The following is a 51948-nucleotide window of genomic DNA, read 5'->3' as shown; positions in this document are numbered from 1 at the left end:
GTTGGAGAACACGAACGCCTGTGCGGCGGCGCAATCAGCGGACGAGAACGAAACGTTCGGGTTGCTGGCTCCCGCTGTGCGCCTGTAGATGCCCAGGCCGACTTGGCCCGTCCCTGTCCCGCTCTGGTAATAGCCGACCGGATCAAACCCCGAGAACGTCGGCGCGGGATCGGGTGCGCGCTGCGCGATAGCCAGGAGGATGAGGTTGCCGACCTCGGCTTCCGGCATAGGGACGGTCAATGTGCCGACACCCACTGTCACGCCCGTTCCGGCACGCACGAATTGCGGCACCGTCGCGTCAGGGACAAGTTCCTCGACAGAGGCGACTTCGGTTGCTCCGGCCGTGGCTGCACCAGCCCCTCGCGCATCGGTCAGCAGGACGTTGAACCCCAGGGATGCGCCATAGTCATTCTCGTTGATCTGGTAACTGGTTCCAGACACGGCGGAGTAGATTTCGCCATTTCGGACTTGGCGCGCATTGACCGAGAAGCCGCCCACAACGATGACGGGGCCGATGTCCACGCTGATCGTATCCCCAACTTGGAGGACCGGCTTGTCGGGCGTCACCAGTCGGGGGAAGCCTTGCGCGAACCTGGGCCTTGCCCGAATTTCCCCCAAGGTCTGCGCGAACTGGTAGCTGACGCCTGCGATTTCCACGTCAACCGTGATCGCGAGAGCGTCAGGGGCAGCCGGGTTGTCCGAGAAGGCCAGCGTTTGCTCTGCCTCGTTGACCTCGGCCGTCCACGCCCACTGAACCGTGCCGACAGTGTAGACTAGCGGCACTTCGCCATTCGTGCCTTCCGCAACGACCGTCAGGACTCCGTCTGTCAGCAGCATGGTGGATGCTGTGATCGGGTTGCCGTCGATCCTGAACGTGACAGTCCCGACGCCGCCTTGCGCATCGCTTGAAGCATAGGACGCGGGATTGGCGAGGACCGCGTATCCCGGAATGTTGTCGAGTGACATGCCGTCGAACAAGCCGGGCGTGGGCAGGGAAACGCCAGGAGCAAGGCCAATCTGCATCACATCTGGCGCCGCGATGGTCAGCGGGATCGTTCTGGTATCGTTCGGCTCAACATCGTTGTCGGCAACCCAGGTGGCGACGTAGTTGCCCGGCGCAGCGTCCGGGATGCGACCATCCACAATTTCGCCCAAGACAGACACGCCGTTCCGCGTGAGCGTGAAGGTGACGTTTGGCGCGGGGTTCCCTGTCACTGCATGGGGCGTGATGACCAGATCTGCGCCGTCCATCGCAATTGATCCCGCCGTGAAGGCCGGGGCGGCTGGCGGGAACTGCAAGGTGGTCAGGTTTTCAAGAGGGCCAGCAAGCCGCGCCATCAGGGCGGCACCACCAGCATAGCCAGATACCGTGTTGCCTGCGTGATAGGTCCAGTTTGTGCCGTCCTGGCTGACGAATACGCCCGCGACGTTAGGCATTTGCAGTCTCCACGGTGAAGCCGCCCTGCGTGGGCGTAAAGATGGTTTCAGAGAAGGCGCCAGGGTTCTGGACGGTGAAGCCGCCCGGCGTCGGGATGAAGCTGGCGCCGGTCACGGGGACGGCCGCCACCGTCCACGCGATCGTTCGGCTGGCCTGCGCTCCGTATAGGTCGGAGGCAACCAGGGTGACGGTGAAGGTGCCGGTCTGCGTGGGCGTGCCCTCGAACCGGAAGCCATCTTGCGTGATGCCGGGCGGCAGGGCGCCGCTAACCTCGGCGGCGTTCAGGGTGTGGCCGTCCGGGTCATCGAAATAGCCCGAGAAATCCGCAGCGAAGGGAACGCCGATGGTCAGGGCTTGGGGCGGGATGGGGCTGCTGGTCGGCGGTCGGTTGACGAAGCCGTCAATGGCGTCGAGCCGCGCCTTCAGCTGCGCGATCTCGGTCTGGATCGGCCCCAGGTCCACGCCTTCCGGCAGGTCCGCAAGCAAGGCCTCGGCCGCCGCAAGGCGCGCAGCGGCATCGGCATAGGCCGTTTCGAGCGCGCTGACTCCGCTGCGCAGCTCCGTGTCGTCATAAGGCTGGGCAACGGCTGCCAAGCCTTCCTCGACGGCCGCAACGCGATTGGTCAACGGTGCAAGATCGACAGGCTCTGGAAGGCCCGCAAAAGCATCCTCAAGAGCGCCGACACGGTTTGCCAAACCCGGCAAGCCCTGCTCAACAGTATCGAGACGGGCCGCGATGGGGGCGATGTCCACGGGCGCGGGCAAGTTGCCCAACGCCTGTTCCGCCGCCTCAAGGCGCTGGCCCTGCGCTGAAATGACCTGGACCAATTCGCTGTCGTCATAGGGGTCGCTGACGGTGGGTGCAGGAACGGCCACAGGATTGCCCTGGGCATCGTAGCCGACAAGCTGGCCCTGCGTGCCCGAAGGCACGCCCGAGACCTTCAGATCAACTTCGACCTGGACCAGTTCGCCGTCTGCCGTGATGCCCAGAAGGCGTTGATTGTCGGCGGGCTCCACAGGGGCCGCGTTGACATTCATCTTGATGGGCGACAAGGCCATGGACGCGCGCTCCAATAACGGGAGGGCAACACGTCCTGTGCAACCTGTGATGGTGCGACCTTACCAGATCGCACCGCGCCAATCCAGCAGGATTAGTAGATCGTGGGGGCCAGGCTTTCCCGTATCACGCGGTCCAGTTTGGGGTTCCGTTCGTGGGGGCTAACTAGGAGCTTTCGTCTCAGGACTAGTGGCTTTCAGTTCTTATCTAGGGGCTTTGGGCTGACGCTGAGCCCTTACCTTCCGGGTGACCGGCTTCTTGGTGTCGCCGGTCTTGAGCCAGTCCTTCAGGTCGGGCACGGTCATCTTCTTGATGCCGCCGCGACGGATCGCGCCTTTGCCATCAGAAAAGGCCGCCTCATGTGCTGCCCGCGCCTCCGCTGCGCTGTCAAAGCCCAGCATCAGCTTATGCTCATCAAAGGCACCGGTCTCAGCGTCCACCTGGTCAATGATCCAGGCGGTGTCGCTGGCCTCATTCGGCCCCATGTAGAAATCGACATGATCGCCGTCAGCACCTTCGGTGCGAAGGATTCGACCGTAATGTGCGGGCATGGTGACGGACCAAGCCTGCCCGTTTGGGTCGGTCCCGCTGCGGGTGCTGCCCGCCTTGTTCTCGACAGAGAGGCGAAGGCCCTTCCACGCGGCCTTGCCCGTTCTATAGTTCTCCGCTTGCTTCTGCGCGTCGGTCGGTTCTGGGTTGGTGGCTTCCGCTGCCGCAGCGACCGCGCCAGGCGCAACTGTGAGAGCTTCCGGGTTGGCTTGTGGTGCAATTTCAGTGGAGGTCAGTGAACCGCCCAACTCCCCGGTGCCATCTGCCAGAACCATGTCGCCCAGATCACTAGATCCAGCCGCGCCATCTCCAAGCTGTTGCGGTTCGGGTTGTCGATCCAGGCCAGTAAGTCCCGGTATTCCCGCTTCGACAGCAGGCCCGACCGCTTCAATTCCTTGGCCGCCGTTCGCGCGTCCATCGCCCATCCCAGGGGCGTCGATACGCTGGTCGGCCCCGGCCTCTGCGCCTGAGGGTTCCACATTGGCCGTGCCCTCCTTCAGCTTGGCCTCGTTGATCTCGGCTTGGTCGCGCGCCCGGTCGAACTGCTCGGGAGTCAGTTCGATTTCACGGCCCTGGATGCGGATCATCGCGCCGTTCGGCGTCTCGCCCAGGAACACGGCATTTCCGTTGGCTCCGTTCTTGCTGCCCAGCACGATTGTGCCGCCCGGCTTCTGATCGGGGAACCGCGGGGCAGGTTCAGGCGCTGTTTCGGGTAGGGAAGCCTGAAGCTGTTGCGCGATCGCTTCCACCGGGCCGGCAACTTGCGCAGGAGGTGCAGTCGGTTCTGGTGGGGCTATGCCCAATTCGGTTGCCGCCGCGCCCGCCCCGAGAGAGGGAAAGGCGGGCGCGGCGGCTTGATCCACGCCGCTGCCGCCGGCGGGGACCATGGGTGCGGGCAGGCCCAGGGGCCGCCCGTCTATTTCGACTGTCTGACGAATAGGTAGAGGTTCCGGATTGCCAGCCGGAGGCGCGCCGTACGTCTCATTCAGGGAAAGCTGCGCACGAGAGGCGGGCATGGCGGTGGACATGGGATCTCCGAGATCAAGTCTCGCAAGCCCACGTCCTGTGTCCCTGCCGGTCCTATATGACACAATCAGGGGTTGTTTCTCAAGCATGGTGTCAAGATACGCCGCAACCAGAAGGCGTAAGGAACATCTTAACCACTTATGTGTTTTTCATGCGTACGGTGAAAGAATGGATGTTCACTTTTAATGTGAAAGGCCTAGACTGCCAGGAACGGGAACCTTAAATACCCCTCACCGAACGCCTCTGATTCGATCCAATGGCTTAGGATGAGCCGATAGGAGTAGCAATGAGCCTTCGTAAACCCCGCGACAAGCAGAATGACCGCCAGCACTTCGCACCCGAGGCTGACGCATGCTTTGACGTGGTGGCCGAGGAAAAGATTGAAGCTTGGCGCACGAAGCTGAATGAACGTTTCGGCATCGGCCAAGGACGACTCGTCAGTCTTGATGAGCATGCCCACGCTTAATTCGCGTAGGGTGTGGAATGACTTGGGAAGCAACCCCGCCGGCGCTTTACAGCATCGTGACGGGGTTTTTTCCTGAAACTGCACCTAAAGACACTTGGGCAACAAACCCACGACCGCTACTTGTTTGCGGTCGTGCGCAAGATCCTGAAACCGGCATGCACTTCTGCCGGATCGCCTACGGCACCTCCCAAGCGGTAAAGCCTTGGCTGGAGCCGACACTGGCGATCGGCAACTTCTCGATGCTGAATGCCCTGCATCTGAAAACGCCGACAACATTCGTGCTCAAAGGCAGCAACATGATCATTCTGCCTTGGACACAGGAGTTTTTTCGACCGTGGCGTGGTCAAAAGTCTCCCTACCTGAGCATCCTGCCGGCCGACATGCAGCGATACGTTGGAGCCATTTTGGCGGAGGCGCAGAGGCGCGGGGAACTGCCCGCCTACTAAGGGAAAAGGGAAGGGCGGCCCCGAAGGACCGCCCTGTGGTTGCCGGAACTCGCCGTGACACGCCTCACCTGGACGCGCCCCGCCTCGCCTCGCCTGCCATGGCATACCTCGCCATGCCAGACCTTGCCTCGCCTTGCCTGCCATGCCGGACCCGGACGCGCCGCGCCACACCTGGACGTGCCTAGCCTTGCCTGCCTTGCCTTGCCTTGCCAATCCTGGCCTTGCCTGCCTTACCATGCCAGCCGCGCCCCTAGCGGGATGCGGCAATCTCATCGCGCAGCTGGTCGATGACCGTGACAAGCTGCGCGAACTCTTCCAGATCGCGATACCGCCTTTTCCACCCGATCAGTTCATCCAGTGCCCGCCGCAAGACCATTTCGCGGGTCTTGGCGTGGGACATCGCGTGGGTTGCCTCGCGATAGTGCTGCGCCCCTGGTTCAGGGATGTGGACATAGGCTTTAGCGCGAACCGCAGGCCTGTCGTCCGAGACATAGACAGCCACCACGGCTCGGATCAGCCCCCGCGCTTGTTGCAACCGATACTGTTCGGCCGCCTCGCTATCGGACCATTCGAAGAAGCTGTGAAGTGGGCTGTTCGGGTTGCGCGCATCGTCCAAGACGTCTTTGGGTGTCAGTTCTCCTTTCTGCTGCTGCCGCAGGAACTCAATGTGTTGGCCGACCAGATTGGGGTCGTCCTTCTTCGCGCCCGGCTGGAACCGGGCGCCATCCGAAAACTCGAACTTCGCGATCTTCATGCTGCACCTTCCAATCTGGCCAAGTCGTCTTCTGTCGCGACCCGGAACATGCCGTAGCTGCCGTCCCGTTCTGGTCGCCATTCACCAACGCCGACAGCAAATCCGGCGACGTTTACGATGTTCAGGATCTGCTCCTCGGACAGCACATTCGCATTGAAACGGATCAGCAGTTTTGCGGCCCAGTCCGCGAACTCACCACGATAGCGCAGGTCTGCCGTTCCCATTCCGACGCGCACTAGATCCTCGCGCATCGACGGCTCGTCGGAGATAAGGCGAACAAGGTTCTGGCGTGCCTTGGTCCCTTCAAAAGCGCCTTCGACATCGACATCTTCGCCTAGAATGTGGAAGGCCTGCCGTGCCGCAACTTTGGTCATTCCGGCAACCGATGTGATGGCCGTCACAGCGGCCGTCTTGAAGGCCACGGAAGGGAAGCCGTAGCCGCCATCAGGCAGGCGATAGAGAGAGGCGGAAAAGTCAGCGATAGGATCCTTCGCCTCTTTGGCGCCGGTTGCCCGCTTCATCTGCTTATCCAGCATCTGTCGCTTGGCCTTCTGACTCCAGGCATGGACGATCAACGGGCTATCTCCGACGACATGCACCTCCATCAACTTGATGTCGATGCGGGGCAGGGTGATTGCGGTGCTGGTTTTCGCCGTCGCCATTACATGATCCTCCCGATCAACGTCCGTGCCTCATCCCAAAGGAACTCCTTCCCTTCGAGGTCCCAATCGCCAAGCCCAGTCGCCACGCAGAGCTTTGCTGCCAAGTCGGCCATGTCTGTTGTTGGCTCCGCGAAGATCATTCGCTCAGTAGCAATGATCCGGCGGTTCACCGTTTGCACGGGCTTGCTGTCAAACTCGTGACCGCTGTCGATGATGGACGCTTCCTCATCACGAAGCCGCTGCCACTCGCGCAACAGAGACATGATCGGACGTTCGTGTTGGGCAGCGACAGCGGCCGGAAGGACGGCAACGGCAACAGGAAGAAGGCCAGCGCCCAAAAGTTCACGGCGCTTCATGCTGCACCCCCGATCTGCCGGAGGCAGGAGGTCGCTTCCGCCCGCAGAGTCGACAAGATGGAGATTGCATCGCGCAGCTGGTCCTGATCGACCCCAGGTTTGCCGCGACCCGCCGCCAGGGTGGCCATCAGGGCAGGCTCGAAGTGCATGAACCGCTCCGCGGCATCGCGGGAAAATGCGCCGTCGATCATTGCGCACCCCCGATCAGCTTGGCAGTCGGGAAGATCAGCTTTGACAAGACTGAAAGGCCCTTCGGCGTGATCCGCACCTGTTCGCTGATCTTCTCGCTGCCGTCCGCGCGAGTGACGGTCGTGCTTTTATGCTCCATCAAGCCCTGGTTGCATTTCGGCTGATAGCCAAGCCAATTCGCTGAGCCCGCCCGCCTGTAGATCCATCCGTTATGCGACAGCCAGTCGAACAGGTCTTTCGGACGCATCCCGAGGTTCTTCGCGGCCTCGGTGACGTTCAATGACCCATCAGCTTTGGTCAGTCTCTCGTGCGCAGAAACGTCGGCCTGCATCGCTTTGATTTGCAGGGCCTGCGCCTTCATCGTGGCGTCCGCCTCTATCAGGGCGGCAGCCATCAGTTGTGGGCCGGTGAGGCTGGCAGGAATGCTCTGTCCTTCCAGTTCCAGCCAGCGGTCGATGATGCGCGCCCGCAGTTCGTCTTTGTAGCCGGAGACCACAACCAAGGTGTCGCGCTTGGTTAGGTCATAGACCTCCATCGGGCGACCACCACCCTCTGGCTGGACGCGGCGAGTAGTATTACGGCTCTCCCGTAAAACTCCCGATCCGAAAAGACGCGAAATCGTTTCAACGACTTGGTTGTGCCGGGTCTCGCAGAGTTCCGCGATCTCGCGGCTGCTCATCGTCAGCGTCACACTTTCCGTGAAAATCACAGGTAGGTTGCTTTTCGATGCACTGTGCTGCATATTCATGGGCGAAGCCCTTTCATAGCTGGTTGGGTTCATCGAAGCCGTTGGGATGGCCGTCCCGGCGGCTTCATTCGTTTCAGGATGCCTTCTCAAGCTGCACCCCCTTGATCCGCATCGCGGTCTCGATGGCTGCGAGGATTTCCGCATTCATCGATCGATGCCCCTTCTTTGCTTCGGCCTTTACGACTTCGCGCCAGCCGACCGGCAGGCGAAGCATGTATTGGTCCGGCGTTGATCTGTTCTGCATGTCTCCCTTCCATGATAGCCTAAGGGGAGTAGTAGCCTATGGCGAATATAGCCGTCAACAAAATTCTCGCCTATGGCTACTATTATGGCAGAATCACAAAACCGCGCTCTAACCGAACAATTCATGCTTCGCCTTCCCGACGGGATGCGCGCTCGGATCAAGGCCGCTGCCGAAGCCAACAACAGATCCATGAATGCTGAAATTCTGGCGGTCCTTGAGGAAAAATTCCCGGCGCCACGAAAACTGTCATTTGCAGGGATGGTGAATACCCTGGACAGAATTGCCCAGCTTGACCCAGATCCCGACCCGGACAAAGAGAAGGAACAGCGCCAGGCCGTAGCGGCGGTGGTCAGGGTTTTTCTTGCTGAGTTTCCAGACAGCGCCCCCGCCGTCCTGAAGGAGATGGGGTTCGACCATGTCCTTGATCCGCAATAAGCAGACCATCTGACAGCGACGTTCATCACCGGGATGGCGGGGGCGCCGACAACACTCCCTATCAATCCCGAGAATCACTGGAAATTTTGCCCAGCGCCGGATTAAGGTGAACCATGCACCACGCAAGCGCCCCGACCGATCGTTCCTCCCTACGCGCACCGCGGCGCGAGGCCGGGTATACTCCGCCTCCGTCTGTTGAATTATCGAGCCTGGGCGAACTGCTGCGCAAAATCGGCAGGGCTCCACAGGTGTCGAAGCAGTATAGCCTGCTGAAGATTGATGAGGACACCAACTCCGAACTCCAAGGAGTCCGGCTTTACATCGCGGGAGATGTGTCTGTCCTGGAGCGCAAGGCCATTGCGGTGATTGGAGCTAGAGACGCTTCAGCAGATGGCTGTCGCCGTGCCGCGAAGCTCGGTCGAGAGTTGGCCCGGCGTGGCGTTACGGTCGTGAGCGGTCTTGCCGCCGGCATCGACACTTGCGCCCTGACCGGCGCGATCGAGGCAGGCGGGCGCGTTGCAGCCGTGATTGGGACACCTTTGGACCAAGCCTATCCTGCTGCCAACAAGCGACTCCAGGAACTGATCTACCGCGAACATCTGCTGATTTCTCAGTTCGCTCCGAAGTCCAGAGTTTACCCGGCGAATTTTCCTGCCAGGAACCGAACCATGGCAGCCGTCTCTGATGCCAGTGTCATCGTTGAGGCATCAAACACATCCGGTAGCCTGCACCAGGCGGCTGAATGTCAGCGGCTTGGCCGGTGGCTGGGGATTGCCAGGAATATGCTGGACAATCCTCGCGTGGATTGGCCGCAGAAGTTCTCTGGACAAGAAAAGACCCACATTCTGGAGACGACAGACGGATTATTGGAAGCCGTCTATGGCGGAGACGCATGAAGGTTCGCAGTTTTATCGCATACCCCAGTTACGACAGAGAAAAAACGGCGGACTGGATGGCCTACAATGTGACGATGGCGCTGAAAGGCGGCCAGTTCAAAGGCTACTCTGACGTTTCGATAAGCGGAAAGACGCAAAGGATCACTGCTCAGAATACGTTGCCAATCGTGACTTGGTTCGGGCAGAAAGTGGTGCAGGCAGTCGGCCAGCAAGACCCGGGAACTGCCATCTTCGTCCTGCCGAGTTCAGGCTGCACCACATTTGGGGAAGACCCAAAGGCAGAACGCTTAGCGAATGCGATCAGGTCGGCGAGGTCTCCCATTCCTGTGGAGATGCCATTCCGTTGGATCGAGATCATGCCCAAAGCAGCAGGGGGCGGAGGGACAAGGCACCCAAACGTACTCCGTAGCAAGATGCGGTTTTTGCCCCCAGAGGGCATCACGAGGGCCTTTCTTGTGGACGACGTCAAGACAACGGGCGGCCACTTGCTGGCGGCGTCTCGCTTGATGCGCGCTCACGGAGTTGAAACCGTAGCTGCCATCTGCTTTGCTAGAACGGTTTGGGAGAGGCCGGACAAGTTGATCACTCAGGTGGATGAGGACCTGGAAGACTGACGCCGGACGGCTGGGCTCGAGCGGCTGGGAAGTGGTTCCACAAGATACCCCAATCTTTGCGCTTCCCTGGCTGTATCGCGCCCTATAATCTGCGGGGCATGGACCACATCATCTTCTGGCAAACCGTTGGCGCCGTCATCCTCGGCAACACGCTTTTCGCGCTAAGCGCCTACATGGTTTGGAGGGTCGCAAAGGAAGAGCGCGGCCAGATGGGCCGCGCGTCTGCTTGGGTGTTCTTCGTCGGGCTGATTGCTCCGGCCGTTGGTATCTTCGCGCTCGTGATGCTGCCCTAAAGCGGGTTCGTCGTCCGCTCCAACGACCGGATCGCCGCTTCTCCATAAGCCGACCGCAGGGCGTTTTGCAGTTCTCGCTCGATCGCAGGGGCCAGAACGTCCCGGATATCCCCCGACAGCAGCATCCGGGCGATTTCCTCTCGGGTCGCGGTGTTGCGGCCAGACAAGGTGTTCATCACTCCGTCCGCGATTTGTCGGGCTGCGCCGACAAAGTTGCCGGTCAGCAGGTTGCCGACGGCCGAGGATCCCCGCGTCAGCACATCCGCCGAGTCGGCCAAATTGTCCGCCGTCATTGATCCGCCCGACGCTGCATTGGCGGTCTGGAACATCGTGTTCTCGCGTTGCAGGAAGGAAAGCAGATCGTCAGGGTCTTTGGCCATGGCCCGCAGTTCCTCGGTTGCACCATCCGACAGGAAAGGTCTGGCCTTATTCACGCCGGGCGCCGAATTTTCTATCTTCGCCATGAGAGGATCGGTGTAACCTGCCCGAAACGCAGCCTGTCCTTCAGGTGTCTGCGCCCTGTAGTGGCCCAGCGTATCGGCCACCCTCGCGCGCGGGCTGGTCGCGGCTTTTCCGGCGTCGATCTGGTCGATGACACGCGAGGCGCGGGCGAAGCCGTCATTGGCTTCGCGGTAAGCGCCGCTGGCACCCTCCAGAGCCTGGTCCAGGGCGTCCTTGAGTTGCATCAGAGTCCGCGCCTCATAATTCCGGCCCGCGCGCACCGCAGCGCCGATGTCATCCGCGATGTCCTGCTTGACCCCCAGAATACGGTTGAAGTCGGATAGCTCGACTGACGAAGCGCCCGGATAGGCCTCGCCACCCGGCTGTGCGGCCAGTCTGGATCGGTATCGGGTCAGCTTGGCGTCGATGCCGTCGCCCGCGATGCCGCTGCCTTGCATCGGGGCGATCCGTTCATCAATCACCGAGAGGGCGTTGCGCACATCGACTGGCCCGGCATCGCGTCGCGCCGCCTCATAGGCGGCATCTGCAACCGTGTTGCGCGCCCGGGTCAGGCGGTCGCGCACCGCGTCGGCCGTCGCGCCTCGGAAGTCTTTAGGGGCTTGTCCACCTGGAACAGCGGGCAGGTTCTGCGGGTTGCGGGGCGCGTTCAACGCATCGTCCAAGGCACCCGCGATCCGGCGACCTTGCCCGTCCTGGCGGCGGGTCAGGAATTCCACGATCTCCTGCCGTCCATCGCCCGGCGTGCGTGCGGCGCCGGCAAGCATCCGCTGTCCCGAATAGCCGGTTGCGTCGGCTATGGCATAGCCGGTCTGGCCAGCAGCATGAGCGTTGCGGATCCCAGCCTCGATCTCGTCCACCGACCGGCCGGAGCGGTCCACGGCAGTCTGCACGGCGCGGCTGGCCCGCACCTGACTGGGCGCTGATCGCATGCTGGCAACCGGGCCGCCGACCAGCGTGTCAAAGCCGCGGCGCGCACCCTCAATGGCATAAGGCGCCGCGAAGCCCGTCAGCCCCCCAATTCCGGCGCCCTTAGCTGCTCCAGCCGCCCGCTCCGCTGCGCCGCCTTCTGCGCTCATCCCGCCATAAACCGCCCCCTCTGCCGCGCCCAGCGCCGCGCCCTGACGGGCCTGCGCCCCGAGAGTTCCAGCACCTGTCATTCCAAGCGCGCTTGCCGCGCCGATGGAGGAAGCTGCGCCGCCGGCGATCTCTGCACCGTAGGCCACGACAGGATGCTCATCTCGAGCCCTGGCTAGGTCGTCCCGCATCACGTCCCGTGCATAGGCCGAGTTCTCGGCATAGCTTCCTGGCCCGGTCAGGCCGTGCAGGGCGCCGACGACCTCATCCATGGCGCCAAAGCTGAGGCCTTGGCCGGCGCCCTGCATGGCTGCGCCTGTCCTGCCGCCGAACAGCGTCGGATCCTGGCGAAGCGTAAGATCCTCCATCTGACCGGTGGCGGGGTTGAAGGTTACGCCGTCCGGTGCGGTACCGTCCTGTGTCGCAGCAAAGGTCGCCTCGCGCAGCAGCCGGTCGGCCGCTGCATCGTCGCCAGCGGCCACGGCGCGGTCGTATTCGTCCATCAGCACATGTGAGCGCGGGCGCTGGGCAGAGCCCTCAGGCGCGGCCATATCCGCGACCTGTTCTGCCGGCGCCACTGTGCTTTGCGACTGGTAGCGCGTCCAAGGACCATCCTTGGCGGGCTGGGTCGGCGCTGCGTACTTTTCCCAAGGTCCACCCATTACTGCACCTGTTCCCAATTGCTCGGATCGGCGGGATCACCGCCCTTGAAGAGAAACCCGTCTTCTATGTGGCCTGGCGCGAGTTGCCCTGCATGCTGCGGAGAGGGTTCGTTGCCAGTCGGCGCGGTTGCCGTTGGTTCATCTGCACTTCCTGATTGCTCTGCCGTGCCATCGCCAAAGCTGTCCAGCGGGTTCCTGCGCCCTTGGAGCAACTGGAACGCTTCCGCCCGGTTGATCTTGCCGTCCCGCAGTTGCTGGACGATTTGCGCGCCTTCCGCATCGTACTGGGCAATAGCGCGCATTGTGTCGATGATGCGCTTGTTGCCTCCCGGCTGGTTGATGATGCGGGGCAGGGACTGCTTGAACAGCGCCAAATCGGCATCGGACATCGGGCCGCTGCCGGGCTGGCGCTGCTCGGGCACCAACGAGTTGATAAGGGCCTGCGCCGCCTGGATCGTATCGAGCCCCTCGGTGTTGATGCCCCATTCGCCCGCCCGCAGCGCCGCAGCTGCGGCGAAACCGGATGGGCTGGCATCCAGAAGGGCTTCGAGCTGTTCAATACGGGAAATGTTGCGGGTTGCCGCTAGGCCTGCTTCAGCGACAGTGGCAAGGGCGGCTGCGTCGGTCTTCGCAAACTCATCATCGAATTTGCTGCCACCATTGTTGTTCACGGTCACGCCACCGCCGCCAATCGCCTTGACCTCTCCATTCGACCCAAGGTTGTATGCCTTTTCCGGATCCAGACCGAGAGCCTTGGCTTCTGCGCCGGTGATTGTCCGGAACTCCTTCGGCTTGGCGCGCTCCTGCCAGCGGGCCATCGCGTTTTCCGGTGCGATATGATAGTGCAGCCGTTGCAGCACATTATCCACCTGATCTTCCTCGACCGTAACCTCGCCGGTCTCGCGGTTGCGCATCACCAGCCTGACCCCGATCGTCTCGCCTAAATCATCCTTGATGAGGCTGCTCTGATCCTTCACCACCTCGAATGGGCTGGGGTTGTAGTTGGTGTCATTGAATGCATCGGCCATTGCACTGACCGCCGTTGCCTCGTCGCCTGACAGGATGGCGGCACCGGCGCGATGCCACTGCCGCAGCCCTTCCTGGGTGGCGGCATCGCTGATGAAGGTGTCGAAGGCCTGCGCTTCTTCGAAGCGGCCTTGCTGCATCAGGTGATCCCGGTAGATCGACGCGCCCTTCTCCCGATAGGCGCGCATGCTTCGGTCGGCAACCTGATCCATTTGCTTCGGAGTGAGGGCCTGTCCAGGCGCGATGCCAAGCTGCGGCAGAGTTGAAACGGTGGTTGCCCCCGCAGGCGTCTTGGCAACCGCCTCAATGGCCTGTGTCACGGCTCCGACAACATTGGCAGCGGGCGCTGCGCCAAGGCCTTCGGCTGGTGTGCGCTGGACGGGTGCCGGGGCCACGGCTGCGCCGGGCTGAATGGAATAGCCGCCCTGTGCCTTCATTGGCGGCAGCAACAGACGGCCATTGTGGTTCTGTTCGCGCCCTTCCGGGGGAAGGCCAAGGCTGACGGAGGCTGCGCGCTCGACAGGGCCGGGCTGTTGCGCCGTCACCGGCGTCAGGTTCACCGCAGGCGCGGCTTCGGCGGGCGCTGCACCAAGGCCACCTTGCATGGCCTCCCAGGCCGAAGCCGCCGCGGCACGATCGCCGATGAAGTCATCCCATTGCCGGTCGCGCACCCGGTTGTTGTCGGCCTCGACGCCCATGTTCGCGATATGGGTTTCCCGGCTCCACCCGTGCTGGTCGCGCGCCCAGTCCTGCTGCTCCCCAGCCCAGCCGTGTCGGTCGCGGTCCCAGCCGTGGGCCTCGCCAAGCCGCTTCTGGCGTTCGGCCTCGTAGCCGTCCAGCACCTTCTGGCGCTCTTTTTCGTCTGCGCGATCCTCCCATTTATGGCGGATGTCGCGCCCGCTGGCGAAGCCGTTGACGAAGCTAGCGAAGGAATTACCCAGGCCCATGGTGATCCTCTTATGTGACAGGGGGCAGGGCACCCAAAGCCATGCCTGATGTGCGTTGCGGCTGCTGTTGCGCTGTGCGGTTCCCCCCGCCGGGCCGGCCATCTGCAAAGCCGAAGATGTGGTTCCCGATCTTTTGCCACGGACCCCCAGCGCGCCGTCCCCATTTCGGATCAGCTGCGGCTGGATTGTAGTAATGGGTCGCGCCGCCCGTGGGGTCGTTGTATTGGCCCGCAAGGATTTGGTCGGCCACGCGCAGGGCATGTTCGGACGGCTTGATGCGGTCCATGTTCAGCGCGCCTTCACCCTTGGCGTAGCCGGTCACGCCGTTCCATGCGGAGAACTGGCCGGGTGCCATGATGACGTCTCGCAGGGTCGAGCCGCCATATTTCCCCGATTTCGCCCGGTTCCCGATCACGGCACCGACGGCAAGCATTCCATCGTAGCCCTCCCCGCCAGCTTCCGCCTGGATGGTGCGGGCCAGCAGGTCACGTTCATCTGCGGTCTTGAAGTCACCGCCGGCGGTCCCGATCGACCCGGTGGACGTGCTGCCGCCAGCCGGGGCGGCTGATCCATAGCCCAGATCGGGCGCGGCCCCGAGGCCGCCGGCCATGCCGCCATTCGCCATCTGCTGACCCAGGATGTCGATCAGCTTGGCATTCTGATCCATGACCGCCCTGCGCTCGGCGCGATCCTTCTTGGCGTTGTGCGATCCAGCGAAGCCTTGCGCGAAGGCACCGAAGCTGGCTCCCAGGCTCATGCCGCCACCGCCTTTCCGCCGCCCAAGGCTTCGCTGAGGCGCCTGTCCAGATCCTTGATCGCGCCCATGGTTACGCCGATGGCGGACGCGATGTCGATCGACTTGCCGTCGCCGGTGCCCGTGGCCGACTGGAAGTCCTCAGCATATGTTCCAACGTGACGGCCGCCGTCACCCTGACCCGGCTTGTAGGTCCATGATTCAATAGGCATTGAGCGCACCGCTTCCAACGCGGCGCCGTCCCCGACCGGCGTCTTGTCGGTCTTGGCGTCCTTGCTGGACAGCATGGCGCCCATGGCGGGCAGGGCGGACCCCCAATTCACCATACCAGCGACGGCGCCCAGCCCGCCCAGCAGTCCGGCCTGGCTCTGCTGGTTGGCTTGCCAGGTCTGCATCCGGTTCTGGTAATCTTGGTTGAGCAGCTGGCCCTGCTGGTTGTATCCACCCATCGCCCCCTGCGCGCCGGACCCTATGGCGCTGTTCGACAACTGCATTGAGGTTGCCGGGTTTACGCCAAGGCCCGATCCCAGGTTGATCGCGTTCGCCATCTTGGCTTCGCCCTGCGCCTCGATGCGATCACGGGCGAGGTTGCCCGCGCCAACCTTCGCCAAGGCGATGTCGTTGCCGCCTTCGCGTTGCGCGGCCAGGAACCGGCCGCTGTTCGGTGAAATCCCCATCGCCATGGCCTGCCGGGTGCGCTGGCCTTCCGCCAGGCGCCCTTGCAGCGCCACATCGGCCATCGCCTCGCTGGCGGCCTGACTGCGCCGACCCGGCGTGTCCCATGCCTTCGCGTCCGCGATGTAGCTATCCTGCAGGGGCTTGAACACGGAAGACCAGCGGTCCCGGTCCTCTGCTGCCCATTCATTCGTGATCTTGGCCTGATCTTGCATCCAGCCAAGGTATTTTTCACCGATCTCAGCGCTCTTCAGCGCAGCAATTCCGATATTCGGATCCGGTCTTGGTGCGCTTCCACCGCCGCCCATCTGCCTTACTCCTGCGCGCTTTCGCCCATCTGGGGGCGGTAATCTTCATCACGCGGCCCGGCAGAGGCCAGCACTGTCTCTTTCGACAGTGACAGCACGATACCATCGCCGCCGCCCACAACGCTAGACCTATCCCGGTATTCGACCTGGAAGCCGATTTTCAGCAGCGTGCAGATCGCGTTGACGTTCTGGACCGGCACGCGCGCCACCAGCGTTTCCAGCCCGAAGAACTTGGGATGGAACGCCAGGATCGACAGGGTGGTGATGATCTCGGCGGTCAGCTTCTTGCCTGCGGGGCAGCCCAGGTGCAGTTCGGCGCGGCCGCCCCGGAAGCACTCGAACACGGCCACGGCCAGCAGGTCCATACCCGCCTTGCCCGGCAGATAGGCGGCCACGGCGCGGGCGTCCGACATGAAGCCGTCCGATCCGGTCAACTGCTTGGCCACCTCAAGGTGGTGGTTCTGCTGGTTGCTAATGAAGGTGATCTTCCGTCCCATGGTCTTTCCTCTCTCAGGTTGGCAGGACGACGCCGAACAGGGCGTCGAGCAATTCGGGCGGTATGTCCTTGGCATGGGCCACCAGCAGCAGCAGCGGGTCCATGCGGTTCACGGTGGTTAGGGATGCCCAGGTCACGCGGATCTGCATCTGCAGCTTGGGATCGAGCCCGGCCATGGCCTCCGCGAACGATGCCGGGATCTGCCGGTTGGCCGCCTCGATCATGTCCTCGTCGGACAGGATGCCATATTCGTTGCAGGCGAACAGGAACTCGCGGAACGACAGGTCGCGGGCCTTGCGGGCAGCATAGAGTGCGGCCTGATGGTCGGCCGGCGTGCGCGGGTCGAACCACTCACGCTGGCTGAAATCGAACTCGGCCCATGACCCAGGGCAGGGCGGATATTCCCGCCAATCCTGTTGCATGAAGTCCCAGAAATGGGTGTCGTCGCGGACCTCGCCCGGTTCGACAACGAGGATCTCATAATCCCCGGCCTGCGCCTCAAGGGATTCAGCGGAACACTCGCCCATCCTGACGATCTGCCCCCTGCCGTCGATGATGGCGTATTTACTTGAAAGCATTGAACACCCCCAGGAAGCGGTTGCTGGCGGCCCCGCCGATAGGGTTGGTCGCAAGCCGGTCGGTGTAGAGGCGGCCGACCACAAGGCGATATGTGATCGAACCGCTGCGGTTCACCGGGTCGATGATAGTGTGCGAAAAGCGGGTCAGGCCGCTGGCGATATCACCCTGGATTTCGCCCGCATACAGCACCTCGTAATCCTCCGCGCCAGGACCGAATACCCGGTCCACGCGAATGGAGGCCGCCCGTGCGGTCGTTGGGGTTGAGAAAGACAGGTTGATGATCTGCGGCCCTTCTCGGCCAATGGTGTAAGTCAGGCTCTGGTGGACGGTGGCTGTCCCGACCGTACGACCTGAAACCGTGAAAGCCCGCTCGAAGATGGTGATTGCGCCGCCTTTAACGTGGATCCGGTCAACGGCCAGATCCTCGATATGCGCGCTCTTGATGACGGCGCGGGGCATCCACATTTGCCCGGCCTTGGTGATCCGCCAGCCGGTGAAGGTCGCCGCGTTGAAGTCGTCCGATTGCAGGAAGCCGTTGAAGATGGCGAGGCCCGCGACCGACAGGCTTTCGGTGTCCATGTGCCGCGCGGCCACGGTCTTGGAGAACAGGCGCGCGCCGTTGATCGTCGTGGTGCCGCCCGGCGACCAGGGCGACGGCTCGGACGCATCTTCATGCGTTTCTTCAAGCTGCGGCTTCCACACGAACAGATAGCTGCCCGTCTGGCCCGGCAGGGTGTCGCGCTTCACGAAGCTGATGGACGCATAGGCGGCATTGGCAGGTGCCAGGCCCTTGACCTGCACGCGGGTCCAGGCATCAGGCCGTTCCCTGTTGGCGGCCGGCACACCATACTGCGCAGCTGGCGAAGCGACGGGCGTAAGCTGCTGCCCGTTCACGTCATACCAGTAGATGTAAAGCTGCGCCTCGCAGGAGATCGTCGCAAAGTAAGCGGACGCGAAATAGGTCTTTCCGCCCGTGACCGGCACGCCAATGGCCCGTTCCCCGGTGCCCTTGATGACCGGGCGCTGGAAAATCTGGCCGTATCTGGTTCCGTCCGCATAGCCGTTGTTCTGGAAGATCATCAGAGTCGGCCAGCCGGGATGGGCGTAGCTTTGCCCCGGCAGCCGCAAATCAATGGTCCGGTTCGCAGCCGGAAGGGTGCCGGTCCCGATATAATGCGCGAACCCATCCTCAAAAGCCGGGTCCACCAACAGGTTCTTGCCCAGCCCGACGACCAGCTTTTCCGTGGACAGCGTGCCCTTGGCGACGATGTTGTCCCCGATCAGCTTCAAGAGCGAACCGCTGGACCCGCCGAAGTTGTTGAAGGCCACGGCCTCGATGCCGGCCGCGACCTTACCGTCATCCGTCTCCACGATGTTGCGGAAGCGCGCGACGGTCCCGTTCAGCCCGGACAGGGCGGTTGCCGACTGCTTCACGGTCGCCCAAGCACCGCCCAACTCCGCATAGAGTTCCATGTCGAAGTTGGCGATGGCCTGATTGGTCTGGGCCTGCGTGAAATAGTTGGTCGTCAGGTGCGCCTGAACCTCGGCCATGACCTGACCGGAGCCCATTTCCTCCTCTGTCGCCACCCGCACGCGGACGCGGTGGATCTTGATGCGCTTGGCCGCCAGCGGGGTGAGGTAGTTCACCATCACATAGAGGTTGTGGGACGCGAAGGTGCCCGCGAAATTCGAGGGCCGCACGAACACGCCGCGCGCCAGCCGGGACCGGCCCGGAAGCCCGGTCCCCGGCGTCATCTCGGCCAGGGTTTTCTGCGCCCGGAAGTTCCCCCCGGTGCTGTTGTTCCAGTCCAGCAGCACGGCGGCGCCGTTCAGGCTGCCCGATACGAGGGTATAGTCGATCTCGACCACATAGCCGCGCGCGTTCGTCTGGCCCGGCCAGATCGCCTCCGGGCTGGCATTGATCCTCATGCCGTCCTGCTGGGTCGCCGTGACGGTGAAGTCCCAGGTGCGGCCGATGTCGAACTTCTCGTTGGGCCGGAACACCAGCGTCCCCGCGCCGGTCCAGCGCAGCCAGTCGGACGACTCCAGGTAAGGATCGGACAGCACGCCGCCGACTTCCTTCGCCAGCGTCGAGTTCAGTTCCAGTTCAACGGCGCTGATCGCCTCGTCGGCCTCGGCCTTGGTATAGGTGCCGTCGATGGCCGTCGCCAAGGCGCCAAGCCCCGTTTCCGGGTCGTTCAGCCTGGAATTGACCTCGGTAACGAAGGACGCGAACGCGCCTTCAGGGTCGGTCCATGCCTGCTTCAGTTCGGTGATGTTGGCCTGTGTCACAAAGTCTATGGCCGACATGCGGGTGCAGGTCAGGCTGGTAATCAGGGCATTGCCCGATGTGCCGGTGTTGTTGCCGAAGAACAGAAGCCGTCCGAACGCCGCGGTTGGGGGCGGCGCCAGATCGGACAGGGCCATGAAAGTCCATGCCCCGACCACCGGGCCATTTAAAACGGCGCTGTTGCCCAGATAGACTTTGGCCTTGTCGAACCACTGGATCAGGATGCGCGGCGTCGGCGCGCTTGCCGTTGGCCGGTAATAGAACGCCCCCATCGAATAGCGTTCTGCCGGGGAAACTTCGAATTGTTCGGTCTGCCGGGTGGCGGTGCTGGCGGGGGGGATGCTGAACGCCTTGGCATCCGGCATCTGCGCGATATGAGGCTGCGCGGACAGCGTATCGCGCACCACAAGGCTTGCCAGCGTGCCCAGAGTGCCGAACCAGAAGTCGAGATTGCGCCGAAAGCCCGGATCGCGGACCAGTTGCGTCTTGCCATAGGTCGCCGTCACCCGTTCATCGACCTGTGCGATGGCTTCCTCGGCGTTGGCGATGGCGGTCGCCTGTTCCGAGATGATCGAGCCATTCGGGCCGACAGCGGTTTCCACCACTTCCAGCCGGTCGGCAATCGCGCTGCCCTCGATGACCTGCACAATGGCCCCGTCCACCACGGCGGCGTCGGCATTGAGAAACCGGGCATCGACCTGATCGCTGATAAGGGCCGTTACCGCGTCTTCATCGACATAGGCGGCCTCGATCTGCGTCACCCGCGCTTCCAGGGCAATGTTGACCGTGCTGCACTCGATGGCGGTCAGCAGCGCCGCAGCGCCGCCCGCCGCCTTGGCGATGGTCAGGGTCGCGCCAACGGCGGTGTCAGGCGGATCGACCTGCTTGGAATAGACCTTCCAGCTATTTGCCGGGGAAAGGGTCAGCGTCTCGACGGATGGCGTCCCGACTGCCGCCCCCGCGGCGTTTTCCCATGCCAGCGTGACCGTGACGGTGCGCAGCGCACTGGCGGCGGCCGAGAACCGGAACTGCATTCGGTCGTTCGGCCCGACCTCAAAGACATTCAGGTCGGTGCTGATCGAGGCGGCGGTGGCTGCGGCCAGTTGCACAAGGTTGGGCTGCGGCGCGGCCGCGCCCAGGCCGGTCTGATCGGCCCGCGCCAGAACCGTCGCCGCCGTCAGGGTCCAGCCGGTTTCACCCAGAGCGAACAGGCCGTTCTGGACAAGGTTCGCGCTTGTCAGGGCAGCGGTCAGTTGCGTGATCTGCCCGGCCACGGACTCGAACTGGCCTTGAACCACCTCGTCGTAGCTGTTGATCCCGCTGGTGACATAGCCTTGCGCGGCGGCGGTGGCGTTGGTCAGCAGGTCCAGCTTGATCTTGCCGCCCGCGTCCATCAGCCCGTCGCGCGCGGCCTGCACGCGCTGGTCGATGATGCCGCCCGTCTGCTTCAGTTCGTCCAGGTCTTGATAGAGAAGCCCGACCTGCTGATCGGCATAGGCCTGCGCGGCGTCGGCTACGGCGATGGCGTTGATGATGTCCTGCCGGTCCGACTCGGCATCCTGTTCAAGCTGGTCGATGCGGCCGATGATGGGATCCAGCCCCGGCGGGGTGTATCCCTCCAAGGCGTCATCCACGACCTTATCCACGATAGGCTTGATGACGGACGGGTCGATGGTGCTGGTCAGGCCGGTGGTGCTGCGAAGGATGCCTTCGATCTCGTGCAGCCTTACGGCGCGGTTCTTCTCGGCGCCCTTCCGTTCGCCCAGCAAAACCTCAACCTTCGACTTGAACAGCTGGTCGGCCGCCGCGCTCATTCAGCCAACTCCTGCAAGGTGCGGGCCAGACGGACCCGGATGACCTCGGCATTGCCCCGCAACTCGATCTGCCAGGACTTCGCGGCGCCATCCGGCAGGCGGAACGGCTTGTTGCGCACGTTGGAGCGGTGCTTTTCGACGCCATCGGCATAGATGATCGTCAGCAGCACACCGCCATCACCCTCAGCATCGACCTGCACGGCACCGAAGGTCTGGCTGTCGAGCGTGCGGAACGGCTTGGACTTCCATGCATAGGTGCCCACCGCGCCCGTATCGGGATCGAAGCGCAGGACCTTCCGGCCCGCTGCCTCAAGGATGTAGAGATCGCCCGTCTGGGGATGCGTGAACAGGCTGCGCCCGGTGTCGGCCGCGCGCACCAGGAAGGGCTGCGCCCCGGTTGTGTCCACAAGGGCCAGTTTCCGGGTGATTTCGCCCTGCGGCAGATAGAGGAAGGCATACCGCTGGCCGTAGCGCGCCGCCCGGATGTTCAAGGGCTGCATCTTGGCCCAATCAGCCGACGTCCACAGGGCTTGCGAGATCAGTTGCGCGCCGGAACTGTTGATCTGCACGAGCCCATCGGGGCTGGCGTAGATCGCGGCATAGCCCATGTCGACAATGGACCGCTTGGCGACACAGGGAAGGCCGCCCTCGATCTTGTCCATCGACATGGCCTCGGGGTGCAGGCCTTGGACGACATAGGGCAGGCCGGTGGTCAGCACCGCCAGCGACGATCCGAACGCAGCCAGGCCGACGATGAAGTCATTGGTGGTCAGCACATACTTCAGCGGCCAGGCGTGCGGCTGGAAGGGCTCACAGAACCAGATTTCCTTGCCGCGAAAACCCGCCATGATGCCGTTGGGCATCGCCGTCAGGCCTTGCAGGTTGTCCGGGACCGGCCCAAAGCCGTCCGTTGCGATAGGTTCCTGGTTGGGCGCCGTCGCCGGGTTGTGGACATAGGACACGTTGGCGGCCGGCACTTCGGCCACAAAGAACAGTTCGGTGGCACCGGTGACGCTGGTTTCCGACCGATAGATGCGCTTGCCGGTGATGAAGCGGTTGGTGGGAAAGCCGCTGGGCATTCCGCCCACAGTGACAATCACCCCGTCAGACCACAGGATCGGCGGCGACAGAGGCGACGGGGCGCTTTCCTCGCCCAGCGATGTCACCCACGTCCACGCATAGGCCACATAGACTGCCTCGGCCGCGTTGACCGTGCCCGTGATCGCCACGGTCGGCCGCACAGTGGGGTTGGGCAGTTCAAGTGGCACTTCGGCGCCGTCGATCCGCATGACGGGCGCCGCGCCGGCCCGCGTGACATAGAGGCGATCGGTCGCAACGGGACCGGGCACGGCATCGGCATCGGTCGCCCATGACAGCCAGTCGCCGCCATGCAGATACACCGTCTCCGCGACGGCTGGAGTTTCGTGTCTCTCGACGCTCTGGCGAAAGGCCGTGAGGCTGCCACGATCCAGCGCGGCGCCTTCGCTCGATACGGCATGGGTGTCGGGCAGATAGTGCGGGGGCGTCTTGGGTATCTCGCCCGCGAAGCCCCGCAACTCGATGCGCGCCGCCATGTCAGAAATCCTGGAACTTGGTGCGGATCTTCGCGCGCTGCTGTCCCCGCATGTTGCTGCGGAACGACGCGGCCAGGTCGCGCTGGAACTCGGCACCGTAGCGGGCCGCCTCCTTCGGGTTCGACCATGCTTCATCCGGCATGGACAGGACGCGCTGCAGAGCGCCGCGGGCCAGCGTCATGCCGTGCAGGCTGATGAAATGCTCGGGCAGCACGTTGAAGCGGTCGAACAGCGGATCGGCGGCTTGCGTCCCGAACTCCACCAGTGCCGTGGGTTTCAGGAACAGGCTGATTTCCAGCTTGCCCGGACGGAAGGGGATGAGGCGAACCGTGTTTGGTGCGGTCTGCGTGATGTAGCGGGGCTGCCCCTCGGGCCAGTTCTGCAGGGTGGTGAACTGGATGGGATCAAGCGGGGTGCCGTCGAACTCGGCAAACTCGATCTCGTGGATGACCGATGCGGTGCGCGCCAGGTTAGACATGTCCGTGGTGGCATCGACGCCGGCGGTTGCCTCGTATTCGTTGCCACCGGTCACGAAGATCAGGGGATATTCTTCGCCATCGAAGGTGCCGGTCAGGATGGTGGTATAACCGCCGGATACATCGACCTGGACGACGTGACGCCAGGCGCGCGACCGTTCCGCGAACTCGATGGCGGCCACGCGAACGGCCTGCTCGACAAGGAAGTCAGGGCAGGTCGCCGCGAACGGTGCGATGTGCGGCAGAAGCGCGGCGGTCCTGACCAGGTTCACCGGCATGGATCACCCGCGCATGTATTGGGTGGCAAGGCCGATGGCAGCCGTGGAGGCGCCCAGGCTGGCAAGGGTCTGCGTCGCCAGACCCAGATGCTTGTCGGCCCGCCCGGCAGCATCCGGCGCGGCGCTGTCCTTGGAGAAGGCGCGGAACAGCATGAAGTCCAGCAGCACGCCCTGGTAAAGGTCCGGGAACTCGGATGCCGTGGTGTAGCTGTCCACGTTCAGGTTGGCTGCACCAGCGGGCAGAGGCACGTCGGTCGGGTTCTTGGCCACGACGGCTTCAACGCTATGGCTGACGCCTGTGCTGCCGGGGATGACATAGAACTCGCGTGGCGTGATCGGATCCTGGAACACATAGACGGCGGCTGCGGCGAACGGCAGGTCCGCGCTGGAATGCCAGCCGGGGATCTGCGCGTCGAGGATTTCGCGCTTTGCAATGGTGCGGATCGCCTTGCCGTTTGTGCCGGCGTTCTTCACGACACGCGACAGGGCCGCATATTGCGCGGGCAGGGTCTGCTTGGTGCCCTGGGTCAGCGCCAGGGTCACGGTCGCGGTCAGCGCGGTCGGCATGGCCAGCACCACCGCCCGCTGCGCTTCGTTGAGCCAGTCGCGCAACTCGGGTGCGGTCCAGCGCACGGCATCGCCATCCTGGAGGATGATCGAAGCGCGGTTCATGACTTGGGCGGCGGTGAAGGCCATGGGTGTTTACTCCGCTTCGCGCTTCGCGCGGATCTGGGCGATCATGGTTTCGGGTTTCGACTTCGGCGGCGCGGCCCGGCCCAACTCCGACTTGAACAGCGCGCGCAGGGCGGCATCCTCGGCGTCGGTCAGTTCCTTGCCTTCAAAGGCTGCGAGATCGTCGGTCGGCGCGGCTTGTTCCTCGCCACCTTCGGCACCTTCCGACTCGTCGCCATCCGGGTCGTTGCCGTCATCGTCGGTCTGATCGCCGGCGCCTTCCTGATCGTCGCTGCTGGTATCATCGGCTTGCGACGCGCGCCGGGCTGCCAGTTCGGCTTCCAGCTGCTCGATGGTCAGGCTGGCCGGGTTGATCTGGGCGACGTTGATCTTGCTGGCTTCCAGCGTTGCGATGGAGGCAGCGGCCAGCGGCACGGCGTCTGACAGGCCAAGCGACAGCGGCCCGTCATAGCGGCGGTAGCCCTCCGGGATCGACAGAAAGACCTTCTGGTGATCTTCGTTCTCGACCGGGGCGACATGCGGCCCATCTGCCCAGAGCGGTTGGAAATGGTAAATCGCGCCACCCATGGGAACGACGGTGCCGTTCAGGTCGCGCAGGATACGTTCGATATTCATGGGGAGCCCCTCTCTTTGGAAAAGCCCCGGCCGGTGTGCGCCGACCGGGGCCTGGGTTCAGGTCACTGTCCCGCCTGCGTTCAGGTCGAAGCGTAGCGCACGATTGCGGTCAGCTTGGTGCTGCCCGACGCGGCGATGTTGGCCGAGAACTTGACGCCGATGGACCGGGCCTCTGCCGACTTGGCGATGGCAGCCAGGGCCGCGACGGTTGCGTTCTGCTGGGTCGTGGGGGTCACGTCATCGAACAGCAGCGTGCCCAGGGTGCGCGCGGGATCGTCCGACGCGACGGTGCCGGTCATCAGGCCCATGTCCATGGTGGCGGTGCTGGTGCCTGCGGTCACGACGCTGATGTCGGTGATCCGGCAGTCCGGGGGCAGGTAGAACAGTTCGAGGATGTCGGCCGACGCCAAGGCTTCGGTGAAGACGTGTTCCACGATCTCGACATAATCGACGTGGGCGACATAGGGAGACGGAAGCTGCTTGCGCCCGTTCCCGCCCGTGTATTTGGACATCTTGGTAGCCATGGGTATCTCCTGATGGCTGGATGAGGGGGAAGGCCCGCCCCGCTAAGGGACGGGCAGGGCGCTTATCAGCCGGCGATGACCGGGTTGGGCGACTTGGCCGCGGTGTCCACAGCGATGACGCCGAAGTCGCGGCTGCCATAGCGGGACTTCTTGAAGCCCAGGATGGCACCGGCATAGATCGCGACGCGGTTGCCGGCGTCCTTCGACTCCTCGACCCACTGGAAGCGGGTGCCGTTGCCGCCGTTGCCATAGGCCAGCACGCCAGCCTGGCGGCCCAGCACCAGGGCACGGGCTGCCTCGACGTTGGCGCCGGCGCCGTAGTCGGAGAAGCGGCGCACGTTCTCATGCTCGTGCAACACCATGTTGGCGATCATGCCGGCGCTGCCGTTGAACAGGGGGTTGTTCTTGCCCTGCGCGGCGGCTGCGGCCTTCTGCACGTCGGCCCAGGACAGTTCGGTCTTTTCGTTGCGCAGATCGAACATCTGGTAGGGGTTCATCAGCATCACGAAATGCTTGCCGCCCTCGACCGTGACCGGGACCATCTTGACGGTCGTGCCGGTGGCATCGGTCGAAGCCATCGTGCGGGGCATGACAGCGACGCGCTCGATCAGGTCGCGGTTCATCTTGTGCGTGGCTTCCAGCGTCGCCTTGCTGGTGGCGGAACCGCCAAAGGCCAGGTGCTTGTTGTCCGGCGCCTCGATCGGGTTGGTGGCGAACGGCCGCTTCACCAGCGAGTCTTCGTTGATATAGGTGCCGGGTGCCGTGCCCGAGAGATAGACGATCATCAGTTCGTCGGTCCACTCGGCGGTGTATTCGGCCACGCGATCCTTGGCGATCTGGCGCAGATTGTGCAGGGTGCGCTTGCGCGTCATCCGGCCGCCGGCATCGGCGCCCTTCCGGGCCTGGTCGATGCGGACGCGATCCTGCAGGAAGGTCAGGTTTTCTTCACGACCTTCGACAACATCGTCGCCTTCGGTCATGTCGCCGCGCAGCTTCAGCGAGAGGTCGAAGATGATCTCGTCGCCGGCCGACTGCTCCAGGTCCACCTTGCGTTCGATGATGTTGTTTTCGCCCGTTCCGATGAACTTGGTGAAATACATCTGCTTGGTGGTGTCGCGGGCGAGTTCGTTGGCCCAGCGTTTGACAGCCTGCGGGCTGTTGATTCCGAGAGTGGTCCTCATAGGTAATGCTCCTGTCACAGACCAAAGGGTTTGCGACTTCGCTGCATTTCCTACGCGTCGAAATCAGTCCTTCACTTCTACCACAGGTTGCAGGGCTGCTTCAACGCTTTTGAGGATGTCCCCGCCTTCGCTGAAATCAATGGTCAATTCCCGTGGCGCGCGCACCGAGATTGAGGCGGTCGATCCCGTTATGCGTGTGATCGTGACCATCACGTCCCCGACCGTGATGACCAGCGGGGCAGTGCGCAGGCTTTTCTTCTTCATGAGGCCAAGGCCCCGCATCGGTGCGCTCATGGTGCATCCTGATAGCTGAAGCGCGGCAGTTCGATCCGACTGACTGCGCTGCCACGGAAGGCGATCGGGCGCCGGGACACGATCTCGCACAGCAGATAACCAATCTTGTTGGTGGTCAGGATCGCCCCACCGATAAGGCGGTCTGCATCCACCAACTCGCAGGCGGTGGCGAAATCTTCCAGTTCCGTCTCGATGATGTAGAACCGCTGCTTGTGCTGCGACTGATCCACGTCAGCATCTTGAGCGAACCACACCTGAATGATGCATCCAGCCATATCTATCCCTCGTGGTTGAAGCCCCGGCCTCGTTGACGGGCCGGGTGCTTGTGCTGTCAGCCTGCGAGATACTTGGCCCGCTCGGACTCGCTCATGCGGTCCAGGGCGGCTTCGGCATCCAGCGGGTCCATGCGATCCAGCGCGGCGAACCGGCTGTCCTGCACGTCGTTGTCGGTGGCGGCGGGCACGTTGGCCAAGGTCTTGACCGGCGCAGGGCGTGGATCCTTGCGCGGGCCAGGCTGTTCCGCCTTCTTCTTCGGTGCGGGCGTGTCCTCGGTCTTCGGCGCGGCCTTGGGCGCCAGCAGTTCGGTGCCGGTGTGCTTCTTGACGTATTCGTTGGCCAGGATGCTGGCGGCCTCAAGGCGCTGGCTCCAGTTCAGGTGCCCGAACTGCTCCGCACCCGCCGGGCTGTTGATGTGCTTCAAGGCCTGATCAAACACCTGATAGCCCGTTGCGCCGTTCGGCTCCCCAGGGATTGGCTTGGTGTTGTCCATCAGTTCCGGCCGGGTTGCCGTGAATGCGTTGACCTTGCCATACCAAGCCTGGGCATAGTCCTCCTGGGCCTTGGTGTTGGCGTCCTTGGCCCGTTCCAGTTCGACCGTGGCCTTGGCCTGCTCCGTGGTGATCTCGCGCAGTTTGGCCTTGAAGTCGGCATTCGCAAGTTCGCCGTCGTCATACTGCTGCTGCAAGGCATCGATCTGGTCGTCAAAGCCGGAAACCTTGGCTTCCAGATCGGCGGTGTCCTTGAGGGTCAGGACAGGATCGGGCGTCTGGTCCGCTTCCGGCGCTTCAGCGTCGTCCTGCGCCTCGCCCTGGCCTGCGTCGTCCGCGTCAGAACCATCATCCTGCGCGTCGTCGCCGTCATCTTCGCCGGTTCCAGCATCGTCGTCATCGTCGTCGCTGTCATCATCGGCACCGGCGTCATCGCCGCTGTCGTCATCATCATCGACAGAGCCATCGCCAGCGTCGCCTTCATCGTCATCCTCCAAGCCAGGGTTCAGTTCGTCATGCGCGCTCTTGGACTTGACCAGCGATGCCTTGATGTCGTCAGGCAGTTCATCGACCAGCGGATCGTCGCCCTCGGCTTGGGCGGCGATCTCGGCGGGGTCCAGGAACTCACGCATGTCGTCCAGGGTGAAGGCAGGGGGCAGGCCCATGGCGACAAGATCGTCGGCACTGGCGCTATTCAGAGGGTTCTTAGCCATGTTGTGTCCTCACATCGGCAGGGTGGGTCAGCAGGATTGCCAGTCGCCATCGGTCAGCCAGCCATGCCATTGGCAGGGCATTCCGCTGTTGAAGACGCTGGGTCGAACGGTTGGGGCATCCTCGGTGCCAGAGAAGGTCCACGCGGGGCCAATCCTGTCGCCTTCGTCTTTCGGCAGATACGACTCTCGCGCGCATCCGCAGGGGCAGATGAAGGCGATGCCAGACCCATGATGCACGAATGAGCCTGCAATCTTCTCGGTGCGCAAAGCGGTGATGTCGGGTTGCCTGATGGCACGCATGGCTACATCACTCCTTGGGGTGCAGCGCCCGGTTCGGGAGCCATCGGGGGTTGGGCAGGCAAGGCGTCAGGGGCAGTCATGGGGTCGGGCTGGCCGCCCCCGGCAGCGGCATCGGCGTCCTCTTGCGCCGTTGCCAGCAACTGATCGACGGCGGCGCCCACGGCCGGGGCTTCAGCGATCTGCAAGCCGGCTTCGATCGCCTTTTTCAGGTCGTCCAGCGACTTGCCGCGCAGGCCCATGATGGCGGCGTGGGCCTCAGCCTTGGTTTTGGCGGCCTTGGCCTCCTTCTCCGACAGTTCCGCCTCGGCGGCGCGCTTCTGCAGGGCGGCCTGTTCCTGTGCGGCTGCCTGACGCTCGATCGTCTCGGGGCTCGGGTTGTTCGGATCCTCGTCGGGATCGGGCTGGCCGGTGATCTGGCGGATGCGCTTGACGATCTCGTCGCGCTTCGGCACGTCCAGGGCCTCGATGGCGAGATCCAGCGTGGCGATGACGATCTGCGGCGCGGTGGCGGCAAGCCCGTTCATCAGTTCCAGCAGGGATGCGGCCTGCGCCTGGCGGGTCGTTGCCCTCCAGTCTTCTTCCTCAATGACGAAATCAGCCTTCCACATGTCGATGGCGTGCTGGGGCTGGTCAGGGTCATTGAGGTCCACCCACTGCGGATTGCCGCGGCTGTCCGTGATGCGGATCTGATCCTGCTCGGAAAAGAACTGCTCGACGTTGATCATGGTCTTTTCGCCGTGCAGGGCAGCGGCATAGCGCAGGTTGTCGAAGAACGTGGATGTCGCCAGCGACCCCTGATCCTGCTTGGCGATGATGGCCTTGCCGCTGGATGCGTTGGTGTTGCGGCCCAGGTTCTCATCGGTGACGCCGCCGACCGACTGGATCATGCGGGCATCCACTTCCATCAGCTGCATGTGCGATGAGGCGACTTCGGTGTTGGCCTCGATCTTCGGGGGTGGTGCGCTCTGCTTGTGGACGATCACGGCATCCGGGCGGCCTGCCTCGTCGCGCAGTTCCTCGATGTCGTCCACGGCGCCCTCCTGCACGGTCACACGCACTGTGGACAGGTGGTGCAGGGCCTTGGAGGCCCGCTTGTTCAGGTCCTTCTGCGGGCCGCGCATCCCCCTGATCGCGCCATAGGGCATGCCGTCGCGGGCGCGGCGATAGCCCCAGATCGGGGTGAACGGGAACTGGTTGTGCCGATAGGGCGACTGCCGGAAATCCAGCATGCCGAACTCGGTGAAGACGGCAACGTGCATGACCTGGCGGTCCTTCATCACCAGCCCGGCGCGCTCGTATTTCAGTTCTTCCCAATGGCCGCGCGACCATTCATCGAAGATTTCGCCGCGGAACTGGCCGCCGTTCATCACCGGCACGGACATCGGCCGCTTGAACCACATTTCGATGCAGCGGATCCGGTCGCGGATATAGGCGCCGCCGGCGGTGACTTCCGATCCGACACTGCCGTGGTTGTCCTGCTCCTGGCTGTCGCTGGCGTCGTCGCCATAGTCGGACTGCCCGGCGGCCAGCAGGCGGTCTTCCTTCGACTTCTCCAGGATGCCGATGCGGTCGGGGAACATGGCGGCGGCGATGTCGAGATCCAGCCACTTCATGCGGCTGACATAGCGGGCGTCTGACAGGTCCATTTCCTGCGCCCGGCTGTCCCAGAGCATGTTGCGCCAGCTTTCGCGGCGGTCATAGACGCGCGGTCCCTCGGTCGGATCTCCCTGGCCGGTTTCCAGCCAGCCCAGGCCAGCCTTGACGGTATCGGCAAAGGCCTGGCTGACGTGGTGGTTGGAGTGGTTGACGTCGCGCAGGTAGCGCAGCAGTTCGGTCTTCCGTTCGGCCGATTGCAGCCCGTCCTTGCGGCGGGGCAGAACCTTGTAATCCTGCGGGGCGCGGCGCTGCGTGCCCAGGATCCAGTTGATCGACGTCTGGATCAGGTTGAACACCAGGGGCGCCTGGCCCCGGTTCTCCAGTTCCGCGATTTCCTCAAGCGACCATTGGATGTGGTCGAAATAGTCCTCATCGACCTGCATCTGAAAGCGGTTCTCGGCCTGCCGCTCCAACTCGTAGCGGTAGATGGCCAGCAGGCGCTTCCAGATATGGTCGATCCTGGGATCATCCAGCTTGTGCGCGCGTTCCTTCGGCGGATTGGCGAGATCACGGCCCACCTGGGCGTGCGCGCTTTCGAGATAAGGCACCTCACCGGGCCGGTTGTTGTAGGGACTGCCGTTGACGGTCAGGATCCGGCCGCCTGAAAAATCAATATCGAACATGCTTCGTCAACTCCACCTCATGCAGCACCGCCCCGGTGCGTTGATCCGTAATCACGAGATCACCCACCGTGGCGGGGGGCGTCCCATACTTGGCGGCCGGGGCGGCAGGCATCGGCGGCATCATCATCATGTCGCGCAGGCGGGACTGCACGGCGTCGAACACGGCCCAGACAGAGCGGCCGGAATGGGGATTGCCCGGTAGGGCGCCTTCGGCCAGCCATCCACGAATGACCCGACCAACGTGCTTTTCGTCACCAATCTCGACCGTCCACATCCAGGCCTGATCGAGGGTGATGATGCAGGGGATCACGCGCCCCTGCTTCAAAGGCTTCGTGGCATCGACCAGCACCAGGCAAGGCTGGCTGCGCTTCGTCTCCGGGTCCATGAACCAGGTGCCGATGACCAGGATGTTGCCAACGGTCGTCTCGAAATGGCGATGTTCCAGGTCAATGACCGGGCGGGCGTCGAGGTTGAGCGAGGTGGGGGCGGTCACGCTGCGTCCCTTTCGTGGTGCAGGGCGGCGATCTGGCGCCGCAGATAGATGATCTCGTCGGCGGCACGCTGGCGCAGGTCAGGCAGCGGCAGGCCGGGGGACAGCAGATCGCCCAGCAGGGGGCAGGGGCCGCAGTCGCGGGATGTGGCGGGGGCGCTCATGCTGGCGATCCGTCAAGCAGGCCGACATGGCGCATCATCTGGCGCAGCCGATAGGCCGCAGGGGCGTCCGATGCGAACCTTTCACGCAGGGCTCCGCGAATATGGTCTTGTGCCATTCCGGGACTGATCGAGCATCCGAACCGGATGATCTGCTGATCGTCAGCGCCAGGGATGGATCGGAAGTCGAGACCAACCCATCCGTCCGTTATGTTCAGGACGAAATATGGTTCTGCTGCCGTCCAGACGGGCGCGATGTCTTTCTCGCTCATGCGGTGAGTCCTGATCTGCGGCGCTGCGGCTTCTTCGGGGCGGCGCCTGTCTTATGGGATGGGTGGAAGCCTTGCGCCCACTGGCGCAGCGCATCGGGGGCCTCGGAATGGCCGTCGTATTTCTGCGGCTCATCCTGGAAGGTCTTGGTCGCGGTGTTGAACTTCTTGCGGTAGAGGGCGAGGTGGGTCAGGCCTTCCTTGCAGCCTTCCTCGTCAAACCACGCCTCGGGGAACCGCTCTTTCAGGACGGTGATGCCGGCGGTGAAGTCATGGACGCGCGGGACGATCCGCCAGGACCAGCGGGGCCGCAACTCGGACAGCATCGACAGGGGCGAATACATCTTCATGTCAATGCCGGGACGCTCGGCATTGGCGTCGTGGGGCAGGTAGTGTTCGCCCCAGACATAGCCGGTCTTTTCCAGTTCCGTGACGTAGTGGCCGTAGCCTTTGCCCCAATCCTCGATGTAGCGGATGAAGTGCATGGCCAGGCCGACCTGCTGGCCCAGCCAGATGCCGGTGCCGTCTGCGCCGCCGATGTCCCAGAAGGTATGGACCGGCAGGGATGCGACGTGGGGCACCTTGCCGATGCGGCCGGCGGCCCGGGCTGCGTTCAACTGGTGGGTCAGGAAGGTGCCTTCGGTGGAGCGCGACCACGCTTCTTCCGGGGTGGACGGCATTTCCTGGAACATCATCTGCTGATCGCCCAGGAAGTCGGCTTCCAGCTTGTTTACATACCAGGCGCGCTGCCCCAGATCGATCGAGGTATCCATCTGTTCCTCGATCTTGTCGAAATACTCGTGCTGCTTGGGGCTGATGGGCACGTTGCGCGGGTCGGCGCGATAGCCCGGGTCCAAGAACCAGGGGAAGAAGTGAAACTTGTAATCCCCGCGGTTCAGGGGCGCCTTGGCGATGGCCTGCGCTTCGGCGCGGCTGGTCATGTCAAAGAACATCCCTTCCGCCCCCTCTGCCGTCGACTCGATCGTCACAATGCCGGTTGCAGGGACGGCGGGCAGCGATCCGGTCTGAACCTCTCGCGCCTTGGCGGGATACTTGGCCGCGATCTTCCCCAGTTCCGAGATATGCAGGAAGTGGGGCGTGAAGCCGCGCATTGACGTGCTGACGCGGATCGCGCTGTTGTTGTGGGCGAACAGAACCTCCGTTTCGCTGCGCTTCTTCGTCGGCATGGCGGCGCGCAGCGGTTCGGGCAGGTTGTCGTAGAGCAACAGAACCTTGTCCCGAAGGATGGTCGATGCAGCCTCGCGCTCGTGGGCAATGATCCCGCATCGCTGGTTGGGCGTCCAAAGCGCGCGATCCGATCCCCAGACGGCAGCAAAGGTCGTGAAGCCCAACTGCCGGGCCTTGAGGATAGTGTTGCGGTAATGAAAATCGTGCAGGAACCGCAGCTGGTTCACGTTGGGCAAGAACGGTTCGAGTTGCCCGATCTCGCTGTCGTCCTGGTCGTCCCCTTTGACCATGATCTTGTAGAGGACGCCGCTGCAGATCCGCCACATCGGGTCGGCCAGGCAGGTTTCCCATTCCTCGGGCGTCTGCGGCGCGGGCAGGGGCTCCTTGAGGGGCTGTGTCCAGTCGCGGATCATTCATTGCCGCGCCATGCGAAAAGGCCCCGCGTGGGGGCCTGGTCGTGGATATGGCGCAGCGCGTGGGCCATCAGGGGCACATCCACGGTTGACCGGTGCGATCGACGAACGATCCTGATGCGCTGCCTTTCAGTTTGGCGAACAGGCGCGTCTTCATGGTGCTGATCGCCGGACCATCACCTTTCTCGTAGCTGATGCCCCAGAACTTGATTGGCTCGAACAGGTTGGCGTCATGGACGCTATAGCTGTCGCGGCCTGCGTCATGTTCGATCAGCGCCACGCCATCGCGCTTGGCGAAGAACTTGGCCTGGAGCAGCAGACTGTCTGCCGGGTTGCCCTTCACGACCTGGATCGGCCCGGGCTTACCGGCGGCCTCGCTGACCGCCCGCCAGTCCTCTGCTGTCAGTTCGCCGGTAATGGTGGCAACGGTGTCGTCCACCAGCTTGAACTCGACGCCGCCGCTGTGCAGGCGGTTGATCTGGACGATGGCAGAATCGTCCTGCTGGATCTTCTCGATGATATGCAGGGGCAGCGTCGGAACCTGCGCCAGACCGAAGCCAACCGGCAGCGCGGACGCACCGTCCCAGGTGATCCCGCCCGACTGGCAGGATCCCGGAGGATCGCCGGCAACCGCACCAGCCCGCTTGCGCTCATGCGCGATGCCCTCGGCCAGTTCGCGCTGGCGTTCGGCGTCGGGGGCGACAAATTCGTCCTCTGGCCTTTGCGGCTTCGTCAGGTCGATAGCGTGCCGCAGGGCGCACCTGAAACGGTAGGTGCTGTAGTGGGCAGGCATGTTCTGCAGGACGTTGGTGACGATCTCAACTGCATCGCCCAAGCTAATGGTCTTGGGTGCCAGTCTTGTTCGAGGACGCATGGTCTGCTGCGTAGTGGCGGGCTCGGCATTGGGCGGGCAAGGGCTGCAAGCCTCATGCGGGGGCTGACAGGTGCAGGGTTCGCCGTCCTCATCCTCGACGCGTTCATCCAGCCACTTGCCCAGCCAGGCAATCGCGTCGCCGGCATGGTCAACCTCGTCGTCGTCGCCATAGAGGACCGCGTTGATCAGCGTCTCGCGGGCGGCCTCGATGCGGTTCTCTTGGTCGCGGGCATCGCGCTCGGCGCGGTCCAAGATGTCGGGCAGGATCGCAATAGCCTGGTTCAGCAGTTGAAGTGCGTCCTGGCTGTGCGAGTCCACGTCACGCAAGGCCACACCCGATCGGGTGATCTCGGCACGCGGGGTCTTCCTCTGCCCGTTGTTCTGGCCGCCCATGATGGTGACGTAAGGCAGGGTGATGCTGAACAGCACGGGCGCGTCGGTGGCGCCAGCCTCGGGCGCGGCTTCCTTGTTGAGATCAAGCACGGTGTTTCCCCTCTCTGGGATGTCGTTGTGGCTGTCGCGGTCGTAGGACATGCGATCAGCCCTCATCGGCGGTGGCAGGAGTGAGCGGCTTGCCCTGGCAGTGGGCGACGAGTGCCGCGATCGTGCCGGCGGCCGCCTTGCCCGCCTGCTCGTTGTCTTTCTCGAAGATGCCGAAGTGCCGACCCAGCATTTCCATGGACTTCATGCGGTCGTGCAGTTCGAACTTGAAAACCCCGTCCTTCGACATGGACACGGACTTGATGGCCCGGCGCTGCAGCGGGGTCAGTTGCGATGAATGGACAGGCACGATCTCGGGGACGGTGACGGCTGATCCGTCAGGCATCAGGATCGGGTTGCCGTGTTCGTCCAGGGCAGGCTTCGGGCCCCAGGTCAGCAGGTCGCCAATGTCGGTCATGGCGACGCCGACCAGTTCGCGCAGCACGTCGGCGGCCTTCATGCCGAATTCCTCGTCGCGGATCTCGCGCAGCCTTGCGATCTCGGCCTGGATGCGTTCGTCCTTCAGCATGTCGTGGCCGCGAACATGGGCGCCCTTGCCATAGCCTGCCATGGTGGCAGCTTTAGTGGCGTCGAGGACGCTGACATACGCCTCGCAAAACGCCTGCTGCTTCGCCGTGAGCGCCCGTGCCATTGTTGCTTACTGTCCCTTAACTGCTTTTGTGCAGCACAATTAGGTTCACATTATGAGCCAAACCTTGCCGACCGGCAACGGTTTTGATTAGAGCGCAATTCCTGCCTTGACTAAGGCCCGTTTCAGCCCGGCGACGCGGGCATCGACGTTGCAGCGGCCCCGCGGCGTGCAGGCGATGTGGTGGATCAGGAGGGTGCCGCAGGGCAGGGTGATGGCCAGGGCCGGGTGGCCCTTGGCGTTGGGCTTGACGATCTCGTGGGCGAGTCCCAGCCCGTCGATGAAGCGCGACATGGCCTGATAGTCGGCATTGGTGCGGACGCGGGCACTGAGGCGGGGGCGGCTCATGCGTCCCGTGCCTCCCTGAACGCGGCCAGTTCCTCGCGCAGCGCGGCGATGAAGATGTCGGCCTTGGTCATTGGCGGGGCCTTGGTGGCGAAGGACCGCACGTCGCGGGTTGGTGCCGTCTCCGGGCGATGATCCGGGATGACAGGCGCTCCATTGGTGGCCCAGGGCATAGCTGGGACGCTGACGGGCAGCTTGTCGATCTCGTTGATGCCAGTACCGGTGCCGACCGGGACGAGGATGGTTTGCTTGATGGTCATGCTTGTTCCCCCCGGCGGCGCTTCTCGCTCTGGATGCCGCTCAAGATCGTGGTGTGGTCGCGGTTGAACACCCGCCCGATCTGCGCCAGCGACGCGCCGTTCTGCTGGGCAATAGCCCAGATCAGGTGGCGGACCTGGCAGATGTGGGCTTCTCGGCAGCGCCCCATGACGAGGGCGTAATCCATGCCCGTTTCATCGCAGACCTGCTTGGCAATGGCGCGGACCTTGCTGCGCTGTTTGATCAACTGGATGGCGGCACGATCGGCATCCGTCAGGAAGATTGAGGTTTGCATGGTCATTCTGCGGCCTCCTGCGCTGGAGGTTGACGGAACTTCTGGTAGCTATCGGCTGCGGCCTGCGCGCGGGCGGCGGCATCAGCATCTTCCTGTGCCGACTTTGCCTTGAGCGAACCAAGCAGGCTGGCCAGCATCTGGTCCGTTTCAGCCTTGCGGGCTGCGGCTTCTTCGGGCGTCAGGGTGACAGAGTCCTGATCGGGAAGGGCGCGGGCTTTCAATTCCCGTTCACGGGCCTGCTTCCCGGCCCAATCGAGAGCCTTCTGGATCTTCCTGCGCGGTTCCATCAGCTCGTCGCAGACCTCGGCCAATTCCGCCCAGGTCGGAAAGAACTTCCACCGATGCACCAGCAGGGCATGGCGCGCGATGTCGGCGGGGTAGTCTGCCAGGCGCCGGGAGTAGGCGGCAGCCCGGAGATCCTCGGTCATGTCATCGTCCATCCGCCGGGCGGTGATGACGGACAATTCGGCAAGCCAGCCGACAGCCTGATCCTGCGTCGGCGGCGTCAGGGCGTGCAGCAGCCTGCGGCGCGCGGCCTCCACAGCCTCGACAGTTCCTGCATCTGCCGTCCAATAGGTGATCGTTCGGGCCGGGGCGGTGGTGCCGTCAGGGCGCAGGTATGAGAACTTATGCTCCTGCTTCTCAAGCAGATCGACTCCGCATTGCCGCGCCGACAAGGCCACCTGGGCGTTCACTTCTGCCGGGGTGAGTGCCGCCAGACGGGCGGCTACGGGCAGTTGAAGATCGGTTGTCATAGTTACCCTCCATGATTTTCGTGAAATTCTTGGACCCGATCAGCCAGTCGAAGCTGAAACCGGTCCATTGCTTGTCGGTGCGGCCGCAGATGAAGTCAGAGGCCTCGGCTTTGGCGATTGCTGTGCCCCAGCCGTCTAAGCCTCCCGCCTCCTTGAGGCGCGCGCGCAGTGCTGCCCGCCTCTGATCATTCAGCCTTTGGGCTGTCGGCCAATCCTGCCGAATTGCCGCCTGATTGAAGGCTTCCACGGCCTCTTGCAGTTGATCGAGAGTATGAGCGGGCTTTGGGGGTGCGGGTGGATCGTCGGACGCCTCGTCCGACAATGGTGCGTCAGCACCATATTCTTCTCCTTCCCTTTCCCCTTCCCCTTCCCCTTCCGCTTGTGCAGGTCCGTGACGCGTGGACGACGCGTCAGTCACGCGTGGGGCAAGCGTCATTTCTCCTGTGTTTTCAGGGTCGGCATCCGGAGCGGGCAGGCGGCTTTCGGATTCACGGTTATTGATGACCTGATGCCGCTCAAAACCGGGAACGTGCCCGTATTCCTTTTCTCCGACGCGATACCTGACGAGAAAGCCACGCGTGGCCAACGCGTCGAGCACGCGTGAAAAGTCCACCTCGTCATAAGGCAGAACGTCGGTCTTGATGGCACGGGGGCGCCATTCAAACCGGCCTGCCTTGTCGCAGATCGTCCAGATCCCTGCGAACGCAAGGCGCAGTGGAAGGCCCGTCTCGCACTCCGCGTCAAACAGGGCCTCATGCTTGAAAAACTCAGGCTTGATGGTTCTGATCCGGCCCATTATTCGGCCTCCTTTCCGACGATCCTGTCGCGCAGGTGGCGATAGTCGTTCTCGGTCCACGTCCCGTCGCCTTCGCTGGCGCGGCCGACGATGCGGATGATGATGCCCTGCGCGGCCAGGATGGCGCGTTTCAGGGCGAACAGTTCGGTTGCGAATCCCTTGAAGTCCTCCACAACCTCGACCCCGGCGCGGTTGCGATAGGTGAAGTCGGCCTTGTATTGCATGGGGCGGCCCGTGGGCGTCAGGATCGGCCCGTCGCGCCCCTGCAGCGTGAAAGGCACCTGGCGGCGCAGTTCGGTGATCTGGCCGGTGCTGGCCAGCGCACGCAGTTCCATCCAGCGCCGGGCTTCGCCCTTGCTGTGAAACTTGATCCCATCGACCTCAGTGGGTTCGGTGCCGCGCACGCGGCGCTTGTCGGCCTTGGCCTTGCCGTTGAGGTGATTGACCAGTTGCGCGGCCGTCATGCGGGTGGTCATCGTCATACTCGCAGCTTGCCCAGCGCCACGGACAGGCGGTGCCGGATGGTGTCTGATGGTTGGGGGCCGCGGCAGGCGCAGTCGCCCAGAGCGACGCGCAGGCCGTGGATGTTGCTCACAGGCCAGCGCACGGGCTGGTGCGGCAGGGCGTCCAGGAAGGCCTGGCGGGTTTCGGTGGTGGCAATCGACTTGGGCGCGACACAAGGGCAGGGCGCCAGTTCCTCGACCAGCTTGTTCCGCGCATCCTCGGGCAGGCGGATCACCGCCTCGCCGGACTCCACTCGAACGCCCATGCCCTCGGTCATGCCGCCATCCTCCAGACGGCTTCCCGCGACACGGCGCCGCTGCGCCGACCTCGAGCTGTCACGACCTCGTAGAGGGGGGTGAACGGAAGCCAGTCGGCGCCGACGTTCTCGCAAACATCAACGGCACCGGGCAGCGAACGGCACCAGCGGGCCAAAGCCTCGAAGTCGATGTTAGAATGCGGATAGCGGGATCCGGCGTGGTTGTTATAGGGCGGGTCGATGTGCCAATGGGCTTCCTCGAGCTCGAGTTGCCACCAAGCCTTCTGGTCAATCGACCAGCCGTCTAGCAGGGGCTTTTGCTCAATGATCCGCCTCTTAACTGCCGACCCCCAGACGCGGCAATCACTCGAGCTGCGCCACTGAAAATACCAGGGTGACAAGGTGGTCGATGGTTCAGCGCGCCCCTTCGAAACCCAGAACCGAACCAACAACTGCGGCCCGCGATCTAGCGCCTGAACCTCTGTGAAGTCCTCGAACGCATCCGGAATGCGGGCAATATCGTCGGCGCTGCATCCGATCAGCCACGACCACAGATCGCAGATGTCCGGCGACACGTCATAGAGCCGCACGTTCCGGCATCCCCAGCGCGTCGAATAGCTGGCGGACCCGGCAAACGGCTCAATGACCAGATCGCGGCGCGGCGCGCCGTAGTGCCGGGCGCCGGTCCACTTTGCACCGTAATAGCTAAAGAAGGGGCGGGGTGTCTTCATGCCGCGCGCTCCAGCCCGGCCCGTGCGCACCACGACGCGAAGGCGGCATTCAGCGCCTTCTTGGCGGCCTCGACGGTGTGGGCCTTGTCGCTGACCTTGGTGCCGGGGGCATCCATGGACCACCGGACCGGCTTCACGGCAGGCTGGATGGTGCCGACCATCATTTCGCCGGAATAGGCCTCGATCCTGCCGGCGGGCGGGTAGGATTGTTTCCAGACCAGCATCACGCGGCCCCCCGGCGCTTGGCCAACATGCGGCCGGCAGCGGCGATGCCTTCACGGTTGCCCCATTCTGCCTCGACAAAGACCGCCTGCGCCTTGGGATGGGCGCGGCGGGCCTTCGCATCGGCCGCCTCGGCATCCTCGGCATAGATGACGTGCTGGACCGCGCCCGAAGGCACGACGACGTTGACGGTGAACCTCATTGCGGTGTCCTTCCGATGAACTCGATGCGGGGGTGACGGCCGGGCCTGTCGAAGCAGAACCAAGCCGCGTTCTCTTTGCCGGTGTGCTTACTGCCGGGGATCCACTTGACCCTGCCGACACTGACGACCTTGCGCAGGTAAGGCAGGAAGGGGGCGGATTGGCGGGTATGCAGCCAGTCCGCGTCGAACAGCAGCCAGGTTTCGCGCTGGGCCGCGAAGTGCGGGATCAGGGCGTGGAGCAGATCGCGCCGCCAAGGTGGATTCGTGACGCAGATGTCGCCGCGGCATGGGCCAAAATTGACGGTCAGCGCATCGCCTGCCTCGATCCCTTCGGCCTGCGGTGCGATGTCGATCGCGCGGATGCAGCGATGCCCTGCCGCCTCCAGGTGGCGGATCAGGGCACCGTCGCCAGCACAGGGCTCAATGAAGGTCGAACCAGCGTCCAGGTGCGGCAGAAGCGGTGCAACCGCTTCGGCGGGGGTCGGGTAGAAGTCCCGCTCGATCCTGAGGAAGTTCGACCTCTTGCCCATCAGGCCTGCGCCTCCTCGCGTTCCTCTATGGCGAGGTGCTGGCAGTTCGCGGCTGCCAGTGCCTCGGCAAGAGGCGGGGAGACCGAATTGCCGCAGCAACTGACCTGCACGTCCTTCGGAAAGGCGCGGAAGTGGGGCGTGTCGGTGTCCAGCCCTTCCCATACCCCTTCGATCACATAGTCAGCCGGGAAGCCCTGCGCGTTGAACAACTCGCGCGGGGTCAGCATCCGCATCCCGATGTCCACGACGATGTAGGTGGCGCCGTTCATCGTCAGGGTGACGAACTCGCCACCATCCCAGGCATCATAAGCGCGGAGGAAGTCGGCAACCTGACGGGCGCGGGCCTCATGCTCGGGCGAGAAGGGCGGCGCGGCCAGTTCGGCCTGCATGTGGCCCATCCGATCCTTGACCGTGACGGTGTGCATCGGTTCATCCGTCCGCGCGCCGTCGCCGGTGCCGTAGTATTTGGCGAACCATGCCGCGACCGGCATCTGATGGCTGCCGCTGCCCGCGATGGTGCTGATCGGTTCGCGCGGATCATGGCCAGCATGCGCGCCCATGCGCGGCCCGCCGTTGTGCTGCGCGAGGAAGGCGGCGATGGGCGCGTGCTTGGCGCCGCCAGCGACGACGGTGCCCAAGGGCGCGGTCACGTCCAGGGCGCGGGGCTGCTGGCCCTCGCGTTCGCCATAGCCGGTCTGCACCATCGTCGCCGCGATCAGGCTGTTCTGATCCTTGCGGCTTGCGGTGATCGTGTGGTGCGGATCGCGCGCATCTCTGTTGCGCCCGCCCTGCTGAGCATGAGTCAGGATCGGGGCGACAACCGCATGGTGACCACCCGTCGCAATCGTTGCCAGCGGATCGGCAGCATGGCTGCCAGAATGGCCGGTGGTGTTGACCGCCAAATAGGGCGCGAGGACGCCCAGGGGCGCGGCCCCGCCCGGCTTCTTGATCCAGCTGTTCGCCGTGACCGTCGCCAGCGGGTCGCGCATGTCCTGCCCGGTTGCGCCGCTGTTGAAACGCTGGATGCTGGCGGCGACTAGGGCGCTGTGCCCGCCACCGGCCAGAACGGTTGGATGCGGGGCATTGATGGCGCTGTCACGGCGCGCGGTGCCCTTGAGGCTCATGAGCGACGGAATGACCGCTGCCTTCTCGCCCCGGTGTGCCCCGGTGATCGTCTTGAACGGCTCGGCTACGTCCTCGACCCGCCCGCCATGCGTCAGGTTCACGAGGAAGGGCCGGTCGGCCTCAAGGACATACCGCTTCAAGCCGCGCGCCACGCGGGCCAGCGTATTGCCTGCCAGCGGACGAACGGCACGCAGGCCGTGCTTGGCCATGATCTCTGCGCCGGTGTCGAAGATCGACGGGCAAGGCAGGGACCAGTCGATGCACTCGGCGGCGGTGCGCCACGGCAGCAGCTTGCCTTTGCGGACTTCGGCAGAGGTCGGATTGGCGTGGGTCGGCTTCGGCCAGACGATGGGACGACCATCGCGACGCGCGACCAGGAACCACCGCTTGCGGATCGTGGGCGCGCCATAGTCGCAGGCGCGCAGTTCTCGCCACTGGACCTTGTAGCCCGCCTTGCGCAGGCGCTTGACCCACAGGTCGAAGGTCTGGCCCGAGAATTCCTTGATCGGCTGGCCATCATTATCGACCGGCCCCCACGTCACGAATTCCTCAACGTTCTCCATCAGGATCACGTCGGGCTTGGCGAACTCGGCCCAGCGCACCACGACCCATGCCAGGTCGCGGATGTTGCGGTCGCGCGGGGCACCGCCCTTGGCTTTCGAGAAGTGCTTGCAGTCCGGGCTGGCCCAAAGCAGGCCGACATGGCGACCGCCGGTGACGGTCAGCGGGTCCACGTCCCAGATATTGCTGTCCAGGTGCAGCGTCTCGGGGTGGTTCGCCGCGTGCAGGGCGAGGGCATTGGCGCTGTGGTTGATCGCCACGTCGGGCGACCGGCCAAGGGCCAATTCGATGCCGGTGGATGCACCGCCACCACCCGCGAAGCTGTCGATGATGAGGGGCAGATGGGGCTGAAATGTCATCGCCGCGCCATCCCGGCCACGGTGGCCATCAACTGCTGCTGCGCTTGGACGGTCATGTTCTGGAGGATCACCGCGAAGGCCAGGGGCCAGAAGTCGCGCGCCTTGGGCGTGGTGATGCCCTTGATCCAGCGATGGACGGTGGCGACGTCGACTCCGACGAAGTGACCGGCCTCCATGCACTTCGCGTTCTGGGTCAGCGCAGGCGAGAAATGCCAGATCACCGCCTTGAGGAAGTCCTCGAACTCAACGTCCGCGAGAACTCCAGATACCAACGCCCGCGAAGATTTGCGACGCGCCTCCGGAGTATCATCGAGGGGAAGGGAAGGATGCGAAAAGGCCAGTGGTTCAAGGGTTTGTAACATGGGGAAACCTTTCAAGCAGGGGGACAGGAGCGCCGCAGAAGGGGCTGCGGCGGGCGATGATGGTCGATCAGGACCGGTCGAGAGCGACGATCGGTTGGGGATACTGCTCTCCCCAGCCCGTGATGGTTTTCTGGCTATTGGTCAGGGCAACAGCAGCCTGCTCGGGGGAGGCACGCCAATCAGCAGGGAGCGCGGGGCGACAGTTCCAAACCTCTGGGGGGACAAACCCACCAGTTGCCGCGCAAAGGTATTCTTCTGTGGTATGCCGTGGCCTAGCCTTCGGATTCAGCAGCGCGACAATTCTGGCCTTGGGAACCCCCATGGCGCGTGCCAGGTCGCCCTCCGACACACCTCTCTCAGAAAGCCAAGCCGCGAGGATTATGGGTCCGTTGGATCGGCTGATCCGATAGGGTCGGTCGCTGCGGATCTTGTTGTTTGCAGGGCGCTCAAGGGCGATGAGCCTTGCTTCTTCTCGCAGGGCCTCCTCCCGATCATCGAACCATTGAAGCGTGATATTCACGACCTGGTTGATCCACGGAGACTTCGCCTTGTGGACGAACAGCCGCGGCATAGGGTTGCAGGTGCAGCCTATGTAAATCGTCTCGCCGTTCGCATTGATGTGCCGGTAAACAGCAACTGGGGCGGACTTGTATTCCTTGCTCATGCTACACCCGCCGGACGGGCTTGCCGCGCATGAGCGAGTTGTTCCAGCGTGATGACCTCGCCGCGCGCCTTGGCGGCGGCGATGATCTTGAGATCATGATCGGCAGGGATCCTGCCGCGCGCGTCCCAGGAGTGGACGGTCGTGTAGGGCAGGCCGAGATCACGGGCGAGGTCCACCGGCGTCGGCCAAACATGTTTGATGTGGCGAAGGTGTTTCATACGCCGATACTACGCAGTTTGCGCAGCACCAGTCAATACGCATCTACCCCCATATCATTCGCAAAATGCGTAGCTATGATCGGCCTCGATACCGGAGAGGCCAATCATGCTTGAAGATCAGGAAGATGCGGTTGAGGCAGTCGCTGCTCGTCTGCAAGCAGCGCGCCAGGCGCTAGGTCTTACAAAGCGTGAATTCGCAAAGCGCGCTGGGATGGGTGAACAAACTTACGGTCCATTCGAGAACGCGGAACGCCCCTTAAGCCTTATAGCGGCCAAGAAAATCCGGAAGGCTCACGGCCTGACCCTGGAGTTCATGTATTTCGGGAAGATAGACGATCTGCCGCACAAGATCGCCACCAAGCTATGAGGCAGATCTTCTGTAAGATCGGCCCAGAAATCCAACGGCATCCCCGACTCATCGCGCGCTTTCTTGAGGAGAATGAGCGTTTCGTCCACTTCCACTTCCATCAGTCCGTTCCTCTAAAAATCGCGCATAAGAACATTTGCAGAACAAAGCGCTTCGCGCAATCCCCTGCATCTGTTGGTTTGTTCAATTACTCATCATGAAAAGGTGGCATCATGGGAGATCTGGAGAAGTTTCTGGCCTATGCAGGACTGGGTGCTGCGGGTGCAGTTCTTCTAGCTTTTTGAGCCTTAGCTGTTGGGGATATTAGGGCTCTTATCCAAGCGATCGATTTTCCGATGCGCTGGTTGTCGATCCCGGCCGTCGCTGGCGGTGTTATAGGCGGCGCGATAGCGGTCCTTCGTCAATAACCCAATCACCTCGAATCAATGAAAAGCCCCGCTTCGGCGGGGCTTTGTCATGCGTGACTATCGAATCATCCGCCAAATCAGTGGCTACGCATACTGCGCAGTTTTACAGTTGACACTACGCGGATTGCGCAGCTAGTCTGACCTCCATGGCATACGCCAATGGAGGCAATCATGCGCCAGTTTCCCAATACTCCGACTGAGGACCGCACGGACTTCCTGTGGTTCATGGTCGCTTTCATCCCAGTCTGCGTCTTGGTGGTTGTCATCGTCTGGTGGCTTTCTGCGCCGTCCGTGCAGCGTATGCTGGACGCGGCAGGCGAACTGAACGCCTGCGCCGGGCTGTCTGCCGGTGAGTGCGTCGCGATGGCGCAGGAGGGTCAGTGATGTCCCTCTCCGACGCTCTGCGCGCCCTGAACGAAGCGGCCTATGCCGCCGAGAAGGCCGCCCGCAAGTCCAACGACCCCCGCGCCGAGTCCCTGCGCGTCATCGCCTGGCAGACTGACGGGTTGGTTGACCAAGCCGTAGTTAAGGCGGGTGCGTGATGGCAACCATCCTCCCCCCCGTCATCCGCTTCTTCCCTCACATGGGCTTTCGCCCGGCCGTCCAGGTCGTTCAGCGCGATCAGTATGGGGACAAGCTGCTGTGGATCGTTGGCGACGACTCCCCGCTGGACGGCAAGGTTCCGGCTGAACTGGTCGGCTATGCCTGGGGCACGGTGCTGCCCGGCGAACCTGCGCCAGTCGTGCCGCAGATCACCGCCGCATCGCTGGCCGGTCCCGTTCCGGGGCTGACCTTCACCAGCATCACGCCGGGCGGCTTCCCCTTGTTCCCGCCGATCATCGACTGCTGCGACGGCAAGACGCCGCCCGGAACGGTCGTCGTGGTCGTGCCGCCCGTCGAGCAGCCCACGCCAGTCGGGATCCTCGCAGACAGCGGATCACTGCTGCTGGCTGCCATCGCCATCCTGTTCGCCCGCAAGGCCTGGGCGTCTCTCCCATCCACCAAAGGATTCTGACATGAACGCCATGACCGAGATTGCCGCCCCGGTGGCTGTCGAACCTGCCACGATCCGGGCCAATGCGGGCGATCTGCGCCGCGCCGTCGCCCAAGCGTCCACCGTCGTTCATCGGCGCAACACCATTCCGGTGCTGGGTTGCCTGCTGGTAAAGCCGGGCAAGGACAAGCTGGAGATCACAGGGACTGACCTGGACAGCCTGCTGACCATCGACTGCCCTGCCGAATGCGGGAAGAAGGCACAGGCCTTCGTCATCCAGGCTGACCTGTTGAAGCGGCTTCTGGCTGGTGCCGAGGCGGGCGAGACAGTGGAGATCGGAAGGGATGGCGATGTGCTGACCTTCAAGATTGGCCCTGCCACTGCCCATCTGCGGCAACTGCAGCCGGTCGAAGACTTCCCGGCGATGGCCGAGGCAAAGACGGCCGCCACTGCCATGCAGGTCAAGGCTTCGGCGCTGGTCAAGATCCTGACCAACTGCGCGCCTTGCATATCGACCGAGGAAACCCGCTACTACCTGAACGGCATCTATTTCCATGCCCGTGAGGGGATGCTGGCTGGGGTTTCGACGGACGGGCACCGGCTGTCGCTTTATCAGACCGACATTGCCTGGCCGGTTGATGGCCAGATCGTCCCTCGCACGGCTGCTGCTGTTCTGGCTCAACTGATGGGCAAAGCGGGCGACGCAGAGGTTGAGGTTACAAGCTGGGCCGACACGACGCGCCTTCACATCGCAGGGCAGGGCTGGTCGATCACCTTCAAGACCATCGACGGCACGTTCCCGGACTATACTCGTGTCATTCCGAAGCGCAGCCCGGATGCTGGCTATTTGGTCCTCTCGCCCGCCACGTTGCGGCGCGTCCCGCAGATATTCGAGCGCAGCTATCCCGCTGCACTGGATCTGCCGAACGCTACGCTGGCCGTCCGTGACCGCAGCCAAGGCTTGGATTTCGTTCTGCCGATCGAGGCCAAGGGCGCCTTCACCGTGGGCTTCAACGCCAACTACCTGCGGACCTTCACCCATGCGTTCGGGACCATCCGGCTGGAAGTGACCAGTCCAGGTGATGCGGCAACCGTCCTGTCCCAAGATCCGAATTGGCTGGGCGTGATCATGCCCATGCGCGTGTGAGGTCAGCCATGCCCAAGGATACCACCATGACGATCAGCGCCGGCGGCAAGTCTGTCACCATGAAGGAAGACGAGTTCTTCGCCGCAGCCAAGCGAATGGGCGACGCCGACCGCAAACGCCGGAAGGCGCCCCCCGTCAAGAACACCCCGGAGGATACCGCCGTGAGCGACCAAGCCTATTCCGTCGCAGCCGAAGAACTTCGCAGTTTCATCGAACGGGCCGAACAGATGGCTGCCGAGAAGAAGGATGCAGCCGAGCGCGAGAAGGAGATCTTCGCGGAAGCCAAGGCCCGCGGCTACTCGGTCAAGGTGATGAAAAAGGTCATCGCCATGCGTAAGCGGGATCGGGATGACGTGGCGGAGGAGGAGGCGATCTTGGAGCTTTACAAGTCCGCGCTTGGGATGGCCTGACGATGCGGACGTGTGAAGTTATAGGCTGCAGAGAGCCGGCCAAGAGCAGAGGTCTTTGCGGCACGCACTACCAACGCCGCCGACGGACAGGTGACGTGTCTTCACATGTTCCCGTCGGCATGGGAAAGAAACTCGCTTGGCTGATCGACAACTGCCAGCCAGGCCACGACGAGTGCGTCATATGGCCCTTTTCCCTTGGCCCGAATGGGTATGGGAACGTCTGCATCAACTACGAGCAGACCGGCGCTCACCGCGAGGCCTGCCGCATTGAGAACGGTAAACCTCCGTCGCCTGACCATGAAGCTGCGCACTCGTGCGGGAACCGGGCCTGCATCAACGGCCGCCATCTGCGCTGGGCAACGCCGGCCGAGAATGCCGCCGATCGCCTGATCCATGGAACCCACCGAGAAGGGGAACGTGCCGGTCAGGCCAAGCTGACCAATGAGCAGGCCGCACAGATCCGCGCCGACAATCGGAGGCAGCGCGAGATCGCGGCCGACTATGGCGTCACCCAGAAAGTCATCTGCCTCATCAAGTCGGGCAGATCCTACAAATCCCCGCCGAGGATTACTCCATGACCGCCGCACACATCGCCAGCCCGTCGCTGATCGAGCAGCTGCAACGCGCCCTTGTCACGATGGCCGAGGTTGTCGCGCGGGACATCCGCGCTCTGCCGATCTTCGAGCGGATCGACCGGGAACTGGCGGCCGCACAATCGACCGTCGCGCTGCGGGGCGAGGATGACCCGGTGGCCAAGGCGCGCGCCCTGGCCCGCCTGCGGAAGGAGGCAGGGGCGTGAATTGCCTAGCGCAACGTGCGGCCAGTCCCGGACTGCTGCAGTTGCTTTTCAAGTTGGGCGATCTGTCTCTTGAAGTCACCGATGTAAGCATCGGTAAGCTTCATGGCTTGCTCGAGGCCGGCGATACGCCCCGCATAGTCGTTCGACGTCTTGAGCAGCTGCTCAACCGTTGCCGTCAGCTTCTCTACTTGTTTGACAAGCTTGTCGTTATCCAACTGCCCTCTCCATGGATTAAGGTCGGTGAAGGTCAGCTTAACGACAATCCTCTCAATGGCGCAATCGGCTCTGCCACTTCCGGCAGCCGTGTCGAAGGATACCCATCATGACCCGTGACCCTGTTGCAGCCTTCGTGCTGCTGTTCCTGATCGCCCTTGTCGTGGCCTTCTGGTCCGGCGCGATCTACTTCCTCTGGTCCAGCATGGGCCTCTGGGGGAGGCTGTGATGGCCGACCGCCCCATTCTGTTCAGCGGCCCAATGGTCCGCGCCATCCTCGACGGCCGCAAGACGCAGACGCGGCGGGTGTTGAAGCCAGTGAGGGGCCTGACCCTTGGCGACCTCCAGGACGAAGGTGAGCGCGAGGGCAACACGATCCATTGCGCACGCCATCAGGTCCAGGAGCCGTCCTTCGCCCCCGGTGACCGCCTGTGGGTGCGCGAGACGTTCAGCTATGAATGTCTGGACGTTGATCGCGACGGCATTCTCCCGCCGTGGTATTGGGCTGACGGCAATCCTTCGAGCGGCGACTTCACTCGCCCGAAGCCCTCGATCCACATGCCCCGCTGGGCCAGCCGCCTGACCCTGATCGTCACCGATGTGCGCGTGCAGAGATTGCAGGACATCAGTGAAGCGGATGCCGTGGCCGAGGGCATCTATGAATGGGAACCGAGGGACGCCGACGGGATGCGTCACTTCGGCCTGCCTGAACTTGGGGTTAGCTGCCCCACCGCTGCCAGGGGTTTCATGTGGCTGTGGGACAGCCTCAATGAGGCACGCGGCTTCGGCTGGAACGCAAACCCTTGGGTGGTCGCCGTCACCTTTTCTGCCCATCAGCGCAACATCGATCAGATGGAGGCGGCATGACCGATCCGGCCAACATCATCGCCGCCGTCTGCGAGGAAATGAACGGCAACGGCTTCACCAGCAAGCCGCGCATCGTCGCCCGCGCAGGCTTCGACCTGTCCAAGTTCAAAGAACAGAAAAGCGATTTCGCAGGCGTGGAAACTGAATGGGTCGATCAGCGCGGCCCAGGCATGTGCGGCGATGATTTCCACGGAACGATTGCCGTTCCCATCGACGCCGATCGCTTCTTTGTCCTCGATTACGACACCTGAACCGCAAACGGTCATCCGACCAAGGAGAGGAAGACATGAAAACCATTGAGGAACTGACAGCCGGAAGCCGTGCCTGGTATTCGTCCAACGACGAGGAAGTCTGGTCGGGCGGGCCCTATGCCACGCGCGAAGAAGCCGAAGCGGAAGCCGAGGCCAACGAACACCGCATGATCTGCGAGGCCGAAAAGAAGCCAATCCAGGTTTCGTTGCAGTTCGACCGGGACACGTTCTTCGAGGCCGCCGAGGAAAGCCTATGGGACCAATGCAACGAGGACGGCGACCCGCTTCTGGATTTCACTCTTGAGGTCCAGAACGATCTGCAGAAGCGCGTCCGCGAGGCGATCGACGCTTGGCAGGTCGCGCATCAGCTTTCCCCGATGCCCTGGCGTTTCGAATACACCAGCGATCCCGAGATTGCCGCCTGGGCGAAGGCCGAACTTGCCGCGCTGGTTGATGCGAAGGCCGAGGAAGAGGTTGCGCGCAACAAGTTGAATGCATGCCATTCTTCGGAAGGATTTTAGGGGTCTTTCCGGACCCCATCGAGTCTGTCAGTGTGTCCTTGTATCACTCAAATAGAGGATGTGATGAGTAAATACGATGAGCTCCGGAAGGCTTTTTCGGCCAAGCAAGACGCTGAGCGCGAGTTTATGCGGGATAACGAGGCATTCGCCCATAAACTAGTTTTCGGCCTAAGGGACTATCTTGATGCGCCAAAGTCTTTTAGCGAACGAGATGGAGACACAACGTATTCACGAAACTATGTCGCCTTCTACGAGCGCGAACAGTACGGGGATAAATGGAAGCGGGTGGATCACCATCTTGACGCTATCGAACATCTTAATGATGGGACATTCAGCTTCCGCTTTGGTCTCGCGTTAGAGAGAGCCGAGGGATCCTATCCGAAGCACTTCTTCGTCTTCGATGCTAAGTGCAAACGACGCGGCAATACCGTCGAGGTTGTCATCGACGACAAGCACCGTATCGCATGCCACAAGATCGATGATTCTTGGCCGGACATCCATAATGCCTATGAACTCATCTTCAATCGATTGATGGAGGCGTTGCAAAAGAGGCCAGGAGCCGATCAGGGCCAGCCGTAAGGCTCATGCCCCCAGCGATCCGAGGCGGACGCTTTGACCTGTGCAAGCGCCGCCTCCATCGTGTCGGTCCATCCGCTGCGCGATGGCATGGTGATGACAGACCACCTCCAGCGCGGGCGTCCGGCGCCCTGGCTGCGATCCCAGATCACGCGCCCGACCACGAGGCCTTCACGCAGCACCACCCAGTCGTCCTGCGCATCGCGGTCATCAGGGAAGGTCAGCTTGCGGGTCCAGCGAGACATGCCGCCTAAAGCGCCACCTTCAACAACTGATCGCGCACGAACGCCAACCCGCCGCCTTCGCCATAGCGTTCCCGCTTGATCTGGTGGCCCAGAATGTCCATGCGGATCCGTTCATCGACGCCGGCGCGCAGAAGCCGATCCTCAAGCGAATGGCGCAGCCCGTAGAGGCTGTGTTCCGGCGTCTCGCGCAGCCCGTTTTCCTTGAGGAACTTGTTGACCGTGGCCGACAGGCTGGCGCTGTTCTTGGCATAGCGGGGGAAGCCGCCCTTGGCCTCCTTGAACGCTTCCAGGCTGACGCCGACCAGCGGGATTTCCCGGCGGGACTGCGCGTTCTTGATCGTGCGGTTCTCGTTGGGCCGGATGACGATGTGCGGGATCTCGGCATCGGTCTTGATGTCTTCGGGCATGAGGCCCGCGATCTCGGACGGCCGGGCCCCTGTGTTGACCATGCCGCGCAGGATCAGGCGGGCGTCCTTGTTGAGCCCGGCCAGGGCGCCTGGCGCCAACAGCTTGTCGCGGATCCAGGACTCCGAGAAGGGCAGGCGGCTTTCGTCATCATCGGCCCCTTCCTTCAACCGCAGCCCCTTGCTCTCGAATTGCAGCTTAAAGCCCTTGGATGCGGCAACCGGTCCCCAGAGGGCCAGCAGATGGGTGATGTCCTTGTTGGCCGATGACGCCTTAATCTCGCCCCGCTTGACGCGGCCGGTCAGGACGCGGCGAAACTCGAACATGTCTTCGGCCGTGACGTCGGCCAGGTTCTTGTCGCCAACGGCTTCAATGAAAGCCTCCGTGGCCTTGACCCGCGGGTTGCGGTGCTTGCGCAGCTGGTCGTCGTTCTTGCCGATCACCCGTTCTTCCGCGATCTTGTAGAAGTGATCGACGGCTTCGCTGACCTTGATCGCGGACGCCGATGGCAGGCCCAGGGCGGCATCGGCTTCGGCCATGTCGATCCGGCCCCGGCTGTCCTTGATGGAGGCGATGCGCTCCAGAAGGTCCTGCAGGGGCAGATTGGCGACGTCGGCGGCATCGAGGTAGCGATAGCCGCGCCGCTGGGCGAGGTTGCGGGCGGCGGCCAGCCGGGCATCGCCTTCGGTGTCCTTGCCGTCCAGCTTGGCTTCCCAGGCCTCAATCATCTGGTTCCAGACCTCGGGCGCCTTCCGGCGGGCCACGTCTTGGCTGTCCGTGAACAGGCAGACCTGCACGATCTGGCGAGGCTCGACCGGTGCATAGCGCGCGGGAACCCGTTTCCTGATATAATACTGGTCGTGTCCTGGGCGCAGGAACGGCACGATCTTTTTCATGACGGGGATATTCACGGCAATTTCCCTCTTGCACAAGTGCCCCTGTTGTGTCACTGATTGTGAACCTAGAAAAGCCAAAAATCGACTAATCGAGCGGCAACCTAGAGGTCAAAATGAAAAAACTATCAGTAATTGCTGGTAATTTTGGACATGGCAGGGGTTATGGTTTGAATCCCTCACTGTCCGCCA

At 63.2% G+C, this 51948-nt stretch carries 69 protein-coding genes (1 of these 69 only partly in view); 18 read left to right on the top strand and 51 right to left on the bottom strand.

Going from position 1 to position 51948, the window contains the following annotated elements:
- From CK944_RS14520 to CK944_RS14510, 3 genes are all read right to left on the bottom strand, one after another.
- A protein-coding gene (locus CK944_RS14520; RefSeq protein ID WP_103173788.1) for a hypothetical protein crosses the window boundary here: on the bottom strand, window positions 1-1437 show its 5' portion. It extends 342 nt beyond the left edge of the window; only the first 1437 of its 1779 coding nucleotides appear in the window; its start codon is at window positions 1435-1437; its stop codon lies off the left edge, out of view.
- Window positions 1430-2497, bottom strand: coding sequence for an Ig domain-containing protein (locus CK944_RS14515; RefSeq protein WP_103173787.1), 1068 nt, complete (start codon window positions 2495-2497; stop codon window positions 1430-1432). The genes CK944_RS14520 and CK944_RS14515 overlap by 8 nt, the downstream gene beginning before the upstream one ends.
- 201 nt (window positions 2498-2698) lie before the next feature.
- Window positions 2699-4072, bottom strand: coding sequence for a hypothetical protein (locus tag CK944_RS14510; protein WP_103173786.1), 1374 nt, complete (start codon window positions 4070-4072; stop codon window positions 2699-2701).
- 284 nt (window positions 4073-4356) lie between these two features.
- On the opposite strand from CK944_RS14510, the gene CK944_RS22920 reads away from it, so the two are divergent.
- Together CK944_RS22920 and CK944_RS14500 are read left to right on the top strand one after the other, a co-directional pair.
- Window positions 4357-4536 carry a hypothetical protein gene (locus tag CK944_RS22920; RefSeq protein ID WP_146038668.1) on the top strand — a complete coding sequence of 60 codons (180 nt, stop codon included), beginning with the start codon at window positions 4357-4359 and terminating at the stop codon, window positions 4534-4536.
- 17 nt (window positions 4537-4553) lie between these two features.
- Entirely contained in the window at window positions 4554-4982 is a 429-nt protein-coding gene (locus CK944_RS14500) for a hypothetical protein (protein WP_146038667.1), read from the top strand.
- 250 nt (window positions 4983-5232) lie between these two features.
- Here the strand turns inward: CK944_RS14500 and CK944_RS14495 are convergent, their stop codons facing one another.
- The 6 genes from CK944_RS14495 to CK944_RS14470 all read right to left on the bottom strand — a co-directional run bounded on the left by CK944_RS14495 (window position 5233) and on the right by CK944_RS14470 (window position 7935).
- Window positions 5233-5736: a hypothetical protein gene (locus CK944_RS14495; RefSeq protein WP_103173783.1), complete on the bottom strand. Its 504-nt coding sequence runs from the start codon at window positions 5734-5736 to the stop codon at window positions 5233-5235.
- Complete coding sequence (locus CK944_RS14490; RefSeq protein WP_103173782.1) at window positions 5733-6398, bottom strand: hypothetical protein; 666 nt, start codon at window positions 6396-6398, stop codon at window positions 5733-5735. The genes CK944_RS14495 and CK944_RS14490 overlap by 4 nt, the downstream gene beginning before the upstream one ends.
- Window positions 6398-6754: a hypothetical protein gene (locus tag CK944_RS14485; protein ID WP_103173781.1), complete on the bottom strand. Its 357-nt coding sequence runs from the start codon at window positions 6752-6754 to the stop codon at window positions 6398-6400. Before CK944_RS14485 ends, CK944_RS14490 begins: the two co-directional genes overlap by 1 nt.
- Window positions 6751-6945, bottom strand: a complete 195-nt coding sequence (locus tag CK944_RS14480; RefSeq protein ID WP_103173780.1) for a hypothetical protein — start codon at window positions 6943-6945, stop codon at window positions 6751-6753. Before CK944_RS14480 ends, CK944_RS14485 begins: the two co-directional genes overlap by 4 nt.
- A complete protein-coding gene (locus CK944_RS14475; protein ID WP_205049043.1) occupies window positions 6942-7691 on the bottom strand; it encodes a phage antirepressor KilAC domain-containing protein in 750 nt (249 codons plus the stop codon). The genes CK944_RS14480 and CK944_RS14475 overlap by 4 nt, the downstream gene beginning before the upstream one ends.
- A gap of 73 nt (window positions 7692-7764) precedes the next feature.
- Window positions 7765-7935: an Arc family DNA-binding protein gene (locus CK944_RS14470; RefSeq protein ID WP_103173779.1), complete on the bottom strand. Its 171-nt coding sequence runs from the start codon at window positions 7933-7935 to the stop codon at window positions 7765-7767.
- Window positions 7936-8019: 84 nt separating this feature from the next.
- Between CK944_RS14470 and CK944_RS14465 the strand changes: the two genes are divergently transcribed.
- The 4 genes from CK944_RS14465 (at window position 8020) to CK944_RS14450 (ending at window position 10173) form a co-directional block, all read left to right on the top strand.
- Window positions 8020-8370: an Arc family DNA-binding protein gene (locus CK944_RS14465; RefSeq protein WP_103173799.1), complete on the top strand. Its 351-nt coding sequence runs from the start codon at window positions 8020-8022 to the stop codon at window positions 8368-8370.
- A 248-nt stretch (window positions 8371-8618) separates the two neighbouring features.
- Complete coding sequence (locus CK944_RS14460; RefSeq protein ID WP_205049042.1) at window positions 8619-9266, top strand: DNA-processing protein DprA; 648 nt, start codon at window positions 8619-8621, stop codon at window positions 9264-9266.
- Window positions 9263-9880 (top strand): hypothetical protein, encoded by a 618-nt coding sequence (locus CK944_RS14455; RefSeq protein ID WP_103173777.1) that lies wholly within the window; start codon window positions 9263-9265, stop codon window positions 9878-9880. Before CK944_RS14460 ends, CK944_RS14455 begins: the two co-directional genes overlap by 4 nt.
- A gap of 98 nt (window positions 9881-9978) precedes the next feature.
- Window positions 9979-10173 (top strand): hypothetical protein, encoded by a 195-nt coding sequence (locus CK944_RS14450; RefSeq protein ID WP_146038666.1) that lies wholly within the window; start codon window positions 9979-9981, stop codon window positions 10171-10173.
- Here the strand turns inward: CK944_RS14450 and CK944_RS14445 are convergent.
- From CK944_RS14445 to CK944_RS22915, 39 genes are all read right to left on the bottom strand, one after another.
- Window positions 10170-12260, bottom strand: a complete 2091-nt coding sequence (locus CK944_RS14445) for a hypothetical protein (RefSeq protein ID WP_146038665.1) — start codon at window positions 12258-12260, stop codon at window positions 10170-10172. The genes CK944_RS14450 and CK944_RS14445 overlap by 4 nt on opposite strands.
- Window positions 12261-12370: 110 nt before the next feature.
- On the bottom strand, window positions 12371-14344 hold the full coding sequence (locus CK944_RS14440; RefSeq protein WP_103173774.1) for a hypothetical protein: 1974 nt from the start codon (window positions 14342-14344) through the stop codon (window positions 12371-12373).
- 10 nt (window positions 14345-14354) lie between these two features.
- Window positions 14355-15101, bottom strand: a complete 747-nt coding sequence (locus tag CK944_RS14435) for a cell wall hydrolase (protein WP_103173773.1) — start codon at window positions 15099-15101, stop codon at window positions 14355-14357.
- Window positions 15098-15925 carry a tail fiber domain-containing protein gene (locus CK944_RS14430; protein ID WP_158248009.1) on the bottom strand — a complete coding sequence of 276 codons (828 nt, stop codon included), beginning with the start codon at window positions 15923-15925 and terminating at the stop codon, window positions 15098-15100. The genes CK944_RS14435 and CK944_RS14430 overlap by 4 nt, the downstream gene beginning before the upstream one ends.
- Window positions 15926-16086: 161 nt before the next feature.
- Window positions 16087-16578, bottom strand: coding sequence for a hypothetical protein (locus CK944_RS14425; RefSeq protein WP_103173771.1), 492 nt, complete (start codon window positions 16576-16578; stop codon window positions 16087-16089).
- Between the two features lie 13 nt (window positions 16579-16591).
- Window positions 16592-17155: a hypothetical protein gene (locus tag CK944_RS14420; protein ID WP_146038664.1), complete on the bottom strand. Its 564-nt coding sequence runs from the start codon at window positions 17153-17155 to the stop codon at window positions 16592-16594.
- A complete protein-coding gene (locus CK944_RS14415) occupies window positions 17142-21260 on the bottom strand; it encodes a hypothetical protein (RefSeq protein WP_103173769.1) in 4119 nt (1372 codons plus the stop codon). The genes CK944_RS14420 and CK944_RS14415 overlap by 14 nt, the downstream gene beginning before the upstream one ends.
- On the bottom strand, window positions 21257-22834 hold the full coding sequence (locus tag CK944_RS14410; protein ID WP_103173768.1) for a hypothetical protein: 1578 nt from the start codon (window positions 22832-22834) through the stop codon (window positions 21257-21259). Before CK944_RS14410 ends, CK944_RS14415 begins: the two co-directional genes overlap by 4 nt.
- 1 nt (window position 22835) lies before the next feature.
- Complete coding sequence (locus CK944_RS14405) at window positions 22836-23582, bottom strand: hypothetical protein (RefSeq protein WP_158248008.1); 747 nt, start codon at window positions 23580-23582, stop codon at window positions 22836-22838.
- Window positions 23583-23591: 9 nt separating this feature from the next.
- Complete coding sequence (locus CK944_RS14400) at window positions 23592-24284, bottom strand: DUF6682 family protein (protein WP_103173766.1); 693 nt, start codon at window positions 24282-24284, stop codon at window positions 23592-23594.
- 6 nt (window positions 24285-24290) lie between these two features.
- Window positions 24291-24896: a hypothetical protein gene (locus tag CK944_RS14395; protein WP_103173765.1), complete on the bottom strand. Its 606-nt coding sequence runs from the start codon at window positions 24894-24896 to the stop codon at window positions 24291-24293.
- Window positions 24897-24976: 80 nt separating this feature from the next.
- Window positions 24977-25420, bottom strand: coding sequence for a hypothetical protein (locus CK944_RS14390; protein WP_103173764.1), 444 nt, complete (start codon window positions 25418-25420; stop codon window positions 24977-24979).
- A gap of 65 nt (window positions 25421-25485) precedes the next feature.
- Window positions 25486-26601, bottom strand: a complete 1116-nt coding sequence (locus CK944_RS14385) for a N4-gp56 family major capsid protein (RefSeq protein ID WP_103173763.1) — start codon at window positions 26599-26601, stop codon at window positions 25486-25488.
- A gap of 63 nt (window positions 26602-26664) precedes the next feature.
- Window positions 26665-26895: a hypothetical protein gene (locus CK944_RS14380; protein WP_103173762.1), complete on the bottom strand. Its 231-nt coding sequence runs from the start codon at window positions 26893-26895 to the stop codon at window positions 26665-26667.
- Window positions 26892-27170: a hypothetical protein gene (locus CK944_RS14375; RefSeq protein WP_146038663.1), complete on the bottom strand. Its 279-nt coding sequence runs from the start codon at window positions 27168-27170 to the stop codon at window positions 26892-26894. The genes CK944_RS14380 and CK944_RS14375 overlap by 4 nt, the downstream gene beginning before the upstream one ends.
- 56 nt (window positions 27171-27226) lie before the next feature.
- The gene (locus CK944_RS14370; protein ID WP_103173760.1) at window positions 27227-28375 is read right to left on the bottom strand and encodes a hypothetical protein; all 1149 of its coding nucleotides are present in this window, start codon (window positions 28373-28375) and stop codon (window positions 27227-27229) included.
- A gap of 27 nt (window positions 28376-28402) precedes the next feature.
- Complete coding sequence (locus CK944_RS24325) at window positions 28403-28675, bottom strand: DUF6527 family protein (RefSeq protein WP_103173759.1); 273 nt, start codon at window positions 28673-28675, stop codon at window positions 28403-28405.
- A gap of 2 nt (window positions 28676-28677) precedes the next feature.
- Window positions 28678-30954 (bottom strand): hypothetical protein, encoded by a 2277-nt coding sequence (locus CK944_RS14360; RefSeq protein WP_103173758.1) that lies wholly within the window; start codon window positions 30952-30954, stop codon window positions 28678-28680.
- Window positions 30941-31447, bottom strand: a complete 507-nt coding sequence (locus CK944_RS14355) for a hypothetical protein (RefSeq protein ID WP_103173757.1) — start codon at window positions 31445-31447, stop codon at window positions 30941-30943. Before CK944_RS14355 ends, CK944_RS14360 begins: the two co-directional genes overlap by 14 nt.
- Window positions 31444-31608, bottom strand: coding sequence for a hypothetical protein (locus CK944_RS23240; protein WP_158248007.1), 165 nt, complete (start codon window positions 31606-31608; stop codon window positions 31444-31446). The genes CK944_RS14355 and CK944_RS23240 overlap by 4 nt, the downstream gene beginning before the upstream one ends.
- Window positions 31605-31877 carry a hypothetical protein gene (locus CK944_RS14350; protein ID WP_103173756.1) on the bottom strand — a complete coding sequence of 91 codons (273 nt, stop codon included), beginning with the start codon at window positions 31875-31877 and terminating at the stop codon, window positions 31605-31607. Before CK944_RS14350 ends, CK944_RS23240 begins: the two co-directional genes overlap by 4 nt.
- Window positions 31874-33475, bottom strand: coding sequence for a terminase (locus CK944_RS14345; protein ID WP_103173755.1), 1602 nt, complete (start codon window positions 33473-33475; stop codon window positions 31874-31876). The genes CK944_RS14350 and CK944_RS14345 overlap by 4 nt, the downstream gene beginning before the upstream one ends.
- 70 nt (window positions 33476-33545) lie before the next feature.
- Window positions 33546-34883, bottom strand: coding sequence for a hypothetical protein (locus CK944_RS14340; protein ID WP_103173754.1), 1338 nt, complete (start codon window positions 34881-34883; stop codon window positions 33546-33548).
- 4 nt (window positions 34884-34887) lie between these two features.
- Window positions 34888-35481, bottom strand: coding sequence for a terminase small subunit (locus CK944_RS14335; protein WP_103173753.1), 594 nt, complete (start codon window positions 35479-35481; stop codon window positions 34888-34890).
- A gap of 87 nt (window positions 35482-35568) precedes the next feature.
- Entirely contained in the window at window positions 35569-35826 is a 258-nt protein-coding gene (locus CK944_RS14330; RefSeq protein ID WP_103173752.1) for a hypothetical protein, read from the bottom strand.
- Window positions 35823-36083 carry a hypothetical protein gene (locus tag CK944_RS14325; protein ID WP_103173751.1) on the bottom strand — a complete coding sequence of 87 codons (261 nt, stop codon included), beginning with the start codon at window positions 36081-36083 and terminating at the stop codon, window positions 35823-35825. The genes CK944_RS14330 and CK944_RS14325 overlap by 4 nt, the downstream gene beginning before the upstream one ends.
- On the bottom strand, window positions 36080-36382 hold the full coding sequence (locus CK944_RS14320; protein ID WP_103173750.1) for a helix-turn-helix domain-containing protein: 303 nt from the start codon (window positions 36380-36382) through the stop codon (window positions 36080-36082). The genes CK944_RS14325 and CK944_RS14320 overlap by 4 nt, the downstream gene beginning before the upstream one ends.
- Entirely contained in the window at window positions 36379-36804 is a 426-nt protein-coding gene (locus CK944_RS14315) for a hypothetical protein (RefSeq protein ID WP_146038662.1), read from the bottom strand. Before CK944_RS14315 ends, CK944_RS14320 begins: the two co-directional genes overlap by 4 nt.
- A gap of 214 nt (window positions 36805-37018) precedes the next feature.
- Entirely contained in the window at window positions 37019-37927 is a 909-nt protein-coding gene (locus CK944_RS14310; RefSeq protein ID WP_103173748.1) for a hypothetical protein, read from the bottom strand.
- The gene (locus CK944_RS14305) at window positions 37927-38409 is read right to left on the bottom strand and encodes a DUF1064 domain-containing protein (RefSeq protein ID WP_239986079.1); all 483 of its coding nucleotides are present in this window, start codon (window positions 38407-38409) and stop codon (window positions 37927-37929) included. The genes CK944_RS14310 and CK944_RS14305 overlap by 1 nt, the downstream gene beginning before the upstream one ends.
- Window positions 38406-38708, bottom strand: a complete 303-nt coding sequence (locus CK944_RS14300) for a hypothetical protein (protein WP_103173747.1) — start codon at window positions 38706-38708, stop codon at window positions 38406-38408. Before CK944_RS14300 ends, CK944_RS14305 begins: the two co-directional genes overlap by 4 nt.
- Complete coding sequence (locus CK944_RS14295; RefSeq protein WP_146038661.1) at window positions 38705-39418, bottom strand: hypothetical protein; 714 nt, start codon at window positions 39416-39418, stop codon at window positions 38705-38707. The genes CK944_RS14300 and CK944_RS14295 overlap by 4 nt, the downstream gene beginning before the upstream one ends.
- Window positions 39415-39642: a hypothetical protein gene (locus tag CK944_RS14290; protein WP_103173745.1), complete on the bottom strand. Its 228-nt coding sequence runs from the start codon at window positions 39640-39642 to the stop codon at window positions 39415-39417. Before CK944_RS14290 ends, CK944_RS14295 begins: the two co-directional genes overlap by 4 nt.
- Window positions 39642-39842 carry a hypothetical protein gene (locus CK944_RS14285; RefSeq protein ID WP_103173744.1) on the bottom strand — a complete coding sequence of 67 codons (201 nt, stop codon included), beginning with the start codon at window positions 39840-39842 and terminating at the stop codon, window positions 39642-39644. Before CK944_RS14285 ends, CK944_RS14290 begins: the two co-directional genes overlap by 1 nt.
- Window positions 39839-40372 carry an SAM-dependent methyltransferase gene (locus CK944_RS14280; protein WP_103173743.1) on the bottom strand — a complete coding sequence of 178 codons (534 nt, stop codon included), beginning with the start codon at window positions 40370-40372 and terminating at the stop codon, window positions 39839-39841. Before CK944_RS14280 ends, CK944_RS14285 begins: the two co-directional genes overlap by 4 nt.
- Window positions 40372-42417: a DNA cytosine methyltransferase gene (locus CK944_RS14275; RefSeq protein ID WP_103173742.1), complete on the bottom strand. Its 2046-nt coding sequence runs from the start codon at window positions 42415-42417 to the stop codon at window positions 40372-40374. Before CK944_RS14275 ends, CK944_RS14280 begins: the two co-directional genes overlap by 1 nt.
- On the bottom strand, window positions 42414-42779 hold the full coding sequence (locus CK944_RS14270) for a hypothetical protein (protein WP_103173741.1): 366 nt from the start codon (window positions 42777-42779) through the stop codon (window positions 42414-42416). The genes CK944_RS14275 and CK944_RS14270 overlap by 4 nt, the downstream gene beginning before the upstream one ends.
- A 67-nt stretch (window positions 42780-42846) precedes the next feature.
- Window positions 42847-43443: a GIY-YIG nuclease family protein gene (locus CK944_RS14265; RefSeq protein ID WP_103173740.1), complete on the bottom strand. Its 597-nt coding sequence runs from the start codon at window positions 43441-43443 to the stop codon at window positions 42847-42849.
- Complete coding sequence (locus CK944_RS22915) at window positions 43440-43661, bottom strand: carph-isopro domain-containing protein (protein WP_146038660.1); 222 nt, start codon at window positions 43659-43661, stop codon at window positions 43440-43442. The genes CK944_RS14265 and CK944_RS22915 overlap by 4 nt, the downstream gene beginning before the upstream one ends.
- A gap of 106 nt (window positions 43662-43767) precedes the next feature.
- Here CK944_RS22915 and CK944_RS14255 point away from each other — a divergent pair, with 106 nt between their 5' ends.
- From CK944_RS14255 to CK944_RS14225, 8 genes are all read left to right on the top strand, one after another.
- On the top strand, window positions 43768-44028 hold the full coding sequence (locus CK944_RS14255; RefSeq protein ID WP_103173738.1) for a helix-turn-helix transcriptional regulator: 261 nt from the start codon (window positions 43768-43770) through the stop codon (window positions 44026-44028).
- Between the two features lie 578 nt (window positions 44029-44606).
- A complete protein-coding gene (locus CK944_RS14250; protein ID WP_146038659.1) occupies window positions 44607-44819 on the top strand; it encodes a hypothetical protein in 213 nt (70 codons plus the stop codon).
- Window positions 44819-44977 (top strand): hypothetical protein, encoded by a 159-nt coding sequence (locus tag CK944_RS23235; RefSeq protein ID WP_158248006.1) that lies wholly within the window; start codon window positions 44819-44821, stop codon window positions 44975-44977. The genes CK944_RS14250 and CK944_RS23235 overlap by 1 nt, the downstream gene beginning before the upstream one ends.
- Window positions 44977-45450 (top strand): hypothetical protein, encoded by a 474-nt coding sequence (locus CK944_RS14245; protein ID WP_103173736.1) that lies wholly within the window; start codon window positions 44977-44979, stop codon window positions 45448-45450. Before CK944_RS23235 ends, CK944_RS14245 begins: the two co-directional genes overlap by 1 nt.
- A 1-nt stretch (window position 45451) precedes the next feature.
- The gene (locus CK944_RS14240; protein ID WP_103173735.1) at window positions 45452-46576 is read left to right on the top strand and encodes a DNA polymerase III subunit beta; all 1125 of its coding nucleotides are present in this window, start codon (window positions 45452-45454) and stop codon (window positions 46574-46576) included.
- Window positions 46577-46602: 26 nt separating this feature from the next.
- Complete coding sequence (locus CK944_RS14235) at window positions 46603-46986, top strand: DUF2312 domain-containing protein (protein WP_239986078.1); 384 nt, start codon at window positions 46603-46605, stop codon at window positions 46984-46986.
- Window positions 46987-47105: 119 nt separating this feature from the next.
- Window positions 47106-47564 (top strand): HNH endonuclease, encoded by a 459-nt coding sequence (locus CK944_RS14230; protein ID WP_158248005.1) that lies wholly within the window; start codon window positions 47106-47108, stop codon window positions 47562-47564.
- Entirely contained in the window at window positions 47561-47785 is a 225-nt protein-coding gene (locus tag CK944_RS14225) for a hypothetical protein (protein WP_103173733.1), read from the top strand. Before CK944_RS14230 ends, CK944_RS14225 begins: the two co-directional genes overlap by 4 nt.
- 5 nt (window positions 47786-47790) lie before the next feature.
- On the opposite strand, the gene CK944_RS14220 is transcribed toward CK944_RS14225, so the two are convergent.
- Window positions 47791-48000, bottom strand: coding sequence for a hypothetical protein (locus CK944_RS14220; RefSeq protein ID WP_103173732.1), 210 nt, complete (start codon window positions 47998-48000; stop codon window positions 47791-47793).
- Window positions 48001-48226: 226 nt separating this feature from the next.
- Here CK944_RS14220 and CK944_RS14215 point away from each other — a divergent pair, with 226 nt between their 5' ends.
- The 4 genes from CK944_RS14215 to CK944_RS14200 all read left to right on the top strand — a co-directional run bounded on the left by CK944_RS14215 (window position 48227) and on the right by CK944_RS14200 (window position 50216).
- Window positions 48227-48865, top strand: coding sequence for a hypothetical protein (locus CK944_RS14215; protein WP_103173731.1), 639 nt, complete (start codon window positions 48227-48229; stop codon window positions 48863-48865).
- Window positions 48862-49116, top strand: a complete 255-nt coding sequence (locus CK944_RS14210) for a hypothetical protein (RefSeq protein WP_103173730.1) — start codon at window positions 48862-48864, stop codon at window positions 49114-49116. Before CK944_RS14215 ends, CK944_RS14210 begins: the two co-directional genes overlap by 4 nt.
- Before the next feature lie 35 nt (window positions 49117-49151).
- Window positions 49152-49637, top strand: a complete 486-nt coding sequence (locus CK944_RS14205) for a hypothetical protein (RefSeq protein WP_103173729.1) — start codon at window positions 49152-49154, stop codon at window positions 49635-49637.
- Between the two features lie 63 nt (window positions 49638-49700).
- Window positions 49701-50216 carry a hypothetical protein gene (locus CK944_RS14200; RefSeq protein ID WP_103173728.1) on the top strand — a complete coding sequence of 172 codons (516 nt, stop codon included), beginning with the start codon at window positions 49701-49703 and terminating at the stop codon, window positions 50214-50216.
- Here the strand turns inward: CK944_RS14200 and CK944_RS14195 are convergent.
- Both CK944_RS14195 and CK944_RS14190 read right to left on the bottom strand, forming a co-directional pair.
- Entirely contained in the window at window positions 50201-50458 is a 258-nt protein-coding gene (locus CK944_RS14195) for a hypothetical protein (RefSeq protein WP_103173727.1), read from the bottom strand. The two genes, CK944_RS14200 and CK944_RS14195, sit on opposite strands and share 16 nt — an antisense overlap.
- 5 nt (window positions 50459-50463) lie before the next feature.
- Window positions 50464-51774 (bottom strand): tyrosine-type recombinase/integrase, encoded by a 1311-nt coding sequence (locus tag CK944_RS14190; protein WP_239986077.1) that lies wholly within the window; start codon window positions 51772-51774, stop codon window positions 50464-50466.
- Between the last annotated feature and the right edge of the window lie 174 nt (window positions 51775-51948).

Source organism: Paracoccus sp. SY, assembly GCF_002901215.1.
Lineage (GTDB): Bacteria > Pseudomonadota > Alphaproteobacteria > Rhodobacterales > Rhodobacteraceae > Paracoccus > Paracoccus acridae.
This window is presented reverse-complemented; position numbering and strand designations above follow the sequence as displayed.

What these genes read in the sequence shown, in the direction of transcription:
- CK944_RS14515 (WP_103173787.1), bottom strand. Translation starts at nt 2,497, where the DNA reads ATGGCCTTGTCGCCCATCAAGATGAATGTCAACGCGGCCCCTGTGGAG.
- CK944_RS14510 (WP_103173786.1), bottom strand. Translation starts at nt 4,072, where the DNA reads ATGTCCACCGCCATGCCCGCCTCTCGTGCGCAGCTTTCCCTGAATGAG.
- CK944_RS22920 (WP_146038668.1), top strand. Translation starts at nt 4,357, where the DNA reads ATGAGCCTTCGTAAACCCCGCGACAAGCAGAATGACCGCCAGCACTTC.
- CK944_RS14500 (WP_146038667.1), top strand. Translation starts at nt 4,554, where the DNA reads ATGACTTGGGAAGCAACCCCGCCGGCGCTTTACAGCATCGTGACGGGG.
- CK944_RS14495 (WP_103173783.1), bottom strand. Translation starts at nt 5,736, where the DNA reads ATGAAGATCGCGAAGTTCGAGTTTTCGGATGGCGCCCGGTTCCAGCCG.
- CK944_RS14490 (WP_103173782.1), bottom strand. Translation starts at nt 6,398, where the DNA reads ATGGCGACGGCGAAAACCAGCACCGCAATCACCCTGCCCCGCATCGAC.
- CK944_RS14485 (WP_103173781.1), bottom strand. Translation starts at nt 6,754, where the DNA reads ATGAAGCGCCGTGAACTTTTGGGCGCTGGCCTTCTTCCTGTTGCCGTT.
- CK944_RS14480 (WP_103173780.1), bottom strand. Translation starts at nt 6,945, where the DNA reads ATGATCGACGGCGCATTTTCCCGCGATGCCGCGGAGCGGTTCATGCAC.
- CK944_RS14475 (WP_205049043.1), bottom strand. Translation starts at nt 7,691, where the DNA reads ATGAATATGCAGCACAGTGCATCGAAAAGCAACCTACCTGTGATTTTC.
- CK944_RS14470 (WP_103173779.1), bottom strand. Translation starts at nt 7,935, where the DNA reads ATGCAGAACAGATCAACGCCGGACCAATACATGCTTCGCCTGCCGGTC.
- CK944_RS14465 (WP_103173799.1), top strand. Translation starts at nt 8,020, where the DNA reads ATGGCAGAATCACAAAACCGCGCTCTAACCGAACAATTCATGCTTCGC.
- CK944_RS14455 (WP_103173777.1), top strand. Translation starts at nt 9,263, where the DNA reads ATGAAGGTTCGCAGTTTTATCGCATACCCCAGTTACGACAGAGAAAAA.
- CK944_RS14450 (WP_146038666.1), top strand. Translation starts at nt 9,979, where the DNA reads ATGGACCACATCATCTTCTGGCAAACCGTTGGCGCCGTCATCCTCGGC.
- CK944_RS14445 (WP_146038665.1), bottom strand. Translation starts at nt 12,260, where the DNA reads ATGGCCGCGCCTGAGGGCTCTGCCCAGCGCCCGCGCTCACATGTGCTG.
- CK944_RS14440 (WP_103173774.1), bottom strand. Translation starts at nt 14,344, where the DNA reads ATGGGCCTGGGTAATTCCTTCGCTAGCTTCGTCAACGGCTTCGCCAGC.
- CK944_RS14435 (WP_103173773.1), bottom strand. Translation starts at nt 15,101, where the DNA reads ATGAGCCTGGGAGCCAGCTTCGGTGCCTTCGCGCAAGGCTTCGCTGGA.
- CK944_RS14425 (WP_103173771.1), bottom strand. Translation starts at nt 16,578, where the DNA reads ATGGGACGGAAGATCACCTTCATTAGCAACCAGCAGAACCACCACCTT.
- CK944_RS14420 (WP_146038664.1), bottom strand. Translation starts at nt 17,155, where the DNA reads ATGCTTTCAAGTAAATACGCCATCATCGACGGCAGGGGGCAGATCGTC.
- CK944_RS14415 (WP_103173769.1), bottom strand. Translation starts at nt 21,260, where the DNA reads ATGAGCGCGGCGGCCGACCAGCTGTTCAAGTCGAAGGTTGAGGTTTTG.
- CK944_RS14410 (WP_103173768.1), bottom strand. Translation starts at nt 22,834, where the DNA reads ATGGCGGCGCGCATCGAGTTGCGGGGCTTCGCGGGCGAGATACCCAAG.
- CK944_RS14400 (WP_103173766.1), bottom strand. Translation starts at nt 24,284, where the DNA reads ATGGCCTTCACCGCCGCCCAAGTCATGAACCGCGCTTCGATCATCCTC.
- CK944_RS14395 (WP_103173765.1), bottom strand. Translation starts at nt 24,896, where the DNA reads ATGAATATCGAACGTATCCTGCGCGACCTGAACGGCACCGTCGTTCCC.
- CK944_RS14390 (WP_103173764.1), bottom strand. Translation starts at nt 25,420, where the DNA reads ATGGCTACCAAGATGTCCAAATACACGGGCGGGAACGGGCGCAAGCAG.
- CK944_RS14385 (WP_103173763.1), bottom strand. Translation starts at nt 26,601, where the DNA reads ATGAGGACCACTCTCGGAATCAACAGCCCGCAGGCTGTCAAACGCTGG.
- CK944_RS14380 (WP_103173762.1), bottom strand. Translation starts at nt 26,895, where the DNA reads ATGAGCGCACCGATGCGGGGCCTTGGCCTCATGAAGAAGAAAAGCCTG.
- CK944_RS14375 (WP_146038663.1), bottom strand. Translation starts at nt 27,170, where the DNA reads ATGGCTGGATGCATCATTCAGGTGTGGTTCGCTCAAGATGCTGACGTG.
- CK944_RS14370 (WP_103173760.1), bottom strand. Translation starts at nt 28,375, where the DNA reads ATGGCTAAGAACCCTCTGAATAGCGCCAGTGCCGACGATCTTGTCGCC.
- CK944_RS24325 (WP_103173759.1), bottom strand. Translation starts at nt 28,675, where the DNA reads ATGCGTGCCATCAGGCAACCCGACATCACCGCTTTGCGCACCGAGAAG.
- CK944_RS14360 (WP_103173758.1), bottom strand. Translation starts at nt 30,954, where the DNA reads ATGTTCGATATTGATTTTTCAGGCGGCCGGATCCTGACCGTCAACGGC.
- CK944_RS23240 (WP_158248007.1), bottom strand. Translation starts at nt 31,608, where the DNA reads ATGAGCGCCCCCGCCACATCCCGCGACTGCGGCCCCTGCCCCCTGCTG.
- CK944_RS14350 (WP_103173756.1), bottom strand. Translation starts at nt 31,877, where the DNA reads ATGAGCGAGAAAGACATCGCGCCCGTCTGGACGGCAGCAGAACCATAT.
- CK944_RS14345 (WP_103173755.1), bottom strand. Translation starts at nt 33,475, where the DNA reads ATGATCCGCGACTGGACACAGCCCCTCAAGGAGCCCCTGCCCGCGCCG.
- CK944_RS14340 (WP_103173754.1), bottom strand. Translation starts at nt 34,883, where the DNA reads ATGTCCTACGACCGCGACAGCCACAACGACATCCCAGAGAGGGGAAAC.
- CK944_RS14335 (WP_103173753.1), bottom strand. Translation starts at nt 35,481, where the DNA reads ATGGCACGGGCGCTCACGGCGAAGCAGCAGGCGTTTTGCGAGGCGTAT.
- CK944_RS14330 (WP_103173752.1), bottom strand. Translation starts at nt 35,826, where the DNA reads ATGAGCCGCCCCCGCCTCAGTGCCCGCGTCCGCACCAATGCCGACTAT.
- CK944_RS14325 (WP_103173751.1), bottom strand. Translation starts at nt 36,083, where the DNA reads ATGACCATCAAGCAAACCATCCTCGTCCCGGTCGGCACCGGTACTGGC.
- CK944_RS14320 (WP_103173750.1), bottom strand. Translation starts at nt 36,382, where the DNA reads ATGACCATGCAAACCTCAATCTTCCTGACGGATGCCGATCGTGCCGCC.
- CK944_RS14315 (WP_146038662.1), bottom strand. Translation starts at nt 36,804, where the DNA reads ATGACCGAGGATCTCCGGGCTGCCGCCTACTCCCGGCGCCTGGCAGAC.
- CK944_RS14310 (WP_103173748.1), bottom strand. Translation starts at nt 37,927, where the DNA reads ATGGGCCGGATCAGAACCATCAAGCCTGAGTTTTTCAAGCATGAGGCC.
- CK944_RS14305 (WP_239986079.1), bottom strand. Translation starts at nt 38,409, where the DNA reads ATGACGATGACCACCCGCATGACGGCCGCGCAACTGGTCAATCACCTC.
- CK944_RS14300 (WP_103173747.1), bottom strand. Translation starts at nt 38,708, where the DNA reads ATGACCGAGGGCATGGGCGTTCGAGTGGAGTCCGGCGAGGCGGTGATC.
- CK944_RS14295 (WP_146038661.1), bottom strand. Translation starts at nt 39,418, where the DNA reads ATGAAGACACCCCGCCCCTTCTTTAGCTATTACGGTGCAAAGTGGACC.
- CK944_RS14290 (WP_103173745.1), bottom strand. Translation starts at nt 39,642, where the DNA reads ATGCTGGTCTGGAAACAATCCTACCCGCCCGCCGGCAGGATCGAGGCC.
- CK944_RS14285 (WP_103173744.1), bottom strand. Translation starts at nt 39,842, where the DNA reads ATGAGGTTCACCGTCAACGTCGTCGTGCCTTCGGGCGCGGTCCAGCAC.
- CK944_RS14280 (WP_103173743.1), bottom strand. Translation starts at nt 40,372, where the DNA reads ATGGGCAAGAGGTCGAACTTCCTCAGGATCGAGCGGGACTTCTACCCG.
- CK944_RS14275 (WP_103173742.1), bottom strand. Translation starts at nt 42,417, where the DNA reads ATGACATTTCAGCCCCATCTGCCCCTCATCATCGACAGCTTCGCGGGT.
- CK944_RS14270 (WP_103173741.1), bottom strand. Translation starts at nt 42,779, where the DNA reads ATGTTACAAACCCTTGAACCACTGGCCTTTTCGCATCCTTCCCTTCCC.
- CK944_RS14265 (WP_103173740.1), bottom strand. Translation starts at nt 43,443, where the DNA reads ATGAGCAAGGAATACAAGTCCGCCCCAGTTGCTGTTTACCGGCACATC.
- CK944_RS22915 (WP_146038660.1), bottom strand. Translation starts at nt 43,661, where the DNA reads ATGAAACACCTTCGCCACATCAAACATGTTTGGCCGACGCCGGTGGAC.
- CK944_RS14255 (WP_103173738.1), top strand. Translation starts at nt 43,768, where the DNA reads ATGCTTGAAGATCAGGAAGATGCGGTTGAGGCAGTCGCTGCTCGTCTG.
- CK944_RS14250 (WP_146038659.1), top strand. Translation starts at nt 44,607, where the DNA reads ATGCGCCAGTTTCCCAATACTCCGACTGAGGACCGCACGGACTTCCTG.
- CK944_RS23235 (WP_158248006.1), top strand. Translation starts at nt 44,819, where the DNA reads ATGTCCCTCTCCGACGCTCTGCGCGCCCTGAACGAAGCGGCCTATGCC.
- CK944_RS14245 (WP_103173736.1), top strand. Translation starts at nt 44,977, where the DNA reads ATGGCAACCATCCTCCCCCCCGTCATCCGCTTCTTCCCTCACATGGGC.
- CK944_RS14240 (WP_103173735.1), top strand. Translation starts at nt 45,452, where the DNA reads ATGAACGCCATGACCGAGATTGCCGCCCCGGTGGCTGTCGAACCTGCC.
- CK944_RS14235 (WP_239986078.1), top strand. Translation starts at nt 46,603, where the DNA reads ATGACGATCAGCGCCGGCGGCAAGTCTGTCACCATGAAGGAAGACGAG.
- CK944_RS14230 (WP_158248005.1), top strand. Translation starts at nt 47,106, where the DNA reads ATGGGAAAGAAACTCGCTTGGCTGATCGACAACTGCCAGCCAGGCCAC.
- CK944_RS14225 (WP_103173733.1), top strand. Translation starts at nt 47,561, where the DNA reads ATGACCGCCGCACACATCGCCAGCCCGTCGCTGATCGAGCAGCTGCAA.
- CK944_RS14215 (WP_103173731.1), top strand. Translation starts at nt 48,227, where the DNA reads ATGGCCGACCGCCCCATTCTGTTCAGCGGCCCAATGGTCCGCGCCATC.
- CK944_RS14210 (WP_103173730.1), top strand. Translation starts at nt 48,862, where the DNA reads ATGACCGATCCGGCCAACATCATCGCCGCCGTCTGCGAGGAAATGAAC.
- CK944_RS14205 (WP_103173729.1), top strand. Translation starts at nt 49,152, where the DNA reads ATGAAAACCATTGAGGAACTGACAGCCGGAAGCCGTGCCTGGTATTCG.
- CK944_RS14200 (WP_103173728.1), top strand. Translation starts at nt 49,701, where the DNA reads ATGAGTAAATACGATGAGCTCCGGAAGGCTTTTTCGGCCAAGCAAGAC.
- CK944_RS14195 (WP_103173727.1), bottom strand. Translation starts at nt 50,458, where the DNA reads ATGTCTCGCTGGACCCGCAAGCTGACCTTCCCTGATGACCGCGATGCG.